61 protein-coding genes (1 of these 61 cut by a window edge) are annotated in these 50697 nt (G+C 69.7%); 26 read left to right on the top strand and 35 right to left on the bottom strand.

From position 1 onward, the window contains the following. The 12 genes from AC1DU4_RS06665 to AC1DU4_RS06720 form a co-directional block, all read left to right on the top strand. Nucleotides 1–666, top strand: partial view of an RNA polymerase sigma factor gene (locus AC1DU4_RS06665; RefSeq protein WP_477838253.1) — the 3' portion only. Its footprint begins 480 nt before the window's first position; only the last 666 of its 1146 coding nucleotides appear in the window; its start codon lies off the left edge, out of view; its stop codon occupies nucleotides 664–666. Between the two features lie 259 nt (nucleotides 667–925). Continuing rightward, complete coding sequence (locus AC1DU4_RS06670; protein WP_477838254.1) at nucleotides 926–1432, top strand: hypothetical protein; 507 nt, start codon at nucleotides 926–928, stop codon at nucleotides 1430–1432. Then, entirely contained in the window at nucleotides 1429–2067 is a 639-nt protein-coding gene (locus AC1DU4_RS06675) for an RES family NAD+ phosphorylase (protein ID WP_174556710.1), read from the top strand. Before AC1DU4_RS06670 ends, AC1DU4_RS06675 begins: the two co-directional genes overlap by 4 nt. Before the next feature lie 492 nt (nucleotides 2068–2559). Beyond that, on the top strand, nucleotides 2560–3585 hold the full coding sequence (locus AC1DU4_RS06680) for a hypothetical protein (protein WP_477838255.1): 1026 nt from the start codon (nucleotides 2560–2562) through the stop codon (nucleotides 3583–3585). A gap of 71 nt (nucleotides 3586–3656) precedes the next feature. Further along, nucleotides 3657–3881, top strand: a complete 225-nt coding sequence (locus AC1DU4_RS06685) for a hypothetical protein (protein WP_072845300.1) — start codon at nucleotides 3657–3659, stop codon at nucleotides 3879–3881. Between the two features lie 160 nt (nucleotides 3882–4041). Then, a complete protein-coding gene (hypF, locus tag AC1DU4_RS06690) occupies nucleotides 4042–6429 on the top strand; it encodes a carbamoyltransferase HypF (protein ID WP_477838256.1) in 2388 nt (795 codons plus the stop codon). Next, nucleotides 6426–7169 (top strand): hydrogenase assembly protein HupF, encoded by a 744-nt coding sequence (locus AC1DU4_RS06695; protein WP_072845298.1) that lies wholly within the window; start codon nucleotides 6426–6428, stop codon nucleotides 7167–7169. The genes hypF and AC1DU4_RS06695 overlap by 4 nt, the downstream gene beginning before the upstream one ends. Further along, nucleotides 7166–7858: a D-sedoheptulose-7-phosphate isomerase gene (locus AC1DU4_RS06700; protein ID WP_477838257.1), complete on the top strand. Its 693-nt coding sequence runs from the start codon at nucleotides 7166–7168 to the stop codon at nucleotides 7856–7858. The genes AC1DU4_RS06695 and AC1DU4_RS06700 overlap by 4 nt, the downstream gene beginning before the upstream one ends. Further along, complete coding sequence (gene hypE / locus AC1DU4_RS06705; RefSeq protein WP_477838258.1) at nucleotides 7855–8967, top strand: hydrogenase expression/formation protein HypE; 1113 nt, start codon at nucleotides 7855–7857, stop codon at nucleotides 8965–8967. Before AC1DU4_RS06700 ends, hypE begins: the two co-directional genes overlap by 4 nt. A 32-nt stretch (nucleotides 8968–8999) precedes the next feature. Continuing rightward, nucleotides 9000–9272 (top strand): HypC/HybG/HupF family hydrogenase formation chaperone, encoded by a 273-nt coding sequence (locus AC1DU4_RS06710; RefSeq protein WP_477838259.1) that lies wholly within the window; start codon nucleotides 9000–9002, stop codon nucleotides 9270–9272. 31 nt (nucleotides 9273–9303) lie between these two features. After that, nucleotides 9304–10437 carry a hydrogenase formation protein HypD gene (gene hypD / locus AC1DU4_RS06715; RefSeq protein WP_072845294.1) on the top strand — a complete coding sequence of 378 codons (1134 nt, stop codon included), beginning with the start codon at nucleotides 9304–9306 and terminating at the stop codon, nucleotides 10435–10437. Beyond that, nucleotides 10438–11184 (top strand): DUF6390 family protein, encoded by a 747-nt coding sequence (locus AC1DU4_RS06720; protein WP_477838260.1) that lies wholly within the window; start codon nucleotides 10438–10440, stop codon nucleotides 11182–11184. Here the strand turns inward: AC1DU4_RS06720 and AC1DU4_RS06725 are convergent. Then, nucleotides 11171–11776 (bottom strand): TetR/AcrR family transcriptional regulator, encoded by a 606-nt coding sequence (locus AC1DU4_RS06725; protein ID WP_477838261.1) that lies wholly within the window; start codon nucleotides 11774–11776, stop codon nucleotides 11171–11173. The genes AC1DU4_RS06720 and AC1DU4_RS06725 overlap by 14 nt on opposite strands. 41 nt (nucleotides 11777–11817) lie before the next feature. On the opposite strand from AC1DU4_RS06725, the gene AC1DU4_RS06730 reads away from it, so the two are divergent. The 6 genes from AC1DU4_RS06730 (at nucleotide 11818) to AC1DU4_RS06755 (ending at nucleotide 16069) form a co-directional block, all read left to right on the top strand. Then, on the top strand, nucleotides 11818–12003 hold the full coding sequence (locus AC1DU4_RS06730) for a hypothetical protein (protein ID WP_477838262.1): 186 nt from the start codon (nucleotides 11818–11820) through the stop codon (nucleotides 12001–12003). Between the two features lie 3 nt (nucleotides 12004–12006). Continuing rightward, nucleotides 12007–12852: a cell division protein ZapE gene (gene zapE, locus AC1DU4_RS06735; RefSeq protein ID WP_477838263.1), complete on the top strand. Its 846-nt coding sequence runs from the start codon at nucleotides 12007–12009 to the stop codon at nucleotides 12850–12852. A gap of 285 nt (nucleotides 12853–13137) precedes the next feature. Then, nucleotides 13138–13569 (top strand): hypothetical protein, encoded by a 432-nt coding sequence (locus AC1DU4_RS06740; RefSeq protein WP_477838264.1) that lies wholly within the window; start codon nucleotides 13138–13140, stop codon nucleotides 13567–13569. An 85-nt stretch (nucleotides 13570–13654) separates the two neighbouring features. After that, nucleotides 13655–13990 carry a DUF6412 domain-containing protein gene (locus tag AC1DU4_RS06745; protein WP_477838265.1) on the top strand — a complete coding sequence of 112 codons (336 nt, stop codon included), beginning with the start codon at nucleotides 13655–13657 and terminating at the stop codon, nucleotides 13988–13990. A 55-nt stretch (nucleotides 13991–14045) separates the two neighbouring features. After that, the gene (locus tag AC1DU4_RS06750) at nucleotides 14046–14699 is read left to right on the top strand and encodes an ABC transporter ATP-binding protein (RefSeq protein WP_477838266.1); all 654 of its coding nucleotides are present in this window, start codon (nucleotides 14046–14048) and stop codon (nucleotides 14697–14699) included. Continuing rightward, nucleotides 14690–16069 carry a DUF6297 family protein gene (locus tag AC1DU4_RS06755; protein ID WP_477838267.1) on the top strand — a complete coding sequence of 460 codons (1380 nt, stop codon included), beginning with the start codon at nucleotides 14690–14692 and terminating at the stop codon, nucleotides 16067–16069. The genes AC1DU4_RS06750 and AC1DU4_RS06755 overlap by 10 nt, the downstream gene beginning before the upstream one ends. A 26-nt stretch (nucleotides 16070–16095) precedes the next feature. Here the strand turns inward: AC1DU4_RS06755 and AC1DU4_RS06760 are convergent, their stop codons facing one another. Next, a complete protein-coding gene (locus AC1DU4_RS06760) occupies nucleotides 16096–16350 on the bottom strand; it encodes a hypothetical protein (RefSeq protein WP_477838268.1) in 255 nt (84 codons plus the stop codon). A 259-nt stretch (nucleotides 16351–16609) separates the two neighbouring features. Here AC1DU4_RS06760 and AC1DU4_RS06765 point away from each other — a divergent pair, with 259 nt between their 5' ends. Beyond that, nucleotides 16610–17551 carry a transposase gene (locus AC1DU4_RS06765; RefSeq protein WP_477838269.1) on the top strand — a complete coding sequence of 314 codons (942 nt, stop codon included), beginning with the start codon at nucleotides 16610–16612 and terminating at the stop codon, nucleotides 17549–17551. A 77-nt stretch (nucleotides 17552–17628) separates the two neighbouring features. On the opposite strand, the gene AC1DU4_RS06770 is transcribed toward AC1DU4_RS06765, so the two are convergent. The 4 genes from AC1DU4_RS06770 to AC1DU4_RS06785 form a co-directional block, all read right to left on the bottom strand. Beyond that, on the bottom strand, nucleotides 17629–18117 hold the full coding sequence (locus AC1DU4_RS06770; RefSeq protein WP_477838270.1) for an acetyltransferase: 489 nt from the start codon (nucleotides 18115–18117) through the stop codon (nucleotides 17629–17631). 97 nt (nucleotides 18118–18214) lie between these two features. Beyond that, complete coding sequence (locus tag AC1DU4_RS06775; protein WP_477838272.1) at nucleotides 18215–18637, bottom strand: hypothetical protein; 423 nt, start codon at nucleotides 18635–18637, stop codon at nucleotides 18215–18217. 9 nt (nucleotides 18638–18646) lie between these two features. Next, nucleotides 18647–19666 (bottom strand): hypothetical protein, encoded by a 1020-nt coding sequence (locus AC1DU4_RS06780; protein ID WP_477838274.1) that lies wholly within the window; start codon nucleotides 19664–19666, stop codon nucleotides 18647–18649. A 65-nt stretch (nucleotides 19667–19731) separates the two neighbouring features. Continuing rightward, nucleotides 19732–21114, bottom strand: a complete 1383-nt coding sequence (locus AC1DU4_RS06785) for a hypothetical protein (protein ID WP_477838276.1) — start codon at nucleotides 21112–21114, stop codon at nucleotides 19732–19734. 199 nt (nucleotides 21115–21313) lie between these two features. Between AC1DU4_RS06785 and AC1DU4_RS06790 the strand changes: the two genes are divergently transcribed. Continuing rightward, entirely contained in the window at nucleotides 21314–21976 is a 663-nt protein-coding gene (locus AC1DU4_RS06790) for a hypothetical protein (RefSeq protein ID WP_477838278.1), read from the top strand. Between the two features lie 69 nt (nucleotides 21977–22045). Next, nucleotides 22046–23017, top strand: coding sequence for an SMI1/KNR4 family protein (locus AC1DU4_RS06795; protein ID WP_477838280.1), 972 nt, complete (start codon nucleotides 22046–22048; stop codon nucleotides 23015–23017). A 167-nt stretch (nucleotides 23018–23184) separates the two neighbouring features. Here AC1DU4_RS06795 and AC1DU4_RS06800 read toward each other — a convergent pair whose 3' ends face one another. From AC1DU4_RS06800 to AC1DU4_RS06835, 8 genes are all read right to left on the bottom strand, one after another. Beyond that, entirely contained in the window at nucleotides 23185–23652 is a 468-nt protein-coding gene (locus AC1DU4_RS06800; RefSeq protein WP_477838282.1) for a hypothetical protein, read from the bottom strand. A 237-nt stretch (nucleotides 23653–23889) separates the two neighbouring features. Next, nucleotides 23890–24093, bottom strand: a complete 204-nt coding sequence (locus tag AC1DU4_RS06805) for a hypothetical protein (protein ID WP_477838284.1) — start codon at nucleotides 24091–24093, stop codon at nucleotides 23890–23892. A gap of 194 nt (nucleotides 24094–24287) precedes the next feature. Continuing rightward, nucleotides 24288–24893, bottom strand: coding sequence for a hypothetical protein (locus AC1DU4_RS06810; RefSeq protein ID WP_477838286.1), 606 nt, complete (start codon nucleotides 24891–24893; stop codon nucleotides 24288–24290). Nucleotides 24894–25382: 489 nt separating this feature from the next. Continuing rightward, nucleotides 25383–26084: a hypothetical protein gene (locus AC1DU4_RS06815; protein WP_477838288.1), complete on the bottom strand. Its 702-nt coding sequence runs from the start codon at nucleotides 26082–26084 to the stop codon at nucleotides 25383–25385. 119 nt (nucleotides 26085–26203) lie between these two features. Beyond that, nucleotides 26204–26731 carry a hypothetical protein gene (locus AC1DU4_RS06820; protein ID WP_477838290.1) on the bottom strand — a complete coding sequence of 176 codons (528 nt, stop codon included), beginning with the start codon at nucleotides 26729–26731 and terminating at the stop codon, nucleotides 26204–26206. Nucleotides 26732–26784: 53 nt separating this feature from the next. After that, nucleotides 26785–28260, bottom strand: a complete 1476-nt coding sequence (locus AC1DU4_RS06825) for a cellulase family glycosylhydrolase (protein ID WP_477838292.1) — start codon at nucleotides 28258–28260, stop codon at nucleotides 26785–26787. Nucleotides 28261–28339: 79 nt separating this feature from the next. Further along, nucleotides 28340–30484 carry a phosphocholine-specific phospholipase C gene (locus tag AC1DU4_RS06830; RefSeq protein WP_477838294.1) on the bottom strand — a complete coding sequence of 715 codons (2145 nt, stop codon included), beginning with the start codon at nucleotides 30482–30484 and terminating at the stop codon, nucleotides 28340–28342. 155 nt (nucleotides 30485–30639) lie between these two features. Continuing rightward, nucleotides 30640–30936 carry a hypothetical protein gene (locus AC1DU4_RS06835; protein ID WP_477838296.1) on the bottom strand — a complete coding sequence of 99 codons (297 nt, stop codon included), beginning with the start codon at nucleotides 30934–30936 and terminating at the stop codon, nucleotides 30640–30642. On the opposite strand from AC1DU4_RS06835, the gene AC1DU4_RS06840 reads away from it, so the two are divergent. After that, nucleotides 30935–31138 (top strand): calcium-binding protein, encoded by a 204-nt coding sequence (locus tag AC1DU4_RS06840; RefSeq protein WP_477838298.1) that lies wholly within the window; start codon nucleotides 30935–30937, stop codon nucleotides 31136–31138. The genes AC1DU4_RS06835 and AC1DU4_RS06840 overlap by 2 nt on opposite strands. Nucleotides 31139–31225: 87 nt before the next feature. Here AC1DU4_RS06840 and AC1DU4_RS06845 read toward each other — a convergent pair whose 3' ends face one another. From AC1DU4_RS06845 to hypA, 11 genes are all read right to left on the bottom strand, one after another. Continuing rightward, entirely contained in the window at nucleotides 31226–31483 is a 258-nt protein-coding gene (locus AC1DU4_RS06845) for a HypC/HybG/HupF family hydrogenase formation chaperone (RefSeq protein WP_477838300.1), read from the bottom strand. Between the two features lie 3 nt (nucleotides 31484–31486). Beyond that, a complete protein-coding gene (locus tag AC1DU4_RS06850) occupies nucleotides 31487–32017 on the bottom strand; it encodes a hydrogenase maturation protease (protein ID WP_477838302.1) in 531 nt (176 codons plus the stop codon). Between the two features lie 28 nt (nucleotides 32018–32045). Continuing rightward, entirely contained in the window at nucleotides 32046–32165 is a 120-nt protein-coding gene (locus AC1DU4_RS06855; RefSeq protein WP_092776013.1) for a DUF6893 family small protein, read from the bottom strand. Next, a complete protein-coding gene (locus tag AC1DU4_RS06860; protein WP_477838304.1) occupies nucleotides 32153–33532 on the bottom strand; it encodes a hypothetical protein in 1380 nt (459 codons plus the stop codon). Before AC1DU4_RS06860 ends, AC1DU4_RS06855 begins: the two co-directional genes overlap by 13 nt. Next, nucleotides 33529–34170 (bottom strand): DUF6084 family protein, encoded by a 642-nt coding sequence (locus AC1DU4_RS06865; protein WP_477838306.1) that lies wholly within the window; start codon nucleotides 34168–34170, stop codon nucleotides 33529–33531. Before AC1DU4_RS06865 ends, AC1DU4_RS06860 begins: the two co-directional genes overlap by 4 nt. Continuing rightward, complete coding sequence (locus AC1DU4_RS06870; protein ID WP_477838308.1) at nucleotides 34167–34796, bottom strand: DUF5947 family protein; 630 nt, start codon at nucleotides 34794–34796, stop codon at nucleotides 34167–34169. Before AC1DU4_RS06870 ends, AC1DU4_RS06865 begins: the two co-directional genes overlap by 4 nt. Next, nucleotides 34797–35684 carry a NifU family protein gene (locus tag AC1DU4_RS06875; RefSeq protein WP_477838349.1) on the bottom strand — a complete coding sequence of 296 codons (888 nt, stop codon included), beginning with the start codon at nucleotides 35682–35684 and terminating at the stop codon, nucleotides 34797–34799. A gap of 62 nt (nucleotides 35685–35746) precedes the next feature. Then, nucleotides 35747–37543: a nickel-dependent hydrogenase large subunit gene (locus tag AC1DU4_RS06880; protein ID WP_477838310.1), complete on the bottom strand. Its 1797-nt coding sequence runs from the start codon at nucleotides 37541–37543 to the stop codon at nucleotides 35747–35749. Nucleotides 37544–37567: 24 nt separating this feature from the next. Next, complete coding sequence (locus tag AC1DU4_RS06885; protein WP_477838312.1) at nucleotides 37568–38623, bottom strand: NADH-quinone oxidoreductase subunit B family protein; 1056 nt, start codon at nucleotides 38621–38623, stop codon at nucleotides 37568–37570. A 135-nt stretch (nucleotides 38624–38758) separates the two neighbouring features. Further along, a complete protein-coding gene (gene hypB / locus AC1DU4_RS06890; RefSeq protein ID WP_477838314.1) occupies nucleotides 38759–39538 on the bottom strand; it encodes a hydrogenase nickel incorporation protein HypB in 780 nt (259 codons plus the stop codon). A gap of 3 nt (nucleotides 39539–39541) precedes the next feature. Beyond that, on the bottom strand, nucleotides 39542–39871 hold the full coding sequence (hypA, locus tag AC1DU4_RS06895; RefSeq protein WP_477838316.1) for a hydrogenase maturation nickel metallochaperone HypA: 330 nt from the start codon (nucleotides 39869–39871) through the stop codon (nucleotides 39542–39544). A 191-nt stretch (nucleotides 39872–40062) separates the two neighbouring features. On the opposite strand from hypA, the gene AC1DU4_RS06900 reads away from it, so the two are divergent. After that, complete coding sequence (locus AC1DU4_RS06900) at nucleotides 40063–40617, top strand: hypothetical protein (protein WP_477838318.1); 555 nt, start codon at nucleotides 40063–40065, stop codon at nucleotides 40615–40617. 119 nt (nucleotides 40618–40736) lie between these two features. Here the strand turns inward: AC1DU4_RS06900 and AC1DU4_RS06905 are convergent, their stop codons facing one another. Genes AC1DU4_RS06905 through AC1DU4_RS06915 form a run of 3 tightly spaced genes read right to left on the bottom strand, consistent with a single transcriptional unit; the run spans nucleotide 40737 to nucleotide 41732 of the window. Continuing rightward, on the bottom strand, nucleotides 40737–41021 hold the full coding sequence (locus AC1DU4_RS06905; RefSeq protein WP_477838320.1) for a helix-turn-helix domain-containing protein: 285 nt from the start codon (nucleotides 41019–41021) through the stop codon (nucleotides 40737–40739). After that, nucleotides 40910–41305: an SOS response-associated peptidase family protein gene (locus AC1DU4_RS06910; protein WP_477838322.1), complete on the bottom strand. Its 396-nt coding sequence runs from the start codon at nucleotides 41303–41305 to the stop codon at nucleotides 40910–40912. Before AC1DU4_RS06910 ends, AC1DU4_RS06905 begins: the two co-directional genes overlap by 112 nt. Further along, nucleotides 41256–41732, bottom strand: coding sequence for a hypothetical protein (locus tag AC1DU4_RS06915; RefSeq protein ID WP_477838324.1), 477 nt, complete (start codon nucleotides 41730–41732; stop codon nucleotides 41256–41258). Before AC1DU4_RS06915 ends, AC1DU4_RS06910 begins: the two co-directional genes overlap by 50 nt. Before the next feature lie 367 nt (nucleotides 41733–42099). Between AC1DU4_RS06915 and AC1DU4_RS06920 the strand changes: the two genes are divergently transcribed. Further along, a complete protein-coding gene (locus AC1DU4_RS06920) occupies nucleotides 42100–42609 on the top strand; it encodes a hypothetical protein (protein WP_477838326.1) in 510 nt (169 codons plus the stop codon). A 319-nt stretch (nucleotides 42610–42928) separates the two neighbouring features. On the opposite strand, the gene AC1DU4_RS06925 is transcribed toward AC1DU4_RS06920, so the two are convergent. The 3 genes from AC1DU4_RS06925 to AC1DU4_RS06935 form a co-directional block, all read right to left on the bottom strand. Then, nucleotides 42929–43891 carry a DUF389 domain-containing protein gene (locus AC1DU4_RS06925; RefSeq protein WP_477838328.1) on the bottom strand — a complete coding sequence of 321 codons (963 nt, stop codon included), beginning with the start codon at nucleotides 43889–43891 and terminating at the stop codon, nucleotides 42929–42931. Between the two features lie 165 nt (nucleotides 43892–44056). Continuing rightward, complete coding sequence (locus tag AC1DU4_RS06930; RefSeq protein WP_477838330.1) at nucleotides 44057–44407, bottom strand: ParA family protein; 351 nt, start codon at nucleotides 44405–44407, stop codon at nucleotides 44057–44059. 1 nt (nucleotide 44408) lies between these two features. After that, the gene (locus tag AC1DU4_RS06935; RefSeq protein WP_477838332.1) at nucleotides 44409–44807 is read right to left on the bottom strand and encodes a hypothetical protein; all 399 of its coding nucleotides are present in this window, start codon (nucleotides 44805–44807) and stop codon (nucleotides 44409–44411) included. Between the two features lie 116 nt (nucleotides 44808–44923). Here AC1DU4_RS06935 and AC1DU4_RS06940 point away from each other — a divergent pair, with 116 nt between their 5' ends. After that, the gene (locus AC1DU4_RS06940) at nucleotides 44924–45349 is read left to right on the top strand and encodes a nuclear transport factor 2 family protein (protein ID WP_477838333.1); all 426 of its coding nucleotides are present in this window, start codon (nucleotides 44924–44926) and stop codon (nucleotides 45347–45349) included. 49 nt (nucleotides 45350–45398) lie between these two features. On the opposite strand, the gene AC1DU4_RS06945 is transcribed toward AC1DU4_RS06940, so the two are convergent. Together AC1DU4_RS06945 and AC1DU4_RS06950 are read right to left on the bottom strand one after the other, a co-directional pair. Next, a complete protein-coding gene (locus AC1DU4_RS06945) occupies nucleotides 45399–47144 on the bottom strand; it encodes an FAD-dependent oxidoreductase (RefSeq protein WP_477838335.1) in 1746 nt (581 codons plus the stop codon). Nucleotides 47145–47189: 45 nt separating this feature from the next. Continuing rightward, entirely contained in the window at nucleotides 47190–48206 is a 1017-nt protein-coding gene (locus AC1DU4_RS06950; RefSeq protein WP_477838337.1) for an AurF N-oxygenase family protein, read from the bottom strand. Between the two features lie 289 nt (nucleotides 48207–48495). Between AC1DU4_RS06950 and AC1DU4_RS06955 the strand changes: the two genes are divergently transcribed. Then, nucleotides 48496–49146, top strand: a complete 651-nt coding sequence (locus AC1DU4_RS06955) for a DNA alkylation repair protein (protein ID WP_477838351.1) — start codon at nucleotides 48496–48498, stop codon at nucleotides 49144–49146. Between the two features lie 61 nt (nucleotides 49147–49207). On the opposite strand, the gene AC1DU4_RS06960 is transcribed toward AC1DU4_RS06955, so the two are convergent. Both AC1DU4_RS06960 and AC1DU4_RS06965 read right to left on the bottom strand, forming a co-directional pair. Next, nucleotides 49208–49549 carry a YciI family protein gene (locus AC1DU4_RS06960; protein ID WP_477838338.1) on the bottom strand — a complete coding sequence of 114 codons (342 nt, stop codon included), beginning with the start codon at nucleotides 49547–49549 and terminating at the stop codon, nucleotides 49208–49210. 126 nt (nucleotides 49550–49675) lie between these two features. After that, a partial coding sequence (locus tag AC1DU4_RS06965; RefSeq protein WP_477838340.1) for a helix-turn-helix transcriptional regulator occupies nucleotides 49676–50697 on the bottom strand: 1022 nt, incomplete at its 5' end.

The raw sequence follows: 50697 nt of genomic DNA on the forward strand, positions 1-50697 counted from the left end.
GCCACCGTGCTGCGCGTCCTGTACCTGGTCTTCAACGAGGGCTACTCCGGCGACGTCGACCTCGCCGCAGAGGCCATCCGGCTCGCCCGGCAGCTCGCGGCCGCGATCGACCACCCCGAGGTGGCGGGGCTGCTCGCCCTGATGCTGCTCCACCACGCCCGGCGCGCCGCCCGGACCGCGCCCGACGGCGCCCTGGTGCCGCTCGCCGAGCAGGACCGCGGCCTCTGGGACACCCGCCTGATCGCCGAGGGCGTCGAGATCCTGCAGGCGGCCCTGGCCCGCGACCGGCTCGGCGAGTTCCAGGCCCAGGCCGCCATCGCGGCGCTCCACGCCGACGCGCGCACCGCCGCGGAGACCGACTGGGTGCAGATCGTCGAGTGGTACGACGAGCTGGTGCGACTGACCGGCAGCCCCATCGCCCGGCTCAACCGTGCCGTGGCCGTGGGCGAGGCCGACGGCGCCCGAGCCGGCCTGGCGGCGCTCGCGGCGCTGGACGACTCACTGCCGCGCCACGCCGCGGTGGCGGCGTACCTCCGCGAGCGGGACGGAGACCTGGCCGCGGCGGCAGGCCTCTACGCCGAGGCGGCCCGGCAGGCGACGAACCTCCCCGAGCGCGACCACCTCGTGCGGCAGGCCGCACGGCTCAATGCCCGCCCGGGCCGTTGACCGGGAGCCCCTGGGCCGCGCCCTACTCCCCTGTTCCGCCTCCCCGAGCGGTCCCTCACCGGACCTCGGCACCCACCCGACCCGTCCGTCGAGGTGGTTGTGAACTGGGGTTTCGGGCATCGGCCCGGTAGGCATGGTTTGCCGATATCCCACAGATTATGCAATTACACATGCCGGATCGGACCCAAGGCGATCCGATCCGTGGGCACCGCTGGTTGACCTGCTTGACTTGACCTACTTGACCATGGACGATGGTGTCATGAGCAGCCCACTGACCGACGTCATGGCAGCGGAGATCGCGGCCAGCGGCATCGACGAGACCGAACTGAACCAGGCCGACGTGCAGTACGTCGAGCACCGGATCCGCGACGTGCTCTCCGGACTCAAGGCCCGGCGCGTCTGGGAGAACCACATCGGCCCGATCCTCACCCACAAGCAGACCCTCGAGGTGACGGGCTGGACCAAGCAGGCGCTGAGCCAGGCGGTCCGCGACCGCCGGGTGCTGCGTCTCGAGGCCGAGGACGGGACCGCCGGCTACTCGGTCACCGGATTCGACGACGCCGCCCCGGCCAAGCCGATCCCGGGGATCAAGGAGGTGCTGCGCGCGTGGTCGCACGCCGACCCGCAGGGCTGGACCGTCGCGTCGTGGCTGATGACCGAGCAGCCCGAACTGGGCGGCCGGACCCCGCGAGAGTCGCTCCTCGGCGGCGACGCGACCACCGTGGTCGCCCTCGCCCGTCAGGCCGCTGATCGGCTGGCCGCGTGAGCGCTCCCCGCGCCACGTCCCACCTGTCCACCCCGCCTCCCCCGGACCTGCTGCGTGACCGGTTCCCGGCCGCCACGGTCCGGGCGGGCACCCGGCTGCACCGCACCCACGGCTCCGCGTTCAGCCCGTGGTGGTTCGGCAGCCGCGGACACGGCCGGTTCGACCTCGCCGAGCCGTACGGCACCTGCTACACCGCCGAATCCGAGCAGATCACCCTGCTCGAGACCTGGGGCGGTATCCGGGTGGTCCCGAGCACCGAACTGCGCGGCCGGGCACTGTCCCAGCTCGAGCTGTCCGCCGACCGGCGGATCGCCGACCTGACCTCGAACCTCGCGGTGCAGTTCGGGGTGACCGCGGAGATCTTCACCACCGTCGACTACCCGCTCACCCAGCTGTGGGCGGCCGCGTTACGCGAGGCCGGGTACGCGGGCGTCCGCTACTGGGCCCGGCACGACCTCACCCACACCCACGCGTGCGTCGCGCTGTTCGACGCCGGCGGCGACCGTACCGACGCGCCCGGCACCGGCGACTACACCGTCGTGCGCACCGACAAGCTCGCCGACCGCGGCGAGGTGTTCGAGGAACTGCGCAAGCGGTCCGGGATCACGGTCCTGGCGATACCCCACTCGCTGTGAGGCCGGTCGCCGAGTCCCCCACGCGCCGAGCGACTTCCGCCGCCGTACCCGTCGAGGGGGCCGATCGAGGCACCCTCCCCCGTCCCGGGCGCCGTCGCCACCACCCGGGGAGCGCCGGGCCGCCCCGTTCGGGGCGGCCCGGAACGGGAGAACCGCTGTGGGCGAGCCGGATTGGTGGGCGACCACCGGGTAGGCAAAAGTGCCGATAAGTTGGATTATGACATTATTACCACAGTGCGGGACGCCGGTTCCGTCGTTGCCGGGCCGCACCGCGCTCGTCAAATACGTTCCTGACCAGTGCATTCGGCGCGAATCTCGCGCCGCCGCACGGTGGGCCGGGGGCGATCGAAGGTTCACCGCCCCCGGCGCCGGTTGCCACTCCCCTACCCCACCGCCGCGATCGGCCTCCACAGAGACGCACAACCCTTGGCTCCGTCCTGTTTCCGGGCCGCAGACCGCGGAGCGGCGCTCGTGATCCACTAGTTTCGAACCATGGACACGGTTTCGCTGCTCCTGAACTCGCCTCGTGGCCGGTTCTTCTGCGCCGACGTCGGCTACGCGTGCAGCGACGACGAGCGTGCCTCCCACTATCGGCGGCCCCAGACGCCGGACGACGCACTCGAGGTGCTCGAAGACGTCGACGTCCGCGCGATTGCCCGGTTGTCGGAGATCGACCTGCTCGACGCCCTGGCCCTGGCCACGGACTTCGCGCGGTACTGGCAGCCGCCGGACGAGGAGGACCGGATGTTCGCCTGCCCGGAGATCGTCGCGGCCCTGCGGCCGATCGCCCGGGCCGTCCTGGCGACACCCCACGCCAGGTGGTGGAACGAGGCGGTCGACCTCGCGGGCCAGCGGTACGTGGAGAAGTTCCATCCCCGCTGGGGCTGGTCGGAGTTGCCCCTGCACATCCATCGCGCGGCCGGCCACCTGGAGCGGTGGCGTGCGGACGCGCTGGCCACCGAACGCCGGTTCCGGGAGGACCAGGCCGCCGATCCGGACCGGCGAGTCAGCGGCGAATGGTGGTCCACGCCGGTGGTCGCCGGAACGACCGACACCAGCCGGACGCGGGAGGGGCTCGGCGCCGTCGAGCTGCTGCTCGAGGAGGACGACAACTCGGACGGCGCACAGGCCCGCGTCTGGCCGGTCCGGGTCCACGGGACGCCTCGCGTATACGAGATCACCGATCCGTCGGACTGGGCACACCTGGTGGACGCGTACCCCTTTCCCGTGCCGGCGTCGCGTCGCTCCGACTGGTATGCCACCACCGGGGAGCACCATGACTGGTTCATTCCGGACTGGGCCGCGGTGGCGGCCGACTACGACGCTGTCCACCTCACCGTCGTCGGCTACCTCACCACGCCGGGGATCGCGATCCCCCTGGCCGCCCACCCCGGCGCCACCGTGCTCGCCGGCTGGAATCCCGATGCCGCCATCTGGCTGCGCAACGACTTCCTCACCATCGACGACGACCCCACCGACTGGCATCGGTACCGGGACGGTCCGTGGGAGCCCGCCTGACCCATTGACACACAGCTTAGCCTCACCTAATCTCCTCTCGTGTGCCAGTCCCCGAGCGAGGAGCCCAGCCAGTGATCGACGTCCTGATCGAGAACGCCCTCGCCCGCAATGCGGTGCGCCTGGTGACGCAGTCGCCCGACGGCTTCGACGAGTACCACCTCGATCGCGCGGGCGACTCCGCCCGGGTCGAGCCGCCAATTGCCGTCCACGTGCGCCCCGACGGCCGGTTCTCGCGCGCCGAGGGCGGGTCCGGCCTGCTGAGCATCGGCCAGGTGGCGACCCTCTGCGGGCTCTGACACCCGCCTCCCGGTGACGCCACGCGCGCTGTCCACGCGCGGCAGACGGACCGCGGCGCCCTTGCGGGCCGCGACCACGCGGAGCATGATCCGATGAAGGCCGGTCGTCGCCCACGCCCCGGGGAAGCGGGGCCAACCGAACTGCGATGTGGAGTCGGGTATGGACACCCACTTTCAGCCAGATCACAGCGCGGCCTTCACCGTAGAACGACGCCGGATCACCGTCCGAGGGATCGTGCAGGGCGTCGGATTTCGGCCCTTCGTCGCCCGACTGGCCACCGAACTGGGGCTCGGGGGCCACTGCGGCAACGACGACGCCAGTGTCTTCGTCGAGGCCGAGGGCCCCGCGGCGCAGTTGGCGGAGTTCGCCCGCCGGATCCGGTCGGACGCGCCGCCGATGTCCGTCATCGTCGACGTCGCATCGGAATCGCTGCCGCCGCAAGGCGACCGCACGTTCCGGATCACCCCGAGCCGCCACGTCGCGGGGGCCCGCACGCTGGTCTCGCCGGACGTCGCCACCTGCGCGGACTGCCTCCGCGACCTCCGCGACCCCGCGAACCGGCGGTACCGGCACCCGTTCGTCAACTGCACCAACTGCGGCCCGCGGCTGACCGTGGTGACGGACCTGCCCTACGACCGCCCGAACACCACCCTGGCCTCGTTCCCGTTGTGTCCGCGCTGCCGGCGGGAGTACGACACACCGCAGGACCGGCGGTTCCATGCCCAACCCATCTCCTGCCACGACTGCGGGCCCCGGATATTCCTCGAGCGCAACGGCGTCCGGACCGACGGGGACGACGAGGTGCTCCACCGGGTGCACCGGGCGCTGACCGACGGCCTGATCGTCGCGGTCAAGGGGCTCGGGGGCTTTCACCTGGTGTGCGACGCGACCGACCCGGCCGCCGTGCGCCGCCTGCGCGAGCGTAAACACCGACCGGCCAAGCCGTTTGCGGTGATGGCGCCGGATCTCCGCCGGGCCGGCGAGATTGCCGAGGTCGACGAGGCGCGGGCGCGGCTGCTGGGGCTGCCCGCCCGGCCGATCGTGCTGCTGCGCAAGCGGGACTCGGACGCCGCGTCGGCGGAGCTGGCACCCGGCGTCGGGGACCTGGGGGTGATGCTGCCGTACACCCCGCTGCACCACCTGCTCTTCACCTCGGTGCCCGGCCGGCCCGACGACAGGGTCCCGACCCTGCTGGTGATGACATCCGGAAACACCAGCGGCGAGCCGCTCTGCTTCGAGAACGAGGACGCCCGGCGTCGCCTCGGCGCGGTCGCGGACCTGTTCCTGATGCACGACCGCGACATCGCCGTGCCCTGCGAGGACTCCGTCCTGGCGGTGTCGGAGGGACGGGAGGTGCCGATCCGGCGGTCCCGGGGGTTCGCTCCCCTGCCGGTCGCGTTGCCCGCGCCCGGCCCGGTGGTGCTGGCGGTGGGCGCCGAGGTGAAGAACACCTTCTGCCTGACCCGTCAGGACTTCGCGTTCTGCTCCGCGCATCTCGGCGACATGGGCACCCTGGAGAGCCGGCGGGCGTTCGAGCGGTCCGTCGACCAGCTGACCTCCCTGCACCGCGTCACCCCCGAGCTGGTGGTGGCGGACGACCATCCCGGCTACTCGACCCGGCAGTGGGCCGCCCGCTACAGCGACGCGACGGGGGTCGAGCTGTGCACGGTGCAGCATCACCACGCCCACATCGCCTCCCTGCTGGCCGAACACGGCCGCCTGGGCTCCCGGGTGCTGGGCATCGCCTACGACGGCACCGGGTACGGCTGCGACGCCACCGTGTGGGGCGGGGAGCTGCTGCTGGTCGGCCCCGACGTCCTCGACGCCGAGCGGGCCGGGCACCTGCAGCCGTTCTGGCTGCCCGGCGGCGACGCGGCGGTCCGCAACCCGGCCCGGGTGGCGCTGGCGCTGCTCCACGAGGCCGGGATCACCGAGATCGACGACCTGCCGTGCACGATCGCCCTGGACGCCGCGGAGCGCCGCCTGGTGCAGTCCCAGCTGGGCTCGGGGGCGGCGGCCGTCCGCACCACCAGCGTCGGCCGGCTCTTCGACGGCGTCGCGTCCCTGCTCGGGGTGCGCCACCGGGTGAGCTACGAGGCGCAGGCGGCCGTGGAACTCGAGGCCCGCGCGCGCTCGGCGACGTGCGCGTCGCCGCTGACGATGCCGGTCGACGACGGACAGCTCCTCCTCGGGCCGCTGCTCGACGGCCTCGTCGCCGGGGTCCGCGCCGGGGTGGCCGTCGCGCCGCTCGCCCTGGGCTTCCACCGCGCGCTGGCCGACGCGACCGCCGAACTGGTCGCCCGCACGGCGGAACTGACCGGCGTGGGCACCGTCGGCCTCACCGGCGGGGTGTTCCAGAACGCGCTGCTGCTGCAGATGCTGTGTACCGCCCTGCGGCGCAGGGGTTTCGAGGTGCTGACCCACGAGCGGGTGCCGGCCAACGACGGCGGGCTCTCCCTCGGCCAGGCGGTGCTCGGTACCGCGCTGCTCGCCCGTGCCGCGCGCCRCCCGGCGACGGACCGACGACGGATCGGAGCGATGCGATGACCGAGGCACCGGCGCAGACACCCCTGATCGACGAGGACCTCTCGCAGGACCTGGCGACGGCCGCCCTCGCCCTGGCCCGCAGGTTCAACGCCGGCGCCACGCTGTGGGTGGTCTCCCCACAGTGGGAGCCGCACGCCCACCACGTCGCGGTGGAGTTCGTCCACCCCGTGATCATGGGCAAGCGGGCGCTGCCGTCCGTCGCGCTGGTCGAACCGGACCCCGTCGCGCAGTGCCGGGTGGCCACCCGGCCGGGCGACGTGATCATCGCGGTCGCGTCGGCGGACCAGCCGCAGGTGCTGGACGTGATGCGGCGGGCACCCGCGTGGGGCGCGGACACCATCTGGATCGGCTCCGGGCCGCGGCCACCGGCGGGCGGCGCCGACCACACGCTGTGGGTGGACTCCGGCGACCCGATGGTCCCCGCGACGGGGCGGTTCGTGCTGATGTACCACCTGCTGTGGGAGTTGACGCACGTGTGCTTCGAGCACCCGGGGCTGCTGACCCCGGACGCCGCGGAGTGCACCGAGACCGGCTGCGTGACGTGCAGCGACGAGGGCCGGCTCGGCGAGGTGGTGCTGCCGCCCGCGACGGCGATGGACACCGCGCTCGTCCGCACCGCGACCGGGGACGAGTCGGTCGACGTGACCGTCCTCGGCGACGTCGCGCCCGGGGACCTGGTGCTGGTGCACGGCGGCGCGGCGATCAGCCGGGTCGCGACGGCGACGGAGGCGGCGCGGTGAGCGAGAAGGAGAACACCAACTTCCTGTACCCGTTCATCGACGCCGAGGAACGCGACGCCGGCGCGCTGCTGACGGACCTGGCGTCCTCGGCCCGGGGCAAGGCGGCCGAGAGCGCGCGCCTGCAGCGGGCCTCCCTCGACGAGTGGGGCGAGCAGGTGACGGCGGCGGGGACGCTGATGGCCGAACGGTTCGGGCAGGGCGGGCGCCTGTACACCTTCGGGAACGGCGGCAGCTCCACCGATGCCGCGACCCTGGCCTCCCTGTTCAGCCGCCCGGCGCTCGGCCGGCCGGTGGCGGCCTGGTCGCTGGCCGCGGACCAGGCGGTGGTGACCGCGCTCGGCAACGACGTCGGTTTCGAGCTGATCTTCTCCCGGCAGATCATCGCCCACGCGAGGTCCGTCGACATCGCGATCGCGCTGTCCACCTCCGGCAACTCCGACGACCTGATGACCGCCCTCGCGGAGGCGCGCAGGCGCGGACTGCTGACCGTCGGGTTCGCCGGGCACGACGGCGGCCGGATGGCCACCTCGGAGGACCTCGACTTCTGCTTCACCGTCCGCTCCCAGAGCATCCACCGCATCCAGGAGAGCCACGCCCTCGTCGGGTACCGGCTCTGGTCGGCCGTGCAGGACCACATGGCACGGCCCACACCGCATCCCGCGACGTCGAGGACAGGCGAATCCAGATGAGCAGCACACCGGTCGGCGCCCAGCCCCCCACCTCCGCCGAGCGCGAGGGCCGGGTCCTCGACCGCATCGACGCGTTCCGCAAACGCCGCCCACGGCTGCTCGAGACGGTGGTGACGCTGGCGCACGGCGCCGGCGGCAAGTCGTCCGCCGCGCTGGTGGACTCGGTGTTCGTCGAGGCGTTCCGCAACCCGGAGCTCGAGCAGCTCGGCGACTCCGCGGTGATGGGGCTGCCCTCGGGTGAGCGTGTCGCGTTCTCCACCGACTCGTATGTGGTGCAGCCGCTGCAGTTCCCGGGCGGCTCGATCGGGAACCTGGCGGTGCACGGCACCGTCAACGACCTCGCGGTCTCGGGGGCCCGGCCGCGGTGGCTCTCCGCCGCGTTCGTGATCGAGGAGGGTTTCGAGATCTCGCTGCTGCGCACCATCGTCGCGGACATGCGGGACTCGGCCGCCGCCGCGGGGGTCGCCGTCGTCACCGGCGACACCAAGGTGGTCGGGAAGGGCGCGGCGGACGGGCTGTACATCTCGACCGCGGGGGTCGGCGTGGTGCCGGCCGGGCGGGTGCTGGCAGCGGACCTGGTCCGGCCCGGCGACCGGGTGGTGGTCTCCGGCACCATCGGCGAACACGGCATGGCGGTGATGCTGGCCCGCGGCGAGCTCGCCATCGAGGCGGACATCGCCTCGGACACCGCGCCGGTGAACGGCCTGGTGGAGGCGTTGCTGGCGGCCGCGCCGGGCACCCGGTGGATGCGCGACGCCACCCGGGGCGGCATCGGCACGGTGTGCAACGAGCTCGCGCAGTCCGCCGGCGTCGCGGTGGTGCTCGACGAGCAGGCCCTCCCGGTGCAGCCGCAGGTGCTCGGCGCCTGCGACCTGCTCGGGATCGACCCGCTCTACGTCGCGAACGAGGGCAAGTTCGTCGCCGTGGTGCCGGCGGAGGAGTCCGACGCCGCGGTCGCGGCGCTGCGCGGGCAGCCGCTCGGCGCGCAGGCCGCGGTGATCGGCGAGGTGATGGCGGACCCGCAGGGCATCGTGGCGCTGCGGACCGCGTTCGGCGGCAGCCGCATCGTCGACATGCTGGTCGGCGACCCGCTGCCGCGAATCTGTTGAGCCGCAGGACCCGCGAGGGAAGGAACACCGAGATGTGCTTGGGCATACCGGGACAGGTCGTCGAAATCGTCGACGCGCACGAACACCTGGCCAAGGTCGACGTCAACGGGATCCGCCGCATCATCAGCGTCCGGCTGCTGGCCGACGAGGGTCTTCTCGTCGGCGACTGGGTGCTGGTCCACGTCGGGTTCGCGATGTCGAAGATCGACGAGGCCGAGGCGCAGCTGACCCTCGACCAGGTCCAGAAGATGGGCGCCGACTACGTCAACGAGATCGACGCGTACAACTCCTCCGAAATCGCCTGACCGAGGCGTCCACGCAGAGCGAGGTAGCCCCATGAAGTTCGTAGACGAATTCCGCGACCCGGCCGCGGCCCGCGCGCTCGTGAAGTCGATCACCGAGCTCGCCGGCGACGACGAGTTCAAGTTCATGGAGGTGTGCGGCGGGCACACCCACACCATCTACCGGCACGGCATCGAACACCTGCTGCCCCCCTCCGTGGAACTGGTGCACGGCCCCGGCTGCCCGGTCTGCGTCATCCCCATGGGCCGGGTGGACGACGCGATGTCCCTGGCGCAGCGCCCGAACGTCATCTTCACCACGTTCGGCGACATGATGCGGGTGCCGGGGTCCGCGGGCAACCTGATCGAGGCGAAGGCACACGGCGCCGACGTCCGCTTCGTGTACTCGCCGCTCGACGCGCTCAAGGTCGCCGTGGACAACCCCGACAAGGAGGTGGTGTTCTTCGCCGTCGGCTTCGAGACCACCGCGCCGTCCACGGCGGTGACGCTGGTGCGGGCCCGCGCGCTCGGCGTGACGAACTTCAGCGTCTTCTGCAACCACGTGACGATCGTGCCGCCGATCAAGGCGATCCTGGAGTCCCCGGACCTGCGGCTGTCCGGCTTCCTCGGTCCCGGCCACGTCTCGACCGTGGTGGGCATCCGGCCGTACCGGTTCGTGCCCGAGGTGTACGGCAAGCCGATCGTGGTGGCCGGCTTCGAGCCCCTCGACATCCTGGCGTCGGTACACATGCTGCTGCAGCAGATCCGGGACGGCCGCTGCGAGGTCGAGAACCAGTACATCCGCGTGGTGCGCCCCGAGGGCAACCCGCAGGCGCTGAAGCTGATGGCCGAGACCTTCGAGCTGCGGCCGCATTTCGAGTGGCGCGGACTGGGCTTCATCTCCCAGAGCGCGCTGAAGGTGCACCCCGACTACGCCGAGTTCGACGCGGAGGAGAAGTTCTCGATGCCCGGGGTGCGGGTGGCCGACCCGAAGGCGTGTCAGTGCGGCGAGGTGCTCAAGGGCGTCATCAAGCCCTGGGAGTGCAAGGTGTTCGGGACCGCGTGCACCCCCGAGACCCCGATCGGCACGTGCATGGTCTCCCCGGAGGGCGCCTGCGCCGCCTACTACAACTTCGGCCGGCTGCACCGGGAGACCGCGCTGCTGGTGGGCCGCGGGTCGGAGGGCTGAGTGCCGAGCGAACCCGGCCACCGCCTCTTCGCCCGGTACGCGCACGCGCCCAACGCGCTCGGCTACTGCGGGCCCGCGGACGCGCGGGCGCTGGAGCTGGCCGCGTGCGGCCACGACGGAGCGGACGTCGATATGCCCGCGGTGGCAAGCCGGTTCAGCGGCGCGTGGCCCTACCAGCAGCTGATCGCCGAGCTGTCCGGGATCGGGGACCCGCTGGACGAGCGGGTGGTGCGCGCCTACTGGACCGGCAACGAGCTGACCGACCGGGTCGACCGCGACCGCTTCGGCCGGGAGCTGCTCGCCCGCTTCGCCTCCCGCGCCGGCCACTACTGGAAGCACCTGACCGACGAGCTGCTCCCCGAGGTCGCGCCGACGCACACCTTCCACGTGCTGGCGGTGTACCCGTGGTCGCGGCTGCTGGGATCCGGTATGCCGCAGCCCCTCCAGGTGCTCGACTCCTGCCGGATCACCTACGGGACGGTGACCGAGGTGCGCGAGGACGACGTGCTGGTGCGTGCGCGGCCGATCACCTACGACGGGGCCCTGCGACTCGGGGCCGAGCAGGACCGGCCGGCGCGGTACCGCGTCGGTTCCGGGGCGTTCGTGCCGGACCTGCGTGTCGGCGACCGGGTGGGAGTGCACTGGGACTTCGTGTGCGACCGGCTGGGTGCCGACGAGGCGCAGCGCCTGGAGCACTGGACGCGGTGGCAGCTGGAGCGCACCAACGCGCGGCTCACCGGCTCGTGACGAGAGCGTCGACCCACAGGCAGATCGTGGTCCGCAGCGACTCGTGCCGGTCGCCGAGTGAATTGCCGGGGGCTGGCATCCGCGCCCCGAAGGCGAAGTCGAACACCAGCCCCTCGAGCAGGCTGAGAAGGTCACGCGCAGCAACCGGAGGATCGGACGCGCCCAGGTCGTCCATCAGTGCCGTCGCCGCAGCGAACGAGAACAGGCACGACGCCAGACCCGATCGCAGCTCGTCGTCGTCTGCCGCGTCGGAGACCAGCGCATACCGCGCCAGCACGTCCCTGCGACGGTCCGTCAGCAGCGTCTCGAGCTGGTCGGCGATCAGGCTCCCCGCTTCGTCGATTGTCCACTTCGTCTGCGGCGGGACCGCCGAGACGGCCTCGTCGAAGTGCTCACGGGACCGGCGGGCCAGGTGGGCAATGGCGGCGGACACCAGTGCGTGACGGGTGCGGTAGTAGTACGACGTCGATCCCCGGGCCAGGCCGAGTCGCGCATCGACTCCCTGGTGCGTGAGCGCGTGGTTTCCGCCCTCGGCCGCGAGATCCAGCGCGGCCTCGCAGATGAGGTCTCGACGTGAGCGACGGTGAGCCATGTCTCCATCATCTCAGTACTCTACGATGCTAGAGTTTTGGCATGCGCTGGACCCGTAGGACGTCACCGTCAAGTCGTTCGCTCCATGTCGATGCCGCCGTGTTCGACACGGCCGCAGCAGAACTGGGATTCGCCCTCGACGACGCGCAACGCCGGGCCGCAGCAGCCCTCGTGGCCGACGATCAGAATCTGTACCTCTGGGGCCCCGTCGGCCGGGGCAAGAGCTAGCTGATGGCGACGTACTTCGCCGCACTGCCGACCGATCGGAAGATGCGGGTTCACTTCCACGAGTTCTTTCGCGACCTGCACCTGGCCATCCGAACCCACGGCAACGACCTTGCTGCAGCCCTGGACGAACTCCTGCGCGGCGTGGATCTCGTGTGTTTCGACGAGTTCCACGTCCACGACCCCGCGGACGGCAAATTCATCGCTCGACTGCTGCCCGCCCTTCTCGACCGGAGGATTCGGGTGATCCTCACCTCGAACTACCCTCCCCACTCCCTGCTACCCAACCCGCTGTTCCACGACGACTTCGTACCCACCATCGACCTGATCGAGCGGTCCCTGACGATCGTCACCGTCGACGGACCCGTCGACTACCGCACCATCTCCGACCACGAGGCGGGTTTCGCTGCCGGATCCTGGGTCAGCCCCAGCACAGCAGAACAACAAGCGCGCCTCGGGCTTCGCTCGCCGAGTCCGGAGGAACACCGGGCGCTCACCCCGGCCGGGCATCCCATCCACGTCCGACGCGCGACGGATCACTGCCTCTGGATCGACTTCACCGACCTGTGCGAGGGCACCACCGCCCCCGTCGACTACCTCGCACTCACCCGACAGTTCCGCAACTGGGTCGTCAGCGACGTCCCAGACCTCCGAGTGATGGGACGCGAACCCGCCCAACGCTTCGCCAACGTCGTCGACGTGCTGTACGACCGCGACATCACCACCGTTTTCCTCGCGACCATGCCGCTGGACACACTCACCGACAGCGCACAGCTTCCCGTCGACATCGAACGAGTCAAGAGCAGGCTCGGCCAACTCGGCCGAATCGAACTCGATGTGGCCGAGCGATAGTTGGCCTTGACCGGCATCGTCTCGAACCCACGCCAACCGGCAACTCGGATCTCCGAGCGGCCTAGGCGAGCGGCTTCGGTAACGAAAGCCATCTCATCCCGCGATAGCTGGCGGAGGGCATAGTTCCGCCGTCCACATCTCGCACGGTCCCGGCCGGGACAACAGATCAAGGGGTTGATCGTGAATACACGTAGGTCGAAGCAACTGCTCGCCGCGACAGCCATTTCCACGGCAGTGCTCGCATGTGCAGCGGCGCCTGCAGCAGCCGCATCGAGCTCTGATCCGTTGGTACCGATCACCGCGTCCGCGGGGAGCGCCTCCGCCGGCGGCAGTGGCGCGCCGGAGGGGCTGACCGCCGACGCCCTCATCGCCGCCCGCAACGCGGGACTCCCGATCTACKAGACCGGTCGAGTCGTGATCGTCTCTGCGACCAAGATGGGCGCGATCCATGCGACCGAGTACCGACGCGTGCACGACGTCGATGCCCTGGACTCGCCGACAACGAAGTTCGTTGTGGTCGGCGCCGCCGCGCCGGACAACTTCTACGTCGTGCACGGGTACGACAACCGTGACTCCATCGTGGTCAACATGCGCCCGAGTGGAGACCCCCTGTGGGGAGGTTTCTCATACGACACGACGCCGCAGTCATGGTGGAACAGCCCGCTTGTCCAGCTTCCAGGTGGCGGCCCCGACGTGGGCGTGGCGTTCGTTCGCTAGCGAACCCCATTCCAGGCTGTCCGGGCGCACGACAGCGCATCCAGTACAGGCCGTCATCGGCACTCGCCGGGTTAGGCTGCTGCACATGTTCCAGGACTCGCGAGGCATTGCGGATATCCTCGCCGTCCTGGTGACGTGGGCGACCGTCGCCTTCATCGCCGCCACACTCCCGCCCACCGGCGATAACAACGTCCTGCTGGTGGGACTCCTCGCCACCGTCGTGGCCGTTGCGGCCCTCGTGCTCCTGGGCCGCGCCGACGACCCGACGTGCGGGCAATGCCGCACTGCGCGAGGTCCGACCGCCGAGGAGCGACGRCTCCGCGGTTCGTTCCGCCGCCACAGCCATCCCGACACCGCGGGCCGTCCGCGGCCACGGGCACCCGGCCCCGTCGCGGGGGCCGCGCTTTCTGCCGCGTTCTGACCGGTCCCCGCCTCCTCGCGCTTCCACCACACCACGAGGAACTCCGGGAGAACCCATGCTCGACCACTCACATCGCGACGACCATCTCCTGGTGGTCCGCGACGCCGAGCGACGCTTCGGCGAGCTGACCGCATTCGAACGAGTCAGTTTCGGTGTCGCAGCGGGCAACTGCTGCGCGATCGTCGGCGAGAACGGAGCCGGCAAGTCCACCCTGCTGCGGTGCGTGATCGGTGCCGACCGACTCGACGCCGGACGGATCACGATCGGCGGGACCGACGTCGACGAATCCTCACCCCGGTTCAGGGCCACCGTCGCCGCGGTGGTCGGCGACGTCGCCACCTTCGCCCACCTGACCGCGCACGAACACCTGCAACTCATCGCGACGGCACACGGGCTACCGGACCCGTACGCGATCGCGACCACGACCCTGTCCGACGTGGGTCTGTCCGGTGCTGCGGATCAGCTTCCGGTGACCCTGTCGAGCGGACAGCGACGTCGGCTCGCACTCGCCTCCGCCTTCGTCCGTCCCCGCCGACTGCTGGTCCTCGACGAGCCCGAACAGCACCTCGACAGCGCGGGCCGCAGCTGGCTGGCGTCGGCTGTGGAGGCGGAGAAGCGGGCGGGCACTGCGGTGTTGCTGGTCTCCCACGATTCCGACCTCGTCGCCGCCGTCGCCGACCACGTCGTGGAGGCCGGGGCATGGCACTGACCGACACCAGCGAGGCGGTCCCGTCGGCACGCGACATGCGGGCATTGCGGCGGGGTTTCGCACGGAAGCACGCACCGCGCGCCGAACGGGTCGGAACGACGCTGATGGTCGCTCTCGGCGCCTACGTCGCGGGCGGGTCCCTGTGGTGGCTTGCCCACCGACCGGCGACCGTCCTGTCCGGCTCGGCACTGTTCGCGGCGGGACCCGGCTGGAGCACCACGTGGACCTGGTCTCTCGGCGCCCTCGCGATCGCGGCGGGCCTGGCGGCAGCCAGGGCATTCGGCCCCGTCACGACCTCGCCGGAAGCCGCGGCCTGGTTGCTGTCGACCCCCGTGGACCGTGGCGAGCTGCTGCGCCCGCGCCTGGTGCTGCGACTTGGGCTCGGTGCTGCAGCCGGCCTGATTGTCGGACGGTTGGCCGCGTTCGCCGGCGCGGTGACCGGGTGGGTCCCGGTGACGGGGCTCGGCGCCGCCGCGGGTGTCGGTGTCGTGGCGGTGGCCGCTCTCGCGCAGTGCGGACTGCTCCCGGTTCGCGTCATTACGATCGCGCGGTGGGTGTTCGCTGCAGTGGGGACCGGTCTGGGGGTGGCGGCAACGATGGGCGCCGCGGCCCCCGTCGTCAATTCGTGGTGGCCGGTGCTGGTCGGCGCGGTGTGCGCCGGAGCCGCCGCGACGATCTCCGTACTCTCGTGTGGGCGTATCGGCCGGGCCGATCTGGCTGCCGGCGCGGACCTCACGGTCGGCGCCAGTGTCTCGGTGACGACGCTCGATGTCGCTGCCCTGGCGGGGATTCTCGACGCCAGGGCCTGGCGGCGTGTCGGCAGGCGTCGGTCGCAGCACCTGCCCCCGGGTCGTGCCCGCGCGTTGATCCGGGCCGACCTGCTGCGGCATCTCCGCCGGCCGTCGTCGTTCGCGATCGCCGCCGCCGCGATCGGGCTGGTCTGGGCGGTCGCCGCCGTCGGGACCGCGTTGGGTGTGGCACTGGCGCAGCTCGGGGCGGCGTCAGTCGTGGCTCTGGTGTTCAGCTCCGGGCTCCGCGAGCTGTGCACGAACGACGAGCTGCGGATGATGCTGGGCGTGGGTGACCGCCCATTGCGTCTCGCCCTGGTCGCCGTTCCGCTGGGCGCAATCGTCTGCGTCGCTGTGCTGACTGCCCCGGCGGTCCACACCCAGCTGCCCATTCTGCTGATCGCCTCGGCCGGAGCGCTTCTCTCGGCCTATCGACTGCGAACGAGACCCTGGACCGCCTACGACGGCCTCATCCTGGAGACCGGGTTCGGGCAGGTACCCGTCGACATGGTCCGGCGACTGATGCGGGGACCGGATGTCCTGATCGTGACGGCCGTGCTGCTGACCGCAGCGGTGGCGTGATGGTGCGGCGTGATGCCACCATCCGCTCAGCCCAGGGACTGCGACCAACTGACCGATGCGAACAGCTCCGTCATGGTCTCCTCGACGCTCTTCCGACTCCGAGGCTCCCAACGCCATACCGAATAGAGTTCAGCCGCCGAGCGATTGACCTGAACCTCCCGCGAGTCGAATCCGTCCTCGGCATACAGCGGTCCGCCCGGAGCGACCTGGCCTGCGCAGAGTGCCGGGTGCAGCAGCCCGTCCGTCACGCGGGACGCCAGGACCCGCACCCGCACGTTCATCGCGGCCTCCGACTCGTATGGCGGGGCGGCTCGTGTTCGAACCGGCGGGTTCGTAACGTGCCGTAGGAGACCGTGGTGATCGGCTCGTGGGCTTCCTGCCACTCGACCGGCCGGAGGGTTGGCTCAAAGAGGGTTCTGCCTCACCACGGTCTCTGTCCGCAGCCTGGCTCAACACAGGAACGTCACTGGACCTTGGTGACCGGAAGTCTGAATGCCGGCCGCGGATACCCCCATCCACTCGGCACGGAGGTACGGATCGGTGATCGCGATCGGAATCGACCCGCACAAGTCCACCCACACCGCGACCGCGGTCGACTCAACAACGAACACCGATCTCGGATCGATCCGGATCTACGCGTCGTTCGACGACTACGCCCAGCTGATGACCTGGTCGAAACAGTGGCCGGACCGTATCTGGGCCGTGGAGAACGCCTCCGGCCTCGGGCACCACCTCACCCAATGGCCCGCAGCCGCGTGTGTCACGTTCAGCCAGGGCGACTTCCGGCCGGTCGCCCCGGAGGGACACACCGATGTGCTGCGGATCCTCGACGAACGCCGCACCGACCTGGTCAAACAGAACGGCCGGCTGGTCAACCAGCTCCACGCCGTCCTGCGCGAGCTCTTGCCGGGCGGGATCGAGCGCGACTTCGCCACCGAGGACGCCGCCACCCAGCTCAAACGGTTGCGGCCCGAAACTGCGGCGGACGCGATGCGTAAGAACATCGCACTCGAGATCGTCGGTGACCTGCGACGAATCCGATTCCAGATCGACGACCTCACCACCCGCATCAAAACGGAACTCGCCGCTTCCGGCACTCAGCTCGCGAAGATCCCCGGTGTCGGCACCGTGACCGCAGCCCGGATCCTCGCCCGCACCGGCAACCCCAGCCGATTCGCGAACGAGGCCGCCTACGCCAGCTACACAGGCACCGCGCCCGTCGAGGTTGCCAGCGCCGATAAACAGCGGCACCGGCTCTCCCGCAGCGGCGACCGATCCCTGAACGCCGCCATCCATATCGTCGCCGTCACCCAAGCCCGGACCCCCAGTAGCCCCGGATACGCCTACCATCAGCGCAAGATGGCCGAGGGCAAGTCGTCTCGTGAGGCTATGCGCTGCCTCAAACGGCAAGTCGCCAAGCGGTTATGGCGCACAATGCGTGACAACTTCGAGCAACGCCTCGCGATGCCGTTGTCGGCGTAGCACGCCCATGCGCACACACACGGGCGGACTACTGGTGTGTACCTGGCTCAAACAGCTCGCGGGTTAGGAGACACGCTCTAGCTGAGTCCGATCGGGGTGTCAGCAGCCCCGACCGCCGACCGCCCCATGTGAAGGATCGGGAACGGGCGCCCGTCTCCATCAGTCGCCGATCGACTCAGAACGACGAAACCGTAGTGCTGGTAGAAGCCGGCAGCCTGCGGGTTCTGCTCGTTGACGTCCAGGCGCAGATCGGGGTGGCACTCGATCGCGCGCGACAGAAGCGCCGAACCGACACCATGCCCGCGGTAGGTACTGTCGACGAACAGCATCTCGAGTGAGTTACCCGCCAGCCCCGAGAATGCCACCGGCGTCTCCTCGGCCTCCGCGACCGTCAGTTCGACGGCCGGGAAATAGTCGCTGAGCATCCGTGACTCGTAGAAGTCGACATCCTCCGGGGTAAGAAAGTCGTGGGTTGCCTCAACGGCGCTTCGCCAGATGTGTACGAGTGCCGGCCACTCCGCCTCGCCCTTGCACGGGCGGAGAACGAGTCCCTTAGATGTGCTCATGAGTGCACACTACAGACGGTTGAAAGCTGGTCGTCAACCGATTTTTGCCTGGATTCAACAGGGCTCAGAGGGGGGGCGACCGACTGCTCCGCAAGTCCTAGCGGCCGGGTGTTCGAATCATCCGGCGCTTGCCAGCACACACAGGAACCCTCCTGTCGCTCGCCGGCGCCCCGAGCGGGTCGAGGATCGCCCATCGTCGTTCTGCACGGTTCTCACGGGTCAGCCCCGACGTTGCATCGAGAACGATTCGACCGACTCGGGTGTCCAGGCCCGCCGCAAACTCGTCCGGCTCACGGGAGACGGCCCTGGCGAGGTACTCGAGCTGGGCCAGACCGGAGCGCGGCCCTCCCTCCCCGAGCGGGTAGCCCGACAAGACCATCAGGAGGTTGTCGACCGCGTCCCGGAGAAATGGATCCTGGGCGGACGGTGTTCGGAGCCGACGTGCTTCGGCGAGCGTGATCGCATTTTCGAGCAGCAGGTCTTCCACCATCCGCTGAGGGTCACACATCAGCCAGCTCATGCCGCTCCCTCAGGCATCCGGACGCGAAGGCTGATGCACGGTCGGTGCGCCGACAGCGGACTGATCCGGGTGCAGCTGCCGCTGCAGGCGGCGCAGGGCCTCGGGCTCGAGGGTGCCTCTGAACGGGCTGAACGCCCAGTCATGGTCCTCGGTGGTCCACGTGTCGATGTGCCCGTGTAGGTCGATGACCCAGGTCTTTCGCGAGCGGGGGCGGCGGCTGAGCCATCCGGTGCCCTCGCCGGACCCGAGGAATGCCGTGAACTCTCCTGTCCCGGTGTCGGTCACCCGCACCGAGCGGGGCGTGAAGTCCGTCAGGACCGGGGTTCGTAGGTCGGCGGCACCGACGTTCTCCCGGAACCACTCCATCGACTCATTCCGAGTGTGGCGCTCGCGCTGCTGGTTCTTCCGCGCGGATTCGCCGTCCGTTTCCACCGGGCCGTCCCAGCTGAACACCCCCGGGTCGGCGATGCCGACGCTCAGCTCGCTGAAGGCGGCGCCCTCGAGCCCGTCACCGGAATGCTGGGCCAGGACCGCGCCGGTACCGGCGTCGACCACCAGGCGACGCGTCGGCTCGGACTCCCTGCGGGGCGACAGTTCGACCGACCAGCAGGGACGGCCGAGGAACTCGACGTCCTCGACGGGTCCGGTGGGACGGGCGTAGTTGCGGCCCACCCAGTGCCGCGCCGGCGGGGTGAGTACCAGTTCCTCGCCGGGGCCGAAGAAGAGCACCCCGCCCGGTGAGGTCCGCCGCGGCCGGTCCGAGTCGTCGGCGAACAGCCACGCCCGGTCGCCGTCACACAGAAATTTCACCGTGCCGTCGAGGGTTTCGAGCCGAGCCTTCCGGCCGTGTCGGGTCAGACGTGCGCCGTCAGGATTCAGACACAGCAACACCGGCGCAGCCCCCTCCCCGTGGGGGGCGTAGTAGACGTGGATCGGTTCGTCGGTGTCGCGGCGGGGCCGCACGATCCCCTGCACCGGGCTGGTCGGGCCGTCGACCATCGTGACCAGGACCTGAACCCATGCGGTCATCGAGCTGCCTCCTCGAGGTTGTTGTATCGAAACTGTTTACCGGCGCGCTGATTCGACCGTGCATGTCAAGTCCACACCCACCCGAACCTGCCCGGCTCGATGTGGGCGAGCCGTTCCACGCCGCCGGACTCGGCGATGTCCGTCCGAATCGACTCCATCAGCGTGGGAGGTCCTCGCCACAGTGCCGGCCGTCCGTCGCGGTCGAACAGGGTGTAGCGGCGCGCGCAGGTCACCCCGGGGAGGCCGGCGACGGTGAAGGTCACGAACAGGCTCGTGTGGGGGAACCAGCCGTCGATCTCGACGTCGAGCAGCCCCTGCCCCCGGTTCTGGTCGAGCAGGCGCGCCCGCTCGGTCTCCGCCCACCGTTCGGGATCTCCGACCTCCGACGGCGGTCGGATCGCCAGCTCCGGCATTGGGAGCTCGCCTGGTCCCACCGCCGACATCTCGATGGCACCGACACCGGCCACGGCTCCCGGGTCGCTCGCGAACAGCCCGGCCGTGGTGACGATCCACAACCGCCCGTCCCCGTCGGTGACGGTGAGATCCTTCGGGTAGCCCTCGGCGGTCGCCCACACCGCGGGCGCGGTGAGGTGCGAGTTGAGGCCGAAGTAGGCGTACGCCTTGCGGTCACAGCCGGGGGCCGGGTTCCGATTGCCACACTGTCGAGCGAGCGAGGCGGACTGCTGCACCAGCCACGCACCCGACGCGACCGGAAACGGCCGGAACTCGGAGGTGAACCGCATCGGCGCCACCGGGGCGAGCCGATCGCCCAGGACCTGCGACCCGGACCGGGAACTCGACACCGCGACCGGTGCGCCCACATCCACCACGGAGACGTCGCCGCCACTCCAGTACCGACGCGGCCAGGGGTCGCCCAGGGCGAGCGCGCCGTCGAGACCGAGTCGCGCACACCACTGCCCGCGATCCGTCGCGATCACCACCGGGCCGTCGGTTCCCGTACGCATCGATACCAGGAAGCCGCCCCGGGTTGGCTGGATGTCGTCCACGTCGCCGGGCACCGTCACTGTCGCCGTCCATTCGGTGGCGTCGAGTGTCCGCAGACGGATCAACGCGTTGCCGTCGCGATCGCCGGTACGCGCAGTCGCCAGGACCCCGTCGACCAGACCCGACACCGAAACCGGTGCAGGGTCGATCAGCCGGACCGCACCGGAGTGATCACAGTGCACGATCCCGTCCGCGCCGACCACCCAACACCCGGACTCGTCCGCGTGCAACCACCGCACACGCCACCCGACGATCCCCGATCCGCGGATCTCACCGGGGATCGCGAAGGTACCGATGGTTCCGTCCGCGTCCCGGCGTAGCAACACGGGATGGCTGACGTCCAGAACCCACAACACCGAACCGGAACCGGCGACGGAGCCGGGTGTGAAGTATCTCGTCGGTCCCGTTCCCCGGGAGACCGAACTGTCGAAGCCGGCGCTCATGCGCCTTTCGTCGAGTCGAAGATGATCACGCCACCCACCATACGACTGCAGGCCTCCGCCGGCGGACTCAGATGGGACGATCCCGTACATGGAGGCTGTCGCGGATGTGTCCGTAGGTGACTGGATTCGCCCGAGGTTGACCGGGCGCCCGGGGTTCGTGACGGGTGTCGTCCCCGATGGGTACGAGGCTTATGTCCGGGTGTTGCACCCCGTCGAGGTCGACGGCGACCGGATCGTCCGGTGGCGTGACGTGGCGGCTGCCACCGGACGGCGCATTCATCCGCTGGTCCAATGGTGGCGGCTGATCAACTCGTCGGACTACGTGAATCCGCGGAGCGCGCTGTGGGACGGCGGCAATCCGGAGACCGGAGTGCTGGACGAGCCCGACAGCCAGGTCCTCGTCGACCTGCTCGCCCGACACACCTCGACGCCCGACGCCGCCTACTTCGCGCTGTGGGAGGGATCCGGGCACTTCGACGACCAGAGCCGGGTCGTGTTCGGTGTGGACGACGCAGGACGATCTTTCGCCGAGGCCGTACCGGTCTCCGACATCGCAGCTCGACTCGCGGCCGGACCACGCTTGCGGCACCCGGGCCGGAACTATCTCGTGTTGGCCGGTGCCCTGGCCGAGGCGCACACGATCGCCGATCTGGTCGGGGCGAGGCCGTGGGCGCTGTCCGGCAACCTGGTGTGGCCGTCGGATCACGCCTGGTGCGTCGGAACCGAAGTGGACCTCGACTCGACCGTCGTCGGGTGCAGTCGCACTGCCGCCGACGAGATTCTCTCGAGCGACGACCTGGAGGCCATGCCGATCGGTCCCCACGGTTCGCTTCGGTACGACGCCGACCGGATCAATGAATGATCCCCGCGCGGGTCAAAAAGGGAAGCGTAGGGCCGCACCGCATTGTCGAGGCTCGATTAGATTCGGGCGATGACCCTCACCGAAGCGTGGATGGCCTACATGTCGGTACTCCGAGGGCACGCGCCCGTCACTGCTGCTTCGGTTCGGCCTGCCCTGTCTCCAGCGCTTCGACTGGACGCCGAACGCGCGACCGCACCGTGGACGGAGGAGCTGCGCGAGTTCTTCTCGCTGCACGACGGTCAGAGCCCGCCCGACGAGACGCATCCATTCCCGGGGACCGCGCTTCCGAATCTCACACTGCTCTCGCTCGACGAGGTGGTGGCAACGCACAAGTTCTGCCGGGAATCGCTCCATGACACAGACGACCTCGGTCCCGACTGGGCCACCGATTCTCGTGAACAGCCCGCCGGTGAAGTCGCCTACATGTTTCTCGATGCCTACGTTCCGTTCGCCGAGGACAGTGCCGGCGGCTATCTGTGTGTCGACACCCGCTCCGGCGAGCATCACGGGTGCGTCCGCTCCTTCTCGTCAGAAGCAGCCGACGAGGGCGGACCGCTATTCGCGTCCATGGCCGACTACATCGATTCCGTTCGCCGGAGCGTGGAGTCCGGTGACGAGCACTCGTTCCTCAAACCCACATTCGAGGAAGGCACACTCGTCTGGAAGGTCGACTTCTCCGACAGCCCGATCCATGAGCCGCAGCCGGAACCGGAACCGGAACTGCTGCGTCTCCCGTTCGCACTCGCCGACTTCCAACCCTCACAGGTCGGCCCCGACGACGACCTCATCGATCTCGATGTCGTCAGGCAGACGGTTCTCGACACCGCTCGATCTCTGCACCCCGATGCCGTCGTCGAAGGTGGCCGGACGGTGTTCCCGCGGGTTCCTCGCCGGCGGGGAGTGACTATGAACTCCTTCGTGTCCGTCGATGGCGAGCCCAAGCCCTATCTGACGATCGTCACGGGCGTCGGGAACGAGGTCCTCGTCCACGAAGTTCCCCCGGACGGGTTCACGTTCACTCTCGGTGGCCATCTCTCGTAATTCATCTGGGCCGCCACGGTCGTCACCGGAACGAATAACTGCCGCGGACACCGAATCTTGAGACAGAAATCGGACATGATGAGATTTTGAGACGAACACCTTGGGTTTTGTAGTCCGATGAGACGGATGCGTTGCGGGACTAGGTGTACCCGGCCAATGGCTTCGGGTCAGGTCCGCTTGCGGCTCGCGATCTCGTCAGAGAGCTGCTGCACGTGGGCGGGGTCCGCGTCCCGGGCAAGGGCAACGTAGTGGTCCATGACAGCCGGCCGGTAGCGCACGGGCAACGTCTGTCCTGGGGCGAGTCGGGTGAGCTCGGTGATCGTGAGGCTTTCGTCTGCGATACCGCGGAACGAGATGCCGGCGGCGGTCTCCACGTCGAACATCAGGACCACGCGTGGATTGCTGTTGACCTCCCGCCAGTCGACGAGAACGCCGAGCGCAAGCGCGCCCGTACGCAGTTCCGCAATGCGCTTCAATGCACCACTGCTCATGAACGGGTTCGGGGCGACGCCCGGGAAGTCGGGCCCGACGCCGAGCGATTCCCGACTCAGGTCGGGCCTGAGCTGCTCCATCAGATCGTTGAGCTTCGTCTCCGAACCGAACATCTTCGAACCGAACATCTTCGGATCGAACATCCTGCCGACCATCCTGCCGAACATCCTGACCCCTCCCTCACACCGGTGCCGGAATCTCGGCCTGGCGCTTCGCCCTCACCGCGATAGTATGTCGCGGCCATTCCCCTCCGGCCCGGGCGTCCCGTCGGTTTCGGGAGCATCCCCTCGATCAACGACCACTGGGCATCCGAGAGCAACTGAAAACGCGATACGGGACCAGAGTTCCAGCCAGAACGCTCAACCTTTGTCAGACACGCCCTAGTTCATCGGCCCGATCTCGAAGCTGCCGACGATCGTTCCGTCGGAGGCATATCCGGTGAGAATCGAACGGGGACTGCCGGCCGGCGGCATCGGGAACCAGCCAAAGACGCTGCCATCCGCGAGGACGGTCGGAAGCACCTGCCCGGTGCTCGTGCGGATGTCGGCACGCGCCGCAGTTCCGGCCGCCGCGTCGTAGGTCAACGCACTCGAAAGCACCACGCCTCCGACACTCTCGCCATATGCGCCGACAACGAATGTGCCGGCACCGTCACCTAGTGCGCCGAACCCGTCGGGTCCCTGCCGGCACCGACTGCCCAGGTCGGTGAACTCCGACGGGCCGGGTAGCGCGGCACTGGCTGGGGTCTCGAACACCGCGGCGAGGCACCGCTGGCTACCTACGCCACGCGCCACGCGCCACGCGCCACGCGCCACGCGCCACGCGCCACGAGGACGCTGAACACGGTGCCGTCTGGCCCGGGAATGGAGCCGATCCGCTCGGCGGCGGCAGGGTCGACCGCGGTCTCACCCGGTGGCGGAGTGGTCAACCAGAACGAGTACGCATCGGTGAGCACCTTCGGCACCATCCCGCTGGCGGCGGCCGCACCGACGCCACCAACCGTGAACAACGCAGCCGCCAGGGTCACCGCACCTACCCGGCGACGCCGGACGGCGGGAACCACCGGTTCGGCGGTGGTCGCCATGACGCGGGCCCGGGCAGTGGCCTGCAGGTGCCGCGGCCACAGATCGTCGACTCCGGTGTCGGGTCGCATGGCCTCGCGTTCCGTGGTGGTCAGCGCTGTCAGGGCTGCCAGGACCTCGGTCCGGTCGGTGACAGTCACGTCGGCGCCCGGCACCGACCCGGCGATCTGCCCGATGCAGGCCATCCGTTCCGTCAACGCGTCACGGCGGCGGTCGGTCCGGTGGTGGTTGGAGATGGTGTTGCGCGCAACGACAAGCAGCCAGGGCAGCGCTTCGGCGGGACGTCGGGCAGTCGTCGCCACGCCACGCCACGCCACGCCACGCCACGCCACGCCACGCCACGCCACGCCACGATGAACGTCTCGGACACCGCCTCCTGCGCGGTGTGGTGGTCCACGTGTCGGCAGGCATATGCGAACACGCGGCCCGCATAGGCATCCCACAGCGTCGTGAACCGCAAGCCATCCCCCGGTGCCGGCGATCCCGGCTGTTCCTCTCCCATACGAAGAAGTGTCCGGCCGGAAGCTGTTTCTTACCGACGGGGCTACACCGGCTTTTGGGTGAACGACTGAGCTGGCCGCCAGACGGGGACGGTGGTCTGACGAGCTGCCATCGACGGCAGCTACAGGATCTGAGAGGTACCGCGCCAGATCAGGGGAGGCTCCCTCGGGCAGGTTTGTCTCAACGCTCAGCCCAGCGAGCGTCTCATCGGGAGTCTTCTCGCAGGTACTTGTCTCAGCTTTCGACGACAGCGGCAATAACCGCGTCGGCAGTTCGACGCCCCTGATGCCTCAGCCGACGCGCCGCACCTTCTCGACGACCCGCGTGAACACGTCGTCGAACTCGGGCTGGGACTGCCTGCCCTCGTATCCGAGGACCACCACCGTGTACTCGTCGACTGCGGCGTACCCGAGAAGGACCTCGTTGTCGGACCAGGCCGGGTTGTCGGGATGGCTGACCTCGTACAGGATCGCGGCGTCCTCGGCGACGAGCGCCCGGGGAAGATCGAGCCGCTCCGTCCGAATCGTGCGCTGGGACGTGCTGTCGAAGCTGGTGGAGGTCACGGTATAGGCCGAACACTGCCCGGTGTGCGCCTCGACCACCCGGGACACATCCGTGCCCGTCTCGCTGACCAGCATCACGTACGCGCCGCCACTTTCGAGGAGCGCGGCGCTGGCGGAACCCTTCTCGATCAAGCCCGCACGTGCCTGGTCGGCGTACAGGCTCTCGCCCGCGCACAGCGCTGGTTCGAAGACGGGGTCCATGTCCAATCCGATCCCGTCGCTTGGGGCGTGGATGTTCAGGTTCAGGATCATCTGGTCCTCGCGCTCGAGTCGCTCGACCTGGGTGCCCGCGGGCAACTCCGAGGCGCCCGGCAGCAGGTCCGCAAGAGCGATGCGCGGGTCGTCCGCGGAAGCCGCTTCCGGTGTCCCGCACGCCGCGGCGCCCAGCAACCCCACTGCGACGACCGCGACTGGCCAATTCCTCGACATGTTCGTCCTCTCCGCAATGCGCCGAGGTGGTGACCGCAACGAGCGCTGCGGATGTTCGACAGCACTCGAACCACGATTGTCCGGCGAGGTGGCAATCGTCCCACTCACGGGGCGTGGACCTACGAGGCCCGCTTCCAGAGACGCAGGACCACATACACATTGGCCGCGGCAATCGCGAGGAACGGCGCGACGAAGATCGTCACCGTGAGGGGCGTGAGCGGCGGCGCCCAACTGTACGGATCACGCCACTCCGGAGGGTCCACCACATCCGCGACCATGCCGTACACGAGGGCCGAGGCCAGTAGCACCATCGCCGCGCTTCCGATCGACGCCAGCCAGCGACCGAACCGGAACTGCCACGCCAGCACACCCGCCCCGACCAGTGACACCACCACCACCGGCAGGAACACCAGAGCACCGAAGACGCCGACGAGGTTCCAGGTGACCAGCACATCGCCGATCATCGTCCCGCGGTTGTCCTCGATCAGCCCACCCAGGAGTGAGCCACCGAGCAGGATCAGCGGCAGGAGCGCCACCCCCACCGTCCGGGCAATGTCACCCGGGCGCCGCCCCACCTCCCGGGGAGGTCGGATGTCACCTCCGGCCGCGCCGGAGGTCCCGGGACCGTCGCCCTGCAGCTCAACCATCCCAGCAGACTGCCACAGCGGCGCCGGAACCTCGGCCCGCCGAGCAGCCATGGTCAGGCAGCCGGCGTCACCGTGACGGTCGCGGTGTCCGCGCCTGCCGCGGTCCGCACGGTGAGCAGCCGGCTCTGCCGGTTCCAGTCCACGACGTCCGCGCCCTCGACCTTGAYGTCGCCCGGGAATCCGCTCTGGGGCAGGTAGATCTCGGTGGGTGCCGTGACCGCGGGATCGGGGCGCAGCGTCAGCTCGAGACGGTCGACGGCCGACGACCATTCGGTGGGCGTGCCCGCCACCGCGCGCGGGTACGGCTTGTTCAGCGTGTCGACCAGCAGTGTCCGCGTGCCGTCGGGCAGGTACGGTCCCCAGGGTCCGGGATCGCTGGACCAGTACGAGACTCCTGCCCCCATGTCCCGTGCGGTGTCGTAGACGCGATCGAGGTAGTCACGGGCACCGGGCAGCGTGGTGTCGAGCCCGAACTCGCCGACGATGATCGGGACGCCGCCGAGTACGTTGCCCGCGACGTGCTCGAYGCTGGCACGCCAGGCGGTGATGGTCGCGTCGGTGAGGGTGCGCGAGAGACCCGAGTACCCGTCACCGATGTCCAGCGGGAGCGGGTAAAGGTGCGGGCAGTAGGCGATGCGCTGCTCGCCGGCGCGGGGGTCGTCGATCTTGGTGAGCCCGCTGGGGATTCCCTGGTTGACGCCGACCGCCTGCGGGGCCACACACACCCAGCTGTCCTGGTCGACTTGCCGAATGGCGTTGGTGGTCCGCTGGTACAGCGCGGCGAGCGGTCCGGACTCGAACGCCGGTCCCTGCAGGGAGCCTCCCCACGGCTCGTTCATCAGGTCGTACGCCACCACGGTGTCGTTGCCCGCGAACCGGTCGGCAACCGCCCGCCACGCGTTCGCGTAGTGCTCGACAAGTTCGGGGTGCTTGCCGGTGGTGTTCCAGAAGTTGTCGAACGCGCGCATCACGCCGGGTTGGATGTAGTACAGCTCCCACCTGTCCTGGGGCTCCACCGGCAGGCCGTCCATGTACGTCGCCCAGGCCGGCGCGCCGTTGCCGATGGCTCCGGCGCCGTTGCCGCCGTTGCCCTCCGGGGTGATCGCGCCGGAGTACACGTCCTGGTGCATGTCGAGCATCACCTTGTAGCCGCGCTCGGCGTACCAGCTGACCCGGTCCTCGACGCGGTCGAGGTACGTCTGGTCGTACTGCCCCGGTGCGGGCTCGACGGAGCGCCACGAGATCAGGAAACGCACGAAGTTCGTTCCCATGTCGGCATGTTCGCGGTCGAGGTCCGCCTCGGTGAACTCCGGCATGCCGTCCGGCGCGCTCTTCGCGCTCGAAGCGGTGTTGAACCCCCGCAGGACCAGGGAGCGGCCCGCGTCGTCCTTAATGTAGGACGTCGTCGCCGCCGCGGTGCTGCCACCTCCGCTCCCCGAGGTGGGCAGGCTGCTCTGGGCGACGGCGACGCCGCTCCCGACAGCGAGCGAGCCGGCCATGATCAGTGCCAAGAGTGGGATGCGACGCACAGAAGCTCCTACCGGTCGATTGTCTTGACTGACTTGCCCTACGCGGGCGCGGATCCGGGGCGAACGCCCCGCCGTCACCTCACACCGGCTGACTGACGCTGCCCCGTCCGTTCTCGACGTGTCCGACGAGACGGCGCCGGAAGTCCGGGTCCTCGTCGACGGTCACGGTGGCCTGGTACCAGCCGTCCACCGACCGCACCGTCCACGACTCGCTGCCGCCTGCCGCGAGTCGACGGCGCTGGCCGTCGAGCACGACGGTCAGCTCGCGCTCCCCTGGGTTCTTCGCGGTCAGGTCGAGTGTCCCCGCCGACGCGTCGACCCGGGTGGACAGTGCGAGTACGACCGCCGCGCCCTCGGTCGACCCGGCGAATTCGCGCCGGAAGCCGTTGGGACCGAGCAGGGTCAGGTCGTAGCGCGGTCCGGGGACGGCGACGGTGTCGTCGGCCGCACCGAGGACGTCGTAGTGCCGCGGCGCGTCGAACTCGCCCGCGTAGGGGTACAGGGCCAGGTGCACCGAGGCGGCACCGGTGTTGACCAGACGCATCGTCAGGGCACGGGCACCGGGGTCCACGGTCGCGTACGCGTCGGGCTGGTACGGCAGCGCCCGGGCGGGCCGGGTCCCGCTCTCCTGCAGCGGCATCCGCTGCTCGACCGGCGGCGTCGGCGTCCACCTCGGCTCCAGCGGCGGGGTGGGCCGCGGGCGGGCGACGTTCGGCCGGCTGCGCGGATTGGCGAAGTCGAAGGCCGAGGTCAGGTCCCCGCTGACCGTCCGCCGCCACGGGTCGATCTCCGGTTGGGCGATCCCGAACCGCTTCTCCAGGAACTGGTTCACCGACGTGTGGTCGAAGACCTGCGAGCACACGAACCCGCCCACGGTCCAGGGCGAGACGATCGTCATCGGCACCCGGGGGCCGAGACCGAGGGGTTGACCGGCCACCCACTCCGAGCCGACCGAGAGCGGCGGACGGGGCGGCGGCACGTGGTCGAAGTAGCCGTCGTTCTCGTCGAAGTTGACGATCACGGCCGTCTTCGCCCAGAGGCCCGGGTCGGACGCGATCGCGTCGAGAACCTGGTACAGCAGGGTGGCGCTCGCCGCCGGCGACGATCCGGACGGATGCTCCGAGTCGACCTCGGACGGAACCAGATAACTGACCTGCGGCAGCTTGCCCGACTCGACGTCCTTCCGGAACTCGGCGGCAAGCGTGCCCGGACGCGACCGGTACAGCCCGCGGTCGTACAGCTGCCGGTCGGCGGGAGAAAGCCCGTTCACCGCGACCTCGAGTGCCCCCAACGCCACGTCCTGGGCCGCGGACGGCAACTCGGGCAGCGCGAGGTAGAGCCCGGCCAGCGTCTGTAGCTCGTACGGGACGAGGCCGGGGTTCCCGAGCAGGTGGGCCCCCACCTTCTTGAAGGTGGTGAAGTACTCGAGGTTGTTGTCGCCGAAGTTGTCCCACTCCTGGTACGTCTTCCAGGTGACGCCGGCGGCCTGCAGCCGCTCCGGAACGGTCGTCCACCCGTAGCCGGCGTGCCAGGGGTTGTAGGCGGCGTTGGTGACGGCACGCCCCTCCGGGCCCGGCGCGCCCGCCGACCCACTCGACCCCAACGCTTCGGTCGAACCCAACGGATTCGGGCCGGCGGGTTCGAATCCGGTGTACCCGGACACCCAGTAGTTGCGGTTGGGGCTGGTCGAGGTCGGCACCGAGCAGTGGTAGGCGTCGCAGATGGTGAACGCGTCCGCGAGCTCGTAGTGGAACGGGATGTCCTGGCGGTCGTAGTAGGCCATCGTCGTGCCGGTCTTGGCCGCGATCCAGCCGTCGTGCCAGCCGTCCGCGAGGGCCTGGTGTCCGCCCTCCCAGCTGTGGTCGAGGCCGGTGACGTTCTGGGTGTCCATCCCCTGCGCGGCGGCGGAGTCCCGGATCGGGAACGGGAGCACCGGACCGTTCGCACCGGGTTGCTCGAAAACTGTGGCCCCGCCCCGCAACCGCAACGCGTTGGGGTCACCGAAACCCCGCACGCCGCGCAGCGATCCGTAGTAGTGGTCGAACGACCGGTTCTCCTGCATGAGCAGGACGACGTGCTCGATCGAGTCGAGCCCACCGGCGGGTACCGGCGCGGCCAGCGCACGCTGCAGCGACGGCGGCAACAGCGAGGCGGCGGCGACGGCGGCGGCCGCACCGGCACCAGCGGTCAGAAACCCCCGCCGGGAGAGAGAATTCCGGGTCACATGAGCTCCACAGTCGATCGGATCGGTACGAGTACGAGCGACTGTAGACCGAACGTCCAGTTGGCATGCCAAGTCTGAAGATGACGGTGCGACACTGCTGTCGTTCGCATGGCCGACAGTGTGCGAGGCCTACCGGGGATCCGTGGCGCGCACTGCTAGACAACGAGCATGAAGCGGATAGTCGTGACGTTGGCGGTTGTGGGCCTGGCTGTATTGGGATGTTCATCGGAGGACGAGGCGGGGACTGCCGAAGCGAGGCCGCCGGCCGTCACATCTGCGGTGAGCCCGACATCAGTGTCGGCACGTCCGACCACGTCGAAGCCGATCGTGGCTCCTCCGGTGCCGACCCATGCGGTGGCCGAACCGATCTCGGTTGCACCGCCCGCAGCAGCGCCGCCCGCTGCGGCCGCACCGGCGGCAGTGCCCGCCACCATGCCGAACGTCGTCTGCATGAATCTGCAGGCAGCACAGGATCGCATCCAGGCGGAGGGTGTCTTCTTCTCTCGGAGCGTCGACGCGACGGGTGCCGGCCGCCGACAGGTCCTCGACTCGAACTGGGTCGTGGTCGGGCAGACCCCGCTGCCTGGTACGCCCGTCGGTGAAGCCGAGGCCGTACTGTCCGCCGTGAAGATCGGCGAGCCGGGCCCCTGCTGATCGCGGTGCCGCGCCTGACCGGTCTCCGACACGATGACAACCCCGCGGGGTCGGAGCCCGGTCGGCGCGCGCCGCCGGAGCGGGCCTTCAGCGGTCCGGAGCGGTTTCCTCCCGGGGCCGGCCCATCAGCTCCAGCCCCGCCATCGTCTGCTCGGCTCCCGCCGCGTCGGTCTTGTCCACCGCCATGCCCATGTGGATGATGACCCAGTCACCCGGCCCGCACGAGTTCTCCGGCAGCATCCCCACGTTGACCTTGCGCTCCTCCCCGGCGACTTCGACCAGCGCCAGCTGGTTCCCGTAGCCGTCGAGCATCCGCACCACCCGTCCCGGGATTCCCAGGCACATCGGTCAGCCCTCCTCGCCCCGTGCCACCGCACCGTCCGGCACGACCGTCAACCCCGCCAGTACGTCGAGCACCGCCGTCGCCGCGCCGTCCACCGCGGACTCGACCTCCGGGGAGAGCCCGATGCCCTCCTCGACCGTCCGGACCTCGCAGCCGACGACGATCGTGCGGGGCGCCGTGCCGCCGAGCGCGTCCAGACCGGCGAACACCGAGCCCGGGTCCATGCCGTGGGCGTCGAGTCCGCCGCCCTGTCCGAACGAGTCCACGTCGGCCTCGAACACCCGGATCGTGCCCGGCGAACCGCGATCCGGCAGGGCGTCGACCAGGACCAGCGTTTCCCAGCCGTCCAGCAGGTCGTAGGCGAGGTGCATTCCCCGGATCCCGTAGTCGACCAGGCGGGCGCCCGCCGGCCCGGCCGACGGTCCGCCGTCGCGGTCCGCGGCGGCCAACCGCCGCAGCACTTCCGGGCCGAAACCGTCGTCGCCGAGGAAGATGTTGCCGATGCCGGCGACCAGCACCCGGTTCAACCCGGCCATCACGGCTCCGGGGTCGTCCGGTGGCGGCTCACATCTGCCGCATCCGCAGGTACCGCCTGACGTCGGGGATCGAACGGACGCCGACGACGACGCCCACGACGATCAGGACCGCGACCAACACGGTGGCGATCTGCCCTACTGTCTCCATGGCTGACCCTCCTCTCTGCCCGGCGCTGGCTCTCCCAGCGGTTCCAGCTCGTCCGGCGCGAAGTAGAGATAACGCCCGTACCAGTCGTGCAGCTCGGCGGCCGGGTCGTCGTCGACGGTCACCCCGACGTGCGTGTTGCCGTCCACGTCGGAGTGCACGGACGCGACGGTGGCCGTACGGCCGGCGAAGAAGAGGTCCTGGGCGTCGGCCCGCCGGGACGGGTGCAGGCGGACGGCGCTGCCCTTCGCCACCCGGACCCCGTTCACCAGCACCGCATCAACGTCCGGCCGCACGCTGGTGTCGGCCTCGGGGTCCCACCACGGAACACCCTCGGGCAGTTCGGGAATCAGGCCCGGATCGGCGCGTGGGTCCCGCAGGATGCCGTGCAGCTGCCCCAACGCCTCCGGTGTCATGGCGTCGCAGCGGTCGACGATCCGCGCAGCGAGCGGATCGGTGGCCCGGGCCTGCGCCTTCTCCTCGTCGGTCATCGTCATCACCCGCAGGGTCAGGATCTCGTCGATCTCGGTGGAGTCGAACAGCGCGCCGTCGCTCTCCTGCGCCACCTCCGGGTAGTCGTACAGGATGATCGGCGAGATCAGCACGGTGTCGCGCGTCCCGGGTTCCCCGGCCAGTACCGGGAAGCACCGCCGGTGGGTGCAGCGCGCGGCCGCGGCCGCCGCCCCGGCCGGCGGTTCGAGGAGCGAGACGAAGGAGCCGCCGGCGACGGTGGCGACCACATGCGCGCCGATCAGCGAGCGGGCGATCGCGTCCTCCTTGTCTGCCGTCCCCGAGCTGGTGGTCTCCGGGCAGGTGTTGCGCACCTCGACGCCGAGCCGGGCGAAGCCGTCGTCCTCGGTGCGGCTCAGCGTCACCTCCGCCGCCAGCGGCTGCCGGGTGCGCACGATCCGTCCCGGCCCGGCCAGCTCCTCGACGTCGACGCCCCCGTCGACCGCAACCGGGATGGTGCGCGGCGCCACGAGTTCCGGCACCCGGACCGGGGCGAACGCGACCTCCCGTTCCACCGCCTCGTCCCAGCTGAGCCAGCGCCTCGCGCCCGCGACGAGTTCGTCGACCGTCCGCCAGCCGCCGCCCTCGACGGCCTCCTGCACGTGGCGCGTCTGCAGCTGCAGGAAGCGCAGCACGAGAGTGACCCCCTCGTCCTCGCCGCCTTCCGTCAGCAACTGGGCCGAGAGCACCGGCTCCTCCCCGACGCCGGCCGCGGCCGCGCCGGGCGGCCCCAGCACGCCGAACTGCCAGCGGGACTGGTTCTTCCGCGAGCTCCCGCGGTAGGGGTAGAGCAGGTAACCCTCGTACAGGACCGCGTCGGCGACGGCACGGACCCTGGGGCTGATGTCGGCGGCGGTCACGGGATCTCCTCCCGCGCCTGCGCGAGCAGCCCGGCGACCGCGTCGTCGAGCCCGGTCAGGCCTCGGGCCGACTTGTAGGCGGCCAACGCCTCGACGGTGTCCCGGCCGAGCCGCACCCAGCCGGTGTTCGGGAAGTGCGCGCGGATCAGGTCCCGCCACACGGTCACCGGCAGGTCGTAGTGGTCCTCGCGGTCCCACGGGATCTGCTGCACGCCGAACCCGTTGGTGCCCCGGAGGAACATGGTGCCGCTGAACAGGAAGGTGAGCGGCACCGTCCCCTCGCGCAGGGCGTGCAGGTACTTCGAGGCCGCCACCTCGAAGTCGTAGGTGCACGGCAGCGGCAGGTCCACCTCACTGGTTCCCGTGAAGCCGGGCACCACGGCGGAGCACTGCAGCCACAGGAACGACCGCAGGGTCGAGTCCCACCGTTCCCGCGGACCGAAGAGGTCGAGCAGGCCCGCGGCCTCGTCGTCGGTGTACGCCCGGCGGTGCGGCTCGATCCGGACCTGGCTGCGCAGGGCCATCGCGTGGACGGGCTCGTCGCCGGTCGCCGTGACGCCGACGCGGGCCGTCAGGATCGGGGCCACCGCGTACGGCTCGACGGCGACGTCGCGGACGGCGAAGGAGACCTCGCTCATGGCGCGCCGCCGCAGCGTGCCGCGACGTCCGCGAAGAAGTCGTCGACGAACCGGCGGGCCTCCTGGCCGCCGTCGAAACCCCGCCACAGCAGGCGCAGTTGGCCGACCAGTTCGTAGCAGGCGTCGATCGGGACCAGGAAGCACGTCGCGTCGCCGGATCCGTGCTCCGGCATCCGGACCAGCAGCGCCTCGACGTCGTCGGCCAGCACGCCCAGCACCGGGTTGTCCGCGCACACCGCGCCCCAGGCCTCCAGGGGAAGCTCCGACTCGGTGGCCCCGGCCGGGCCCGGGTAGAAGGCGAGCATCCGGCCGAGCGCCGAGTTCCGGAAGAGGAAGGCCAGTCCCACCGGGATCTCGAGTTCCTCCCACCGGCCCCGCCCCAGCGCGAGTCCCGGGAGCGCGAGGTAGCGGTCCGGGACGGCGCGGTACCGCAGTTCGGCGCCGGGGTCGGTGAAGAGCAGGTAGCAGCCGCGGCAGACGCACATCAGGGACCGGGCCGTCGTGTCCACCACGTGCTGGTGCCGGTCGAGGATGGGTTCGGCACACATCTCGCAGCGCTCCCCGGCGGGACGCGGGTCGGGCCGGGTCGCCGTGATGCGCGCCAGCACGGCGTACGGGTCGCTCACCTATCCCACCCCCGCGGCCTCAGCGGGCACGGCCACGGACCGGACGCCGTCGCGCACCAGCAGCGGGAGCGGGTCCAGGTGCACCGTGTCGTCGTCGAGCCCGACCCCCGCGTGGACCGCGTCGAAGTGCGCGTGGCAGGTCGGGCAGCGCAGCACCGCGTCGCCTGCGGGGTAGCCGGCCCGGCGAGCCAGCACCGCCCCGGCGAGGGTGTGGGTGCAGGAGGGGCAGCGGTCCCGGTAGGCCAGCAGGTCGTCGGCGACCCGGCAGACCAGGATCGGCAGGCCGGCCACCACGAAGCCGCCCACCTCCCCGTCGCGGAGCTGCTCGACTTCGGGTACCGCGCACCAGGTTCCGCCGGGGGCGCCGCCCCGGTGCACACGGGAGAACAGCGAGTCCGCGGGAATCAGCCCGGCCTCCGGCTCCGGGGTCGCGACGACCACCTCGATGGTCGCGATCTCGGGCGCGGCCGCGCGGACCGCGGTCTCGACGGCCAGCTCGAGCGTCACCGCCGAGGACGGACAGCTCTTGCAGCTGCCCGTCAACTGCAGCCGCACCACCCCGTCCGCGCCGGCGGAACCCGGCGGAAAGCTCACGCCGAGCAGTTCCACGTCCCCGCCGTGCGAACCCAGGTAGGGCCTCACGCCGTCGAGCGCGACGCGCACCCGGGTCTCGGCGTCGTGCGGGTGCAGCCCGTGGACCAGCAGCAAGCTCGCCACCAGGTCGTCGCCGGCGAGCCGCGCCGCCGCACCGTCGTCGAGTTCGCCGACGATCCGCAGGATCCGCTCCAGCCCGGCCCCGTACAGGTCCGCCACCTCACGCACCAGCTGCTCGGCGCGGTCGCGGGCGGCCGCGCCGCCGACCGAGCTAGCCTCGAGCAGCGTCTCGATGCGGTCGCCCGCGCTGCGCCAGTACGCGTCGTCGTCCGCCGGGTGGCCGTTCACCTGACCGGTCACTCTCCGGTCATGGACTGCGTCGGCGAGTGCAGCTTCTCCAGCGTCTTGCCGTTGCCGAGGTACATGTGCACGCCGCAGGGCAGGCAGGGGTCGAAGCTGCGGACGGTCCGCATGATGTCGATCCCCTTGAAGTGCTCGCGGTCGTTCTCCTCGAAGATCGGCTGGCCCTGCACGGCGTCCTCGTACGGCCCGGGGGTGCCGAGGCTGTCACGGGGGCTGGCGTTCCACGGCGTCGGCGGGTACGGGTGGTAGTTCGCGATCTTGCCGTCCCGGATCACCATGTGGTGCGAGAGCACCCCGCGCACCGCCTCGGTGAACCCGCAGCCGATGCCCTCCTCGGGGACGTCGAACTTCTCCCATGTCTTGGTGCGTCCGGCGCGGATCTCCTCGAGCGCCTTCTCCGCGAAGTGCAACGCGCTGGCCGCCGCGTACGCCTGGAAGTAGGTGCGGGCCCGGTTGCGTTCGATGGTGTTGCTGCCGAACTCCGGGATGTGCCACTCGAGGGTGACCGGGCCCTTGAGCGCGGTCTTCGGCAGCTCGATCTGCACGCTGCGGCCGGTGGACTTGACGTACCCGACGTCGACGAGGCCGGCGAGCGCCGTCGACCACATCCGCGCCAGCGCGCCGCCGCCGGTGTCGAGCGCGAGGTGGTCGGTGCCGTCGAACCACCGCGGCGACATCACCCAGCTGTACTTGTCCTCGAGGTCCCGCTTCTGCGGCTGCGGGTTGGTGTGCTGGTTCCAGGGGTGCCGACGGTCGACGGGGTTGCCCAGCGGGTCCCGGGCCACGAACGTCTCCTGGTCGGTCCAGTCGTCGTAGTACGAGGAGCCGAGCAGAATCCTGATCCCGAGGTTGATCTCCACCAGGTCGGTGGTGACCAGCTTGCCGTCGACGATGACGCCGGGCGTGACGAACATCTTCCGTCCCCACTCGGTCATGTCCTTGTACTCGAAGTTGCAGAACTCGGGGTCCTGGAACGTGCCCCAGCAGCCGAGCATGGTGCGGCGCAGGCCCACCTTCTCGTAGCCCGGCAGCGCCTCGTAGAAGAAGTCGAAGAGGTCGTCGTGCATCGGCACGACCTTCTTCATGAACTCGACGTACCGCATCAGCCGGGTCAGGTAGTCGGTCATCAGCTGGACCGTCGCGACCGTCCCCACCCCGCCGGGGTAGAGCGTCGACGGGTGCACGTGCCGGCCCTCCATCAGGCAGAACATCTCCCGCGTGGACCGGCTGACCTGCAGCGCCTCCCGGTAGAACTCGCCGGTGAACGGGTTCAGCGTGCGCATGATGTCGGCGATCGTCCGGTACCCGTGCTCGCCCGACCGCGGGGCGGCGGTGTTCTCCGCCTTCGCCAGCACCCCCGGGTTGGTCTCGGCGACCATCTTCTCGCAGTAGTCCACCGCGACCAGGTTCTCCTGGAAGATGTTGTGGTCGAACATGTACTCGGCGGCCTCGCCGAGGTTGACGATCCACTCCCCGAGGTGCGGGGGCTTGACCCCGTAGGCCATGTTCTGCGTGTAGCACGAGCAGGTCGCGTGGTTGTCGCCGCAGATCCCGCAGATCCGGCTGGTGATGAAGTGCGCGTCCCGCGGGTCCTTGCCCTTCATGAACAGCGAGTACCCGCGGAAGATGGACGAGGTGCTGTGGCACTCGACCACCTCGCGGTTCTCGAAGTCGATCTTGGTGTAGATGCCGAGGCTGCCGACGATGCGGGTGATCGGATCCCAGGCCATCTCCACGAGGCCGCCGGGGTCCGTCTGCTTGTGCGACGGCTCGGGGATGATCTGTGTCATCGGTCTACCTCTCGAGAGGTCGGTCTACCAGGTACGTACGGCTCCCGTTTCGAGCGTCGAGCCCGGGGTGCGCCACCGCGGCTCGTGTTCGAGCGTGCGACCGGTGACGTTGCGCAGGCGCCGGATGACCGACCCGTACATCCCGGAGGCCGTGCTCGAGATCAGGCCGCCGGGCGGCTCGTCCATGAACGGCATGAACTTGTCCGGGAATCCGGGCATGGTGCAGCCGATGCAGATGCCGCCGACGTTCGGGCATCCGCCGAGCCCGTTCATCCAGCCGCGCTTGGGCACGTTGCACTTGACCACCGGACCCCAGCAGCCCAGTTTCACAAGGCATTTCGGAGATCCGTACTCGGTCGCGAACTCGCCCTGCTCGTAGTAGCCGCCGCGGTCGCAGCCCTCGTGCACGGTGGCGCCGAACAGCCACTGGGGACGCAACGCCTCGTCGAGCGGGATCATCGGGGCCTGGTCGGTGGCCATGTACAGCAGGTACGTCAGCGTCTCCGACAGGTTGTCCGGCTGGATCGGGCAGCCCGGCACGCACACGATCGGGATCCCCGCCTTGGACTTCCAGTCCCAGCCGAGGTAGTCGGGCACACCCATGGCGCCGGTCGGGTTGCCCGCCATCGCGTGGATTCCGCCGTAGGTCGCGCAGGTCCCGGCGGCGACGATCGCGGTCGCCTTCGGGGCCAGGCGGTCGAGCCACTCGCTGGTCGTCACGGGCTGACCGGTCGCAGGGTCGTTGCCGAATCCGCACCAGTACCCCTCGTCGTGCAGCTTCTCGTTGGGGATCGACCCCTCCACCACCAGCACGAACGGCTCGAGTTCGCCGCGGTCGGCCTTCCAGAACCACTCCAGGAAGTCGTCGGCGCCGCCGGCGGGTCCGCACTCGAAGTCGATCAGCGGCCAGTGCATGGCCACCTTGGGCAGGCCCGGCAGTGCGCCGAGCGCGATCTCCTCCACGCTGGGCTGGGTGGCGGCGGTCAGTGCCACCGAGTCACCGTCACAACTGAGTCCCGCGTTGATCCACAGCACGTGGATCAGTGTTTCTTCGGCTTTGACTGCCGCCTCTGTAGGCATCAGTGCCGCTCTCCGGGGCAGGGCAGCGCCCCTACGTCACCGGAGTCGACCCTCGGCCCACTTGTGTGACGCTCCTCACGGTTTACACCCGCGGAAAGGGCACTGTCAACGGCGACGAGGCCCTCCGCAGCACCGCTACTGCTCGTTTATCCATGTGTACCAATCGATTACGCCGTCGCCGCGAGTTGCCGACGTGGACAGGATCCGGACGTCCGGATTGACCGAACGCGCGTACCGGGCGCACTCGTCGAGGTCGAAGTCGACGTACGGCAGCAGGTCGGTCTTGTTGACGATCACCAGGCCGGCCGCGGCGAACATGTGCGGGTACTTGAGCGGCTTGTCGGAGCCCTCGGTCACCGAGATCACCACCACCTTGCTGCGCTCGCCGAGGTCGAACAGGGCCGGGCACACCAGGTTGCCGACGTTCTCGACGAACAGCAGCGACCCGGCCGGCGGATCCAGCGTCTCCAGCGCCCGCCGCACCATCTCGGCGTCGAGGTGGCAGCCCGCGCCGGTGTTGACCTGCACCACCGAGCAGCCGGCGGCCTTGATCCGTTCGGCGTCGAGCAAGGTCTCCTGGTCGCCCTCGATCACGGCGATGGGCCGCTGCCCGCCCAGTTCCCGGATGGTCCGTTCGAGCAGGGTCGTCTTGCCCGCCCCGGGCGAGCTGGTCATGTTGAACGCGAGGATGTCGCGCTCGGCCAGCCACGCGCGGTTGGCCGCCGCCAGCAGGTCGTTCTTGGCCAGCACCTTCTGTTCGAGCGTGATCGTCTCGGCGGGTGGTGAGTGTGGGTGGTCGTGCTCATGTGGGTGTGGGTGCTCGTGCGGGTGTGGATGCTCGTGTGTGTGGCCGGGTGCGCCGGGCACCGTGACCAGCGCCCCCGTGTGGTCGTCGCATCCGCATGTAGCGCACATGGCTCAGCTCACTTCCATCGACATGATCCGCAGCTCCCGCCCGGCCAGGATCTCCACCTCCGCACTCCCACAGGGGCACAGCAGGATGAGGTCACGCAGTTCGAACTCCGACCCGCACGAGTGGCAGCGCGCCAGTCCCGGCGGCTGGTCGATGTCGAGCCGGGCGTTCTCCATCACGGTGCCCTCGGTGACCAGTTCGAAACAGAACTGCATCGAGTCGGGGACCACGGCGCACAGGGCGCCGACCTGAACGCTCACCCGTCGCACCCGGCGGCCGGCCGCACGCTCGCACACGGCATCGACGATGCTCTGGGTGATCGACATCTCGTGCATCACGTTGCCGCTTTGCGCTCGGAGAACCCCAACCCTAGGACCGCCGCCGGGTCCGCACAACACCCCGGCGCCGCCCGGCACTGACAGGCCCTGCCGAATTCGCTGCGCGGCAGACGATCTGGAAGGCGCTGTCCGCGGGTACGCTGACACTGCGGCAGGGTCGGGGCAGATCCCACGCCGGAGGTCACGCCATGCGCAAAACTGAGGTTCATCGTTCCGTCGCCGGGACCGTCGCGTCCGTGGCCGTCCTGGCCCTGCCGATCGGCTCGGCGGCCACTGCGACGGCGAACCCGCCGCCGGTCCCGGCGACGACCACCGTGTTTCAGGTCCCGGTCACGTTCGTCTCGGCATGCAGCACTGTCGGGTTCCTGTGCTGGGTGCCGTACCGGCTGGCAATCGTGACGCCGTCGGCGACCACCGAGGCACCCGGCGTGGTGACCTTCACCGCCGATCCTCCGACGACCAAAGGGATGCTCGACTGCATCGACGTGTCGGTGAACTGGCGCAACGTCACCACCGGTGCCGCCGGCACCACCGTGCTGCGCGCCGTGACTCCTGTCGACTTCAGCCGGACCATCGCACCGGAAGACTTGTGCCGCTACGCCCCCACGACGGCGGCAACCGGCAGCGGCACCATCGCGGCAACCGCCGACGTCAACGCGTCCGCCCGCATCGTCCCGGCCTGGAGCGGTGTCTGGCCTCAGGTGCCGGTCGGCCCGGGGTTCGGAGTCTTCCAGGTCCCCTAGTCGCGGACCGGCCGCAGGCGACCGCGCAGCAGACTGCGACTGCCGCAGCGGGGCCGCCGTCGCAGACGACGGCGGATCCGGGGGGGCTGCTGACCGGCGATTCGACTGCCGACAGGAGGTCAGGCGATCTGGAAGTGGTCGTCGCCGAGTTCGACCTCGACCCGAGGGGAGCCGCCGACGGCCTCGACGTACATACGCAGGGTGTCGATCTGGATACGCTCGAGGTCGCCGCCCTCGATATTGGAAACGCGGCTGTGCCCGACGCCGAGACTGTCCGCGACCCGGCCCTGCGTCATTGCCGCACTTTCGCGGAGCCCTTTGAGCCGGCAGGCCCGGACCTCCTCAGCGGCAGCGAAGCGCATGAACAGTGATGCAGGCGAATTGATCTCGCTGATGAGCGGCACCCACGGGCTCCCCTTCGGGACGCCCGCTCGAGCACCACGTTCACCCGCTGGGTCGGTGCGACGTTGTACGACGGCGGCAACTCCTCCCCAACCGTTTCGGTCGCCGCGAAGGCCGAGTGCAGGTCCCGACGACTGCTGGTACTCGCATACCGTCCACACATTCCGGATCTACCGTCGCTGTGGGTAACGGGACGACGACAGCCGCGGCCCGTGGACAGTCCGTTTACAGCAGTATCAGAGTTCGAACCACGGAACCGCTCGAAGTGGCATGGTCGAGTTTGCATCGACGGGCGAAACAGTCAAATGGAACGCGCCATCAGACTCGTGGAGGCGAACGAGATACCGTCCCGGCGTGACTGACAGCCTCACCGAGTAGTCCGTGGTCGGGCCTGTGTCCGCGAACTGGGCGGCCATCGTCAGCCCGGTGTAGTCGGTGAGCCACAAGCCTTCTGGCCCAACTTGAACGACGTTGGAAGCCTCACGTTGGACCTGTTGGGAGGGTAGGTTCGCGCCAAACGTCAAGCGCTCCAGCGCGTAGTCGGGGCCGGGGAATGCGACAAACAGTGTCCCTTGGTTCATCTGCTCGACAAAACGGGCAAGCAGCTTGTCAAGGGTCCAATCGGCGTCGACAAACCCGGCATAGGTGTCGGGGGCGACGAGGCAGACGAAGCCATCGTCGTCGACATGCAAGGCCAGTTCCCTGTCGGTCATGTCACGCATCGTAGGCGCGGGGACGACGGGCGCGAGTCCGTGGCGTCGTCGTCGGCAGCAGCGGCGTCCACCGTTGCATCCAGTCGAACAATGCCCAGTCCGCTGGTGCTCGCATATCGTCCGCACACCGTCGGACTCCCGTCGTCGTGGGTCCAACGCGGACGTTGGCCGCGTCCGCCGACACCGGCTCCGGGACACGCCCATCGCCCTTGCCGGTGGAGAACGAAGAGAGCGACGCCATCCCCGCAGTTCACAGGACAAATAGTGCTGCTGTCGGCGCACTCGTCCTCTGCCAGGACCAATGGCGTCCGGTTACACGTCGTGCAGGATCGCACACGGAACTCAACCGGACGAAGAGGACACCTGCATGCGACTGATCATCCGCGCCGCACTCATCGCGGCAGCGTCGATTCCACTGGCCGTCGCCACCCCGGCACTGGCCTCTGCCGCCACGGCCGACCAGGTCACCTTCGCCTACGAGGTCAGCGGATCGGCGGTGACGAACACGATCACCAACAACTCCGGCACCGCCCTGATGTGTGCGACCTCGCTCGCGCCGGCCCCGGGCGCCGTGCTGCCGCCGGTCGAGGACGTCCTCCGCGCCGGCCAGACCCTGTACGCCAACGGCGAGGTCCAGCCGGGCACGGCGACCCAGACCGTCACGGACATCCCCGACGGCTCCTACGTCGTCCTGGCCTCCTGCAGCCCCGTCGCCGACCCGATGACCATGTGGGTCTCGGACTACCCCGGCATCGCGGACTACCTGGCGGGCATCCCGGCCATCACTGCGTTCACCGTGCAACAGGAGTCCGCCGTCGTCGCCATCCCCCAGGCCGATCCGGTCCGCCCGGGCCTCGGCGAGCTCTTCGGCAGCTGAGGCACGGCCAGCTCACCGCATCCACGCCGAAGGTCCGCACCCAATTCTGGGGCGGGCCTTCGGCGTTACTTCTTCGCCGTCGACTCGGCCACTGATTCATACCGAGGCCGGCGCACAACACGACCGGTGCCGCCCGGGCCCCCGGACAGCCATGGATGACCTGCCGTCGACCCGGTGTCGGCTGAACGGACGACACGGTGAATGTCCAGGTGCTCACGGGCGACCTCACCGCCGTGCCCTGATCGTCAGCGGGCGGCGACCAGCGCGGGCTCGGCGGGTCTCGCGTCGTTGGGTCCGACCAGGCTCGACTCCTGACCGGTCAGAGCATCCGGCGGACCCGGTCGAGCGCACGGGCCCGGCGCACCGACACCCSCGTCCACAGCGCCTGCTGGATCGCCAGCGTCGCCCAGCCGGCCAACGCCATGCCGGACAGGTTCAGCAGCAGCTGCAGGCTGCTGCCCCAGATCTCGTGACCGGCCCCGAATGCCAGGGCCAGACCCACGTTTCCCGCCGCGGGCACCGTCGTCACGGAGATGAACACCCCGGCCAGCCCAACCGACTTCGAGGAGGTCAGCGACAGCACCCCGGCGGCGGCCGCGATCACCGCCACGATGAACGACCACTTGTCGGGGGTGTAGATGAACGCGGTGTCGGGCCGCGGACCGGTGACGTCGTCGATCGTCACCCAGCCCAGCCCCCTGCCGACCAGCGCGAGGATCGCCGTGACCGCGATCGCGACCACGAACCCGACGACGAGGGTGCGGACCGCGAGCGCGAGCAGCACCCACCGTCGCCGCACCAGCGCGACCCCGAGCGCGGCGATCGCCCCGAACTCCGGCCCCAGCACCATCGCCCCGATCACCAGGATCTGCGAGTCGGTGATGATCGCGATCCCGGCGAGCAGGGTCGCCAGGGACATGAAGCTCAGGTAGGTCCAGTTGAGTTCGGTCTCCTCGTAGGAGCGCTGCGCGACCTCCGCCCACACCACGGCGTCCGCGCTGCTGCCCGGGGTGCGCAGTTCGGCGTCGAATCCGCTGCGGGAGAGCCACGCGTTGACCGGTTCGATCTCGATGCTGCCGCGGTGGTGCAGCCCGGTGGCCCGCAGCTGGTCGATCACGTCGTTGGCCGCCTCCCGGGCGATGTCGGCGTACACGACGTCGCCCGCCGGACGCAGGGCGGCGCCGCGCAGCACCGCAAGGCCGCTGACACCCGGTTCCTCGTCCAGAATCCGGAGGGCGTCGTCGGTCAGGTCGCTCGGCGCCAGAATCCGTAGATGCAGCATGCGGGTCAGTCTGCCGGGGCGGAGCAGTGATTCGCGGGATGCGCGGGGCACAAATTCGGTTTCCGGAGCGCCGACGAAGTCGATAGCATCGCGCGCCATGGCTACCCCACATCCCCACGTGTACTTCGGTGACCGCGCCTATCGACGCGGCGTGGAAACGCGGCCTCACTGATGGGCGGGTACCAGACACCCGATGCGAACGCGTCGCGCGGACCGTCGGCGTCGAATCCCGACTCGGGGCCAGGCCTGGGTCACGAAGTCGACGGTCCCCTCGAAGCCGTCCCGGTGCTCGGTGGTGCGGTTGACCTTCGTCAAGACGACGCCGGCAACGGCCGAGGGGTGCTGCCACGCCTCGGCGAACTGCTGGACTGCCCACACGCCGTCTGCGAAGCCGGCGGCGCCAAGGGGTTCGGGGTGGGCCGGGGAGATCACCCATCCGGCCGAGAGGATCCCGAGTTCAGTGGTCGAGCCGGCCGGCGGCGGGCAGTCGATGAGGACTACGTCGTAGTGGAGCACCTCACGGAAGAGAATCGACGACCAGCCACTGCACAATGCCTCCCACGTTCCACAACGCGTCTGGATTGTCGAGAGCCGCCACATACACGGCCGCAGCTTGTTCGCCGGCGACCTCACCACTTTCCCCCGACGGTGGGCTGGGCTCGAGGAACTCGGAGGGGTGCGGTCCCGGCCATGCAGGTACGTCGGCCGGGGAGATGTTGGTGTCGATGAAGCCCGGTCGGCGTACGACCACCTTGTCGGGAATGGGTATGGATTCCGCCGCCACGGTGATGTCTGTTCCCGCAGCGGCAACTTCGTTACCTCCGCTACCGCAGCCCACCACTGCGAGAGCAAGACCTGTGACTGCCAAACCCGCTACCGCACGACGTACCTGCACCGTTTGCTCCCCTCCGGTCACCTCAACCCCTGTACGAGTCCACCATCGCACGTATGGGTCGCCTGCTGACCACATACGAGAAGGTCTCAGCGGCACAGGACTGGCCTGACACGAGCAGGTGCCGAATACTCGACGCCGTGGAACATGCCGCGAGCGAGCCCGACCACCACACCGAACCCGAACTCCACGAACTGCTCGAGGAGCTCAAACGGCGTGAGCCCATCTTCCACCGCCCGGAGCTGGGCACCACGCGGGAGGACTTCAACCGACTCACCGACCCGGAATTCTGGGAGACCGGCGCCTCCGGCCGCCGCTACAGCCGCGAACACGCCTGGTCGGTCCTCGAGCAGCGATACGCGTCAGAGCCCTCGGGCCAGCTCGACGGCGACTGGCAGACCAGCGAGTTCCAGCTACGCGAAATCGCCTCGGCCACTTATCTGCTGACCTACACACTCCTGCAGGACACCAGACTCACCCGCAGGGTGACCGTATGGCAGCGCGGCGCAGGCGACTGGAAGATCCTCTACCACCAAGGAACCCTCGTCACCGACCTCGAACCGTAGGGTTCGGCTGGGCGGTCGGCCACCGCGCGCTGCGGACCTTCCGGGTCCCCTAGTCCCGGACCAGCCGCAGGCGACCGCGCATCAGGCTGCGGCCGCCGCTGCGGGCCGCCGGGGCACGCTGCGCCGCGGCGGCGATCGACACCAGTTCCGCCGTGTCGGTGATCTTCTCGCGGACCCGGTCGCGGTCGGCGCCGCGGGCGCGCTCCGCCCGGTCGATGGCCTGCCAGCCCGCCCGGTCCACGACCGCGGGTTGACGCCACCGCACCAGCGCGTCGAATTCCGCTGTGCCGGTCCGCGGGTCGGCGAGCAGTCCGTCGTTGTAGTCGTCCACCAGCGCGTTCACCGTCTCCTGCGCGCAGGACTTGTTGGTGCCGATGAAGCCCGTCGGACCGCGCTTGACCCATCCGGTGACGTAGGCGCCCGGCAGCCGCGCACCGGCGGGCGCGTCGAGCACCCGGCCCTCGCGGTTCGGGATGACGGCCGTCGCGTCGTCGAACGGCACCCCGGCCAGCGGCACGCCCCGGTAGCCGATCGAGGTGAGCACCAGTCCGGCGTCGAGCACCTCGACCTCGCCGGTCGGTTCGACCCGCACCCCGTCACCCTCGCCGGCGGCGAAGGCGTTGCGCACCAACTCCACTCCCGTCACCCGGTCGTCGCCGACGATGCGGGTGGGGCTCGACAGGTACCGCAGGGTGACCCTCCGTCCGGTTCCCCCGGACCGGGCGCGCAGGGAGCCGAGCAGGGCCAGCTTGTGTTCCACCGCGTGCGAGAGGGTGCCGTCGGCGACGGCGCGCTCGGTGGCCGGGTCCAGCACGTCGTCTCCGGCGCGGACCGCCACGTCGATGCCCGGTGTCTCCAGCAGGCCCGCGAACTCCGGCACCGTGAACGCGGACTGCGCGATGCCGCGACGTCCGACGATCACCACCTCCTCGATCTTGCTGGTGCGCAGGGCCTCGAGCGCGTGGCTCGCGATGTCGGTGCCCGCCAGCAGTTCCGGGTCCATCGTCAGGATCCGGGCCACGTCGAGCGCGACGTTGCCGTTGCCGACGACGACCGCCCGCCGGTGCGAGAAGTCGTAGGTGTCACCCGCGTGGTCGGGGTGGCCGTTGTACCAGGCCACGAAGTCCGTCGCCGAGGCGCTGCCGGCGAGCGACTCCCCCTCGACGCCGAGCTTGCGGTCCGACGACGCCCCCACCGCGTAGACCACGGCGTGGTGGCTCGCCAGCAGCTCGTCGTGCGAGAGGTCGCGGCCGACCTCGACGTTGAGGTAGTACTCGAAACCCGGCTGGGCGGCGATCTTGTCGTACAGCTCGGTGACCTGCTTGGTCTTCTGGTGGTCCGGCGCCACGCCGGCGCGCACCAGCCCGTGCGGCACCGGCAGCCGGTCGAAGACGTCGACCCGCACGCCCGGCTGGGTGAGCAGCTCGTCGGCGGCGTACATCGCCGACGGGCCCGACCCGACGACCGCCACCCGCAGCGGCGCGCGGCCGCCGCGGACCGTCGGCGCGGGGACCACCGGCGCCAGGACGGGCCGGTCCCGCTGGGTCCGGTAGAAGTCCGCGTTGATCTCCAGGAACACCCGTTGCGACGGCGCCAGTTTCGCCTCCGGGACGATCGCGTCGACCGGGCAGGCCGACACGCACGCCCCGCAGTCGACGCAGGCCGCCGGGTCGATGTGCAGCATCTCCGCCGTCAGGAAGTCGGGCTCGTCCGGCGTCGGGTGGATGCAGTTGACCGGGCACGCGTACACGCACGAGGCGTCACTGCAACAGGACTGGGTCACCACATGGGGCATGGAGGGCTTCCGATCTGGGGAGCTGGGTAGTCAGTTTCCGACGCGTCAGGCGGCGACGCGGTCCGTGCCGCGAGACGGCTCGCTGCGGTAGCGCGAGGCCTTGCCGTCGATCTTCAGCGCCTTCCACACCAGCCTCGACGCGGGGTTCATCAGTCCGCTGTCGTGGGCCAGCATCCGCACGTCGGCGAAGTAGTTGCGCAGGGACTGACGCGACTCGGGCCTGCGCCAGAACAGGTCCCGCTTGACCTGCTCGGGGATGTCGAACTCCGACCAGAACTGCTTCGGCGGGACGACGATGGCGTCGCACAGGATCCGCATGATCAGCGGCATGGCGAGCGAGGCGGCGAAGCGGCCGGGACGCGACATCATCGGGACGCGGCGACGCAGGAACTCGTGCGCGAACGAGATGTGCCGGGCCTCCTCGGCGACGTGGATCGCCATGACGCCCTTCATGATCGGGTGGATCACGCCGTCCTCGCGGAGCACGGACTTCTGCAGGTGGTCGATCGGCTCCTCGCCGGCGAGCACGCCCATGAAGAAGATCACCGGGAGGGTATTGCCGGCCAGCGGCAGGAACTGCGCGACGAACCGCAGCGGTCGGCTCATCCCCGGGGTGTCCATGCCGATCCGGTTGACCATCTCCTGGAACATCATCGTGTGGTTGCACTCTTCGATGACCTCGTGCGTGCAGTACCGGGCCTCGGGAGAGCCGTTTGGGGTCGAGAAGACGTACTGCATCATGCCGCGGATCAGGATGTTCTCGAACTGCAGGCCGACCTTGGCGACGTTGGCCTGACGCCACATCCCGATCTCGATCTGCTTCTCCAGCGACTGCGCCTGGTACCAGGGGTGGCCGCCGAGCGGGTCGGTCTCCTTCTGGAGCACCCAGCGCGGGTCGTTCGGCACGACGGCGAAGTCCGGCGCGTCCCAGTCGATGTCCTCGAAGGGGTCGAAGTGCTTGTGCACCGAGCCCTCCGACAGCCGCACGAGCATCTCGTTGTAGGCCGCGTCCGAGTCCACCAGCGGCCGTGCCGAACCGGTGCGCTCCGCCGAGATTGTCATCCGAGTCTCCTCCGTCGTTCCGGTCGCCCCGACCGTCGGCCCAGGCATCGAGTCAGTTCAGAGGACATCGCTCCGGGGGAACTCGACCTCACGGCAGTTACTGTAACCGCAAGTATCAGAGAACTCTAGTACCAGTTTCCGCGCACACCGGTCGGGCCCGGACGACGCACACGACCGGGGCTGATCGCCTGATCGGCCGCGTTTTCCACCTACGCTGTCTCCCACAGGTGACGGACAGGAGGCCGAGGTGGCAGACAAGGCGGTGGCCGTTCCGACGGTGGGCGAGGTGATGGCCGAGCTGGCCGAGCTCGAGGACCCGAAGGCTCGCGCGGTGAACGAGAAGCACGGCGACGATCACGGTCTGAATCTCGGCAAGCTGCGCGCGATCGCGAAACGGCTGAAGACGCAGCCGGAACTCGCGCGCGAGCTCTGGGCGACGGGCGACACCGCGGCGAGGCTGCTGGCGATCCTGATCTGCCGCCCGAAGGCGTTCGAGCGTGACGAGTTGGACGCGATGCTGCGCGAGGCCCGCACCCCCAAGGTGCACGACTGGCTCGTGAACTACGTGGTGAAGAAGAGCCCGCACTCCGAGCAGCTGCGCGTGGCCTGGTCCGCCGACCCGGATCCGGTGGTCGCGAGCGCCGGCTGGGCGCTGACCACCGAACGCGTGGCGAAGAAGCCCGAGGGCCTCGACCTCGCGGGACTGCTCGACGTCGTCGAGGCGCAGATGAGTGATGCCCCGGATCGCCTCCAGTGGGCGATGAACCACTGCCTGGCCCAGATCGGGATCGAGCACGCCGAGCATCGCGCCCGCGCACTCGACATCGGTGAGCGCCTGGGGGTGCTGAAGGACTACCCGACTCCCCCGAACTGCACGTCCCCGTTCGCGCCCGTCTGGATCACCGAGATGGTGCGCCGTCAGGAGGAAGTGAGTCCATGACACGCGCGCGGTGCTCGCCGCGCCAAAGYCAGAATGCGATTCCCCGGGAGGTCGAACCCCCTCAGCTGGCGGGGTCGTACCCGAACGCGCGCACCTCCTGCGCGCACCGACAGGCAACCGCGATCTTCGCAGCCCATTCCAGTGCCGCCTCGCGGGAGGGCAACTCCAGTACCGTGTAGCCGCCTTCGAGCTGCTTCGTCTGCGGGTAGGTGCCCTCGGTCACCGTGCCATCCCCATCGACCAGGACAGGCGGGACGCTCTCGTCGATTCCACCGCCGAACACCCAGACGCCGGCCTCCTTCGCCTCCTCCACCACCGCGTGCGCCGAATCCGAAACTGCCTGCAGACCCTCGTCGGGAATGTCCATGGCGCCACTCGGGAACGAGATCAGGTACTTCGTCATCGCGTCGACTCCTTCTTCTCGATTCAGGGATCGGCCCCATCCTCGCCGACGCGGGCGCGCTGCGCACAAGACTCGCTCCACCCCCAGCTGTTCCGGCGACGAGACGGCACTCGGGCCCGACTTCGCCTACCGATCTCGGGTGCGCTCGGCGGACCACGCCGCGATCTGGGTCCGGGACGTGAAGCCGAGCTTGGTCAGCACGTTCTCGACGTGACCCTGAGCGGTGCGCGGAGAGATGACCAACTGTTCGGCGATCGCCTTGTTGGTCAGTCCCTGCGCCACCAGGTCGACGACCTGTCGCTCGCGTCGGGTCAGGTTCGTCGCGACCTCCGCCGGCTCGGGTTCAACCGCTACGTCCTCCTCTCGGAGTGCGAACGCGACTGCTCCCTCGAATGTCAACTCCCGGCCGCGGCGAAGTGCCGCCTCGTACCCCCGTTCGCCGATCGCACCGACGATCTGGCGCCGGCACTCGTCGCGGTGAACGAGCAGGCTGGGAAATCGGACCGTCGGTCCGTCCACGATCTGCCACATCGCCATGGCCGAACCCCTCAAGGTCGCCGCTCGTCCGAACTCCCGCGCCGCGGCCGCAATCCATGCCAGCACGTCCAGGAACCAGGCAGCGCTCAGCGGGTCGTCCACCGACCGCGTCAACCGCAGTCCTTCCTCGAACAGCGAGACCGCTCGCGCGGGGTCGCCCCGCTGCAACTCCGCCATACCCGTGGCCCACAACGAGTAGGTCCGGAAGACGGCTTCGCCGCAGGGTTCTGTGATCGCGAGCACCTGCGTGTGCCACGCGGCAGCCCGTTCCGCGTCGCCGAGCAGTACCGTGGCCAACCCGAGACCGACCAGGTCCTCGACGATCTGCAGTCGCATGCCCTTCGAGCGGAAGACCCGGAGACTCGCCTCCAGGCATTCGACCCCTCGACCGAAGTCACCGGCTGCGACTGACAGAAGGCCCTCGACGTGAGTGATCAGGGCGTCCGACACCGCATCGTGGCCCTCCCGGTTCAGTTCACGCCCCTCCTTCACGCGGGCCATCCCGGCCTGGACATCGCCCTGCATCGAGGCGAGGGCGCTGCAGGCATACAGTGCCTCGGCGCGTTCCGCCGTCGTAGCCGCGCTCGGGCAGGCCAGTGCACGTTCCAGCC

The sequence above is a fragment of the Rhodococcus sp. P4_F5 genome, assembly GCF_056401315.1.

What these genes read in the sequence shown, in the direction of transcription:
- AC1DU4_RS06670 (WP_477838254.1), top strand. Translation starts at nt 926, where the DNA reads ATGAGCAGCCCACTGACCGACGTCATGGCAGCGGAGATCGCGGCCAGC.
- AC1DU4_RS06680 (WP_477838255.1), top strand. Translation starts at nt 2,560, where the DNA reads ATGGACACGGTTTCGCTGCTCCTGAACTCGCCTCGTGGCCGGTTCTTC.
- AC1DU4_RS06695 (WP_072845298.1), top strand. Translation starts at nt 6,426, where the DNA reads ATGACCGAGGCACCGGCGCAGACACCCCTGATCGACGAGGACCTCTCG.
- hypE (WP_477838258.1), top strand. Translation starts at nt 7,855, where the DNA reads ATGAGCAGCACACCGGTCGGCGCCCAGCCCCCCACCTCCGCCGAGCGC.
- AC1DU4_RS06710 (WP_477838259.1), top strand. Translation starts at nt 9,000, where the DNA reads ATGTGCTTGGGCATACCGGGACAGGTCGTCGAAATCGTCGACGCGCAC.
- hypD (WP_072845294.1), top strand. Translation starts at nt 9,304, where the DNA reads ATGAAGTTCGTAGACGAATTCCGCGACCCGGCCGCGGCCCGCGCGCTC.
- AC1DU4_RS06725 (WP_477838261.1), bottom strand. Translation starts at nt 11,776, where the DNA reads ATGGCTCACCGTCGCTCACGTCGAGACCTCATCTGCGAGGCCGCGCTG.
- AC1DU4_RS06730 (WP_477838262.1), top strand. Translation starts at nt 11,818, where the DNA reads ATGCGCTGGACCCGTAGGACGTCACCGTCAAGTCGTTCGCTCCATGTC.
- zapE (WP_477838263.1), top strand. Translation starts at nt 12,007, where the DNA reads ATGGCGACGTACTTCGCCGCACTGCCGACCGATCGGAAGATGCGGGTT.
- AC1DU4_RS06750 (WP_477838266.1), top strand. Translation starts at nt 14,046, where the DNA reads ATGCTCGACCACTCACATCGCGACGACCATCTCCTGGTGGTCCGCGAC.
- AC1DU4_RS06755 (WP_477838267.1), top strand. Translation starts at nt 14,690, where the DNA reads ATGGCACTGACCGACACCAGCGAGGCGGTCCCGTCGGCACGCGACATG.
- AC1DU4_RS06760 (WP_477838268.1), bottom strand. Translation starts at nt 16,350, where the DNA reads ATGAACGTGCGGGTGCGGGTCCTGGCGTCCCGCGTGACGGACGGGCTG.
- AC1DU4_RS06770 (WP_477838270.1), bottom strand. Translation starts at nt 18,117, where the DNA reads ATGAGCACATCTAAGGGACTCGTTCTCCGCCCGTGCAAGGGCGAGGCG.
- AC1DU4_RS06775 (WP_477838272.1), bottom strand. Translation starts at nt 18,637, where the DNA reads ATGAGCTGGCTGATGTGTGACCCTCAGCGGATGGTGGAAGACCTGCTG.
- AC1DU4_RS06780 (WP_477838274.1), bottom strand. Translation starts at nt 19,666, where the DNA reads ATGACCGCATGGGTTCAGGTCCTGGTCACGATGGTCGACGGCCCGACC.
- AC1DU4_RS06785 (WP_477838276.1), bottom strand. Translation starts at nt 21,114, where the DNA reads ATGAGCGCCGGCTTCGACAGTTCGGTCTCCCGGGGAACGGGACCGACG.
- AC1DU4_RS06795 (WP_477838280.1), top strand. Translation starts at nt 22,046, where the DNA reads ATGACCCTCACCGAAGCGTGGATGGCCTACATGTCGGTACTCCGAGGG.
- AC1DU4_RS06800 (WP_477838282.1), bottom strand. Translation starts at nt 23,652, where the DNA reads ATGTTCGATCCGAAGATGTTCGGTTCGAAGATGTTCGGTTCGGAGACG.
- AC1DU4_RS06815 (WP_477838288.1), bottom strand. Translation starts at nt 26,084, where the DNA reads ATGTCGAGGAATTGGCCAGTCGCGGTCGTCGCAGTGGGGTTGCTGGGC.
- AC1DU4_RS06820 (WP_477838290.1), bottom strand. Translation starts at nt 26,731, where the DNA reads ATGGTTGAGCTGCAGGGCGACGGTCCCGGGACCTCCGGCGCGGCCGGA.
- AC1DU4_RS06840 (WP_477838298.1), top strand. Translation starts at nt 30,935, where the DNA reads ATGAATCTGCAGGCAGCACAGGATCGCATCCAGGCGGAGGGTGTCTTC.
- AC1DU4_RS06835 (WP_477838296.1), bottom strand. Translation starts at nt 30,936, where the DNA reads ATGCAGACGACGTTCGGCATGGTGGCGGGCACTGCCGCCGGTGCGGCC.
- AC1DU4_RS06845 (WP_477838300.1), bottom strand. Translation starts at nt 31,483, where the DNA reads ATGTGCCTGGGAATCCCGGGACGGGTGGTGCGGATGCTCGACGGCTAC.
- AC1DU4_RS06850 (WP_477838302.1), bottom strand. Translation starts at nt 32,017, where the DNA reads ATGGCCGGGTTGAACCGGGTGCTGGTCGCCGGCATCGGCAACATCTTC.
- AC1DU4_RS06855 (WP_092776013.1), bottom strand. Translation starts at nt 32,165, where the DNA reads ATGGAGACAGTAGGGCAGATCGCCACCGTGTTGGTCGCGGTCCTGATC.
- AC1DU4_RS06865 (WP_477838306.1), bottom strand. Translation starts at nt 34,170, where the DNA reads ATGAGCGAGGTCTCCTTCGCCGTCCGCGACGTCGCCGTCGAGCCGTAC.
- AC1DU4_RS06880 (WP_477838310.1), bottom strand. Translation starts at nt 37,543, where the DNA reads ATGACACAGATCATCCCCGAGCCGTCGCACAAGCAGACGGACCCCGGC.
- AC1DU4_RS06885 (WP_477838312.1), bottom strand. Translation starts at nt 38,623, where the DNA reads ATGCCTACAGAGGCGGCAGTCAAAGCCGAAGAAACACTGATCCACGTG.
- hypB (WP_477838314.1), bottom strand. Translation starts at nt 39,538, where the DNA reads ATGTGCGCTACATGCGGATGCGACGACCACACGGGGGCGCTGGTCACG.
- hypA (WP_477838316.1), bottom strand. Translation starts at nt 39,871, where the DNA reads ATGCACGAGATGTCGATCACCCAGAGCATCGTCGATGCCGTGTGCGAG.
- AC1DU4_RS06900 (WP_477838318.1), top strand. Translation starts at nt 40,063, where the DNA reads ATGCGCAAAACTGAGGTTCATCGTTCCGTCGCCGGGACCGTCGCGTCC.
- AC1DU4_RS06910 (WP_477838322.1), bottom strand. Translation starts at nt 41,305, where the DNA reads ATGCAAACTCGACCATGCCACTTCGAGCGGTTCCGTGGTTCGAACTCT.
- AC1DU4_RS06915 (WP_477838324.1), bottom strand. Translation starts at nt 41,732, where the DNA reads ATGACCGACAGGGAACTGGCCTTGCATGTCGACGACGATGGCTTCGTC.
- AC1DU4_RS06920 (WP_477838326.1), top strand. Translation starts at nt 42,100, where the DNA reads ATGCGACTGATCATCCGCGCCGCACTCATCGCGGCAGCGTCGATTCCA.
- AC1DU4_RS06945 (WP_477838335.1), bottom strand. Translation starts at nt 47,144, where the DNA reads ATGCCCCATGTGGTGACCCAGTCCTGTTGCAGTGACGCCTCGTGCGTG.
- AC1DU4_RS06950 (WP_477838337.1), bottom strand. Translation starts at nt 48,206, where the DNA reads ATGACAATCTCGGCGGAGCGCACCGGTTCGGCACGGCCGCTGGTGGAC.
- AC1DU4_RS06955 (WP_477838351.1), top strand. Translation starts at nt 48,496, where the DNA reads ATGGCCGAGCTGGCCGAGCTCGAGGACCCGAAGGCTCGCGCGGTGAAC.
- AC1DU4_RS06960 (WP_477838338.1), bottom strand. Translation starts at nt 49,549, where the DNA reads ATGACGAAGTACCTGATCTCGTTCCCGAGTGGCGCCATGGACATTCCC.